Here is a 57,671-nt window from a genome sequence, read left to right as displayed (position 1 = left end):
ATATCTCTATAAGGATTCCTTAGAACGAGAGAAGTTGGGGAGAAACGGCAGGGACCACGTCATCAATCATTACGATTGGGAAGAGAATTCTAAGAGAATGATTGATCTTTATAATAAAATAGTAAAAGGTGAGAGATAAACGTCGCTATTTTCAAGAAGCTGCGTTTTTCCAAACCTATAAATATCAAAGACACTCAAAGATCCTGTTAAAGGAGAATGGAGTGTCTTTTTTTATAATTATGTAAAAGTTTACGAAAACATGTCAAAAGTATGTCAACTGTTGTCGATATTAATGGTAGAATAAAGGAAAATTTTAATATAATGGAGGAGAATGCAGAATAATGAAGAAAAAGATTGCGATGCTTGTTGTGACAATGGCTATGTTTCTAGTCATACCGATTCTGGCATCGGCTGAGAAGAATGTAGTCATTGACCCAGGTCACGGAGGTTGGGATTCAGGTACAACAGGATATTCTGGGAGTTCAACTGGTTTTTATGAAAAGCATGCCAATCTGGCAATCTCTGAAAAATTACGGGATAAGCTAAAAGCAGCGGGATTCAACGTGTATATGACTCATAATGATGGTACAAAGTATTTGAGTCTTCAAGAACGTACAGATCTAGCGAATGCATTTGCCAAAGGAAAGAATGATCAAACAGTATTTGTCTCGGTCCATCACAATGCGGCACCTACAAACCCGTATGTACGAGGATTCGAATCGTATCACTATGATAATAAATATGCCTGGGAAGCGGAATATCCGCCGGATCCCATTCAGGTAGCGTATGGAAGTGAATCCAAGAGATTAGCAGAAACGATTCACCCGAGTACGGTGAATGCCATCGGCCTGACAGACAAAGGTATGAGAAATGATCAGGCGTTTTATGTGATCCGTAACACGCAAATGCCATCACTCTTATTGGAGATGGGGTATATGTCGAATCCGACAGAAGAAGCCCTGATCAAAACATGGACATTCCAAAATAATGCCGCAGAGGGTATCAAGAACGGAATCGTTTCCTATTTCAAAGTGTTTGAAGTGTATAACGCAGAGAATAAGAGACTTAAAGTCTATAAGACGAAAGAGGAAGCCATTCAATATTCCAAGTCTCAATCCAATACATATGTATTCGATAAATACCAGCAGAAAAAAGTGTACGAGAATCTGAATGAATACAGTGTCTATCAAAAAGGGAATGACAAGCTTAAAACATACCCGATCAAGGAAGACGCGATCCAATATGCAGGAACTCTGACGAATACCAGAGTAGTGGATGAACACACTGAAAAAATCCTTTGGTCTAATTATTTACCCAAAAAATACAGTGTTCAAACAGAAGCAGGAAAAAGTTTATGGTCGTATTACGATGTCAAGAGTGCAATCGATTACGCTAAATGGAAGGCAACACCATTAAAAGTGGTTGATATTGATTCCAAAGGAGTCATTTGGTCGAGTATCGATGGAGTTAAGATCAATCGTTACATTAACGATACAAACCTGATCGGCCTCGATCGAATGGAAACGGCGATCAAGGTTTCTAAAGACCTTTATCCTAGCGGTTTCTCAAGCTCCAAAGCGAAAAAAGCCGTCGTACTCGCAACGGCATATGACTTCGCAGACGCACTTTCAGTCGGGCCTCTGGCAGCTCAACTGGATAACGCTCCTATTCTATTAACCAGTAAGGACCAGCTTCCTTCAGAAGTAGAAAATGAGCTTGCGAGATTGAACGCGAAAGAAGTATACGTGATCGGTGGTAAAGGAGCCGTTTCAACTGCGGTTCAAGATCGATTGGCGAAGCTTGGACTGACCGTTACTAGAGTCGGTGGAGCTGACCGCTATGCTACGAATCTTCTTATTAATAAAAAGCTGACGAATGTAAAAGGCGTGTTCGTGGCATCAGGCAAAAATTACGCCGACGCCCTTGGAGCAGCACCGATTGCTTCAGCCAATCAATGGGCGATTGTGCTGACAGGTAAAGATAGCATCAATTCTAGCGCTCTATCGTATGTAAAAGGAAAGCAAGTGAAGGTCCTCGGTGGGGGAAGTGCCATTTCATCAACGGTTGAACAATCGATCAAACGCTATTCAACCAATGTGGAAAGACTCTCCGGAGCGGACCGTTATAAAACACTTGCAAAAGTACTGACAGAATTTAAATCAGTGATGGGCTCGGACAAATTCATCGTTTCCACGGGAACGAATTACCCGGATGCTTTAACCGCATCAGCCCTATCTGTTAAAACAAAGGCGCCAATCGTATTGGTAGGCGGCACATTAGATGGTCACTTAGAAGATTTCATTCTCGAGTATCAGCCTGCCGGTGGCGTAAAAGAAGTCATTAAAGTTGGCGGGAAAGTTGATGACGCCATCATTGCAAAAATGAAGAATGTCTTGTATTAAGGAGGACAACCCGTGTTGAACAGTCGTAAAAATATCTTTCTAGTCTCTCTGCTCATCTTGTCTATGACTGTCTTTACTGCATGTAATGCTTCCTCTCCAAGTGAGAAAACAACGAAGGAAGAACCGGATACAGCCGAAAGCGAAACGTCCAATGAAGATACTTCTGTAAATGAAGAGTCGGATAACCAGGAAGAAGTAGAGGAAGTGGAAGCAGAGGAGCCGTCCGAAGGCTCTGAAGAAGTAACATCCGAAGAAGACACATCTGAAGAAAATAATGAAACGACGGAAAAAGAAAAAGAAGAAGTGAACCTGTTACTCCAACAGCTGAAGCCTGAAAAAAACATGGTTAAAACGTTTGAAAACAAGGATTTCAGCTTGACGGAAACGGTAGTCGATCACAATGAAACGCATGTTCAGCGTGTATTCAAAGTGGGAGAGATGGTCACTCTTCAAATCCTTAAATGGGATCAGGATGCCATTCAAGTCGTGTATGAAGAAAGTAATCCGAAGAACGTGAAAGAAAGCATTTTGGACAGCTTTTCTCCGGATAAAGAAGCAAAACCACTGGCCGACATCAAGCATAAAGGAAAAGGTGACACAACCCGATGGGAAATCATCAGTGAAGATGAAACGGTCGAAGTTCCTTACGACACGTACGAAAATGTCGTCGCGGTTCGAAGCACGGTGAAGAATGGAAAGGTGAATACCATCAATACCATGTACTATGCTCCCGGGATCGGCATGATCAAAGAAGTATATGAAGAAACCGGGGATAACGGATATAAAATCGAATCCGTTTTGACAAAAGTAGAAGAGCTATAAAATCCTGAAGGTGTTCCGTTTTGGAACGCCTTCATCAATACATACTGCAAGGAGGAAAAACATTGAAGAAGAAGTTACTATCTATGCTGGTTCTTTCCACAATGGTTACGGGAATGATGGCAGCACCGATTGATACAAGTGCAGCGGGTGAGCCTATTTCTGTAAAACTTCAAAATTATATCGGAAGTAAGAGTTCACTTCCTTTTACGACAAACGGTGATTACCAAGTGAAGGGAACGTCGATCTTCATCCAGCCGGGTGCATCCTACACCATGAAGGTGGAATCAGGGAAACTATCTCTATATAAAGGTTCCACACTCGTGAAGAAGTTCGATGGGAACGCTACGATCATCCCGACGATTACAGAAGCGATGGATCGTTCCATGACAATCAAAGGAAATGTTGACAAGCAATATTTAGGAGAAGTCGAGTTTACCGTTGAATCCAGTAAATATGTGAGACCTGTGAACAATATCAATCTCGAAGACTACTTAAAAGGCGTGGTCCCTGCTGAAATGCCTGCTTCCTGGGGCGATAACGGCGGACTGGATGCTTTGAAGGCTCAAGCTGTCGCAGCCAGAACCTTTGTATTGAAAAAAGGGAACTGGACGATTTATGATGGCCAAAGTGATCAAGTCTATAAAGGGTACGATTGGAACCCTCATACTACGCAAGCGGTCAATGAAACTCAAGGTGAAGTTCTGAAAAAAGGCGACAGCTATGCGGAAGCATTTTATTCTTCATCAAATGGGGGAAGAGTATTCTCGAATCAAAATGTTTGGGGATCCCCATTAGTTCCTTACTTGGAGACGAAGCCGGACATCTATGATGCGAAAATCTCACCACACGGAAATTGGGCAGTCCCACTCTCCAAATCTCAATTCGATGATAGCAAGCTGGATCTAAAGAAACCGGAATTCTGGTGGTCGGACGTGAAGGAACAAGATCAAACGGTCATTTCGAACATGAAATCATGGTTGAAAAATAAAAACCATATTGATGATAAAAGTGAAATTAAAATCGTCGATATAAAGGATGTCTCTTTTGATATCCCGGATTCATCTTTCACTTCAACAGATGTGTTGAAAGGAACCGTATCGTTCACTTATTTTGAGAAAAAAGATAGTGGATTTGTGAAAAATGAAGACGAAACCATCAAACTGCAAACCAAAACGATTAACGATCGCTCTTATAACATTCGCTTTATGCTGGGGACATCAATCATGAAGAGTCCTTATGTGAAGAGTCTTGGCGAGACGGATGAGCGATTTACAATCAACGGCGGCGGTTTCGGCCACGGAATCGGGATGAGCCAATACGGTGCTTACCAGATGTCGAAAGACGGAAACAACTTCAGAACGATCCTTGGCTACTACTATCCAACAACAAGCGTGAATAGAGAATTGGACTTAAACGACTATTCTCATGAGCTTGAAGGGATCGACCGCTATGAAACAAGCGTCAGTGTATCAGAGTATGGCTGGGAAAATAAATCGAAGGCAGTAGTCATCGGCCGCGGCGATTTATCGATCGATGCGTTAACAGGAAGTGTACTGGCGAAGAAAATGGATTCACCGTTATTATTAACCACATCCAATTCACTCCCAGAAACAGTACTGGCTGAAATCAAGCGACTTCAGCCTGAAAAAGTCTACTTACTTGGTGGTACGAATGCCATCAGCGGCAATGTAGAGAGTCAGCTGAAAGGCTTATCTGATGTTACCCGCATCAGCGGAAAAGAGCGTTACGAGACGGCAGTGAAGGTGGCAGACGAAATCAACAACAATGATGAAATCTTTGTTGTGACAAAAGACGAGAAATCCCCAGATGCCCTGTCGATTGCTTCATATGCGAGCATGATGCAAATCCCGATTCTGTATACGACAAAGGATTCCCTTCATGAGAGCGTTGAAGCATACATGAAAGAGAATAGTATTAATAAAGTAACGATCATTGGTGGTCAGTCTGCTGTTTCTTCAGGAGTAGAACGCCAATTAATGAATCTTGCTTCAGACGTGTCAAGGGTATACGGGGATGACCGTTACCAAACAAGTCTGACGATTGCAGAGAAATACAGCAGTGAGTTTGAAGAAAAGACATTATTCTTCGCACGGGGAGACATTTTCATCGATGCCCTGCCTGCGTCTTCATTGGCAGCAGCGATGAAATCCCCATTAATCCTGACGCGTAAGGATGCCTTACCGGATAATGTGGCAACATGGCTGGATGAGCGTACGGTCCTGGCCGATACGTACTTCTTAGGCGGTAAAGGGGCCATTTCAGCATCTGTTCGTCAAGATATCCAACAGGCTTTAGCAAATTAATATGAATCATGAAGCTGCCATTCTTAGGGATGGCAGTTTTTTTATGGACAAACTTCCGATCTTCGGGTTGTGACGATGGATTGATCTTATTTTTTCACTTCTGGAAGGTTTTTGGCATCAGATAGTCTCTTTATAGCTGGGAGGGTGGTTTTAGACTGGATTGAAAGCCGATTCGAGTGGTGAATCGATGACTTGAAGCGGTCTTCGCGGGATAATTAATCCTCGGGTCGAATTTTCTTTAAATGCACACTCAATTTGCCCATCCAATACAAGCTCCCACCCCCGCCAACAGGCAGTTAACGAGTAGCTGAAAAAGCGTAACTTTCCCTCATATAGATCAATCTTCCAAAATTATGACTATAAAACATGTTTGTAACACATATTTAACATAACGGAATCATAGAGAATCTGCGTCATTTTTCAGTATTGACAGGGGTGACAAAGCGTATAGGGGCAGGGAACAAAGCATTTTCAAATGGTTGGTTTTCATGTATAATTTTTTATTGTTGTTTGATTATCAAGACTTAACAGGGTGCGTCCCTTTTTACATAGGAAACAAGGAATTCGAAAGAGACGATGGTCCTCATAGGAAAGGAGTTTGTAATGAAAAGACAGTTTGCCGTTCTACTAATTTTGATCACTTTATTCTTAAGCGGCTGCGGTGATCAGCCATTGAAATTCAGAAACCTTCTGGAAGCTGATCAATACATTCGCAATAATATTGAAAACACGGATTGGGATACCTTTAAATATATGCTGAGTCCTGACAACACAGTGACAGAAACGGACTTCAACTATCTTAAAGAGAAACTGACATCTCAGCGTAAAAGTTATTTTCATACCGAAGCTGTCAATAAATTCTATCGTTTTAATAAAGAAAATGAATTGGTTTATATGACGGAATGGGAGAAGAAGGACGGAATTCTTCTACTGAAAGATATAGACTATATTCAATAAGGCTCTTATGAAACAAATAAGCCTTCCATAAACTATAAAGACAATGAGGAGTTTAGTATGAATTTTTCCACACTCATGAACAAGTATGAGCCGAGGGTGAAACAGATCATCTTGATATTAGTGGCCGGATATTTGTTCTTCGCCCAGTTCTCTACTCAAGCTAAATACATCAAGCTTCTCCCCGTACCCGTTCCTGCGGTGCTGACATTGGGAGTTGGCTCATTATTATTCCTGTATTACGTACTCAATCGAAAACGTTTAACGCAAACCTCAGAGTTTGATAAATACTTGAAACGCTTCCTGATTCTTTTCCTTATCTCATTGGCACTGGCTATTCTTTCTGCTTTTTATACGGCTACGGTATTGAATAGCGTAGAGTATATGAGCTACTTGAAAAGCTCGATGATCACGCGACTTGCCTATTATCTCAGCTTTTTCATGTTTGTGTACTTCGGCTACCGTTTGCTTGTGAATGAGCCAAAGGATAATGCAAGCATCATCAAAGTCTACCCGTTGTCGATATTGTTATTAGTGGCTGTAGCCTTTTGGCAGCTTGCCTATTTCATGTTCAACATTCCATTCCTTAATCTAAACACCCGTTCCTTTGTTCATAGTGTGGAAGGAGTGACACTGTTCGATTTTCGGATCACTTCATTCACCAATGAACCAAGCTATATGGGACCGTTCTTGATTGATTTGATTATCCTGGCATTCCTGTTTGTAAAACGGAAATGGGTGTATGCGGTCGCCGTACTTATTCCGACGCTATTCATCCTGGCCTTTACATTTTCCGTGAGCGCCTATTTCAATCTGGTACTGGTGATCGGCTTCTTAATGGTTTACTTAATGTTCCATCCAAAATTCCCGAAGAAAATCCTGTGGATGATTCCGTTGGTTGGGATCATCGGGATTGCAGGTCTTTATTTGGTGAATCCGGATCTACTGGCCAAATTCTTCTCTCCGATTTGGGGAAGAAGAGATAACCTTTTCGATCCGACACAATCAAGCCGGATTTATATGTACGTCATGCCATTCCAGTGGCTGTTCGATCATTCCATCATATCGGGACTATTTGGATATGGACCGGGAGCTTATGAGTTCCTGGCGGGGACCAAGATTGTACCTCATACCCAGATGAGCCTGGCCATCTCGGCAAACAATATGTTTATCGATGTGCTATTTGAGCAAGGTGTCATCGGACTCCTTCTTTTACTGACAGGATTAATTTCCATCGCCGTATTCCTATTGAAGAACGGCATGAAGAACATGTACTACTTCATTGCATTAGTCGAGTACTTTCACCTGATGGTCACATCCTTATACAGAGCGGATTATGTCACACCACGATTCTGGGCAGTTCTATTAGTTATCGCCGTGCTAGTGAAAATCGGTGAAATGAAACACAAAGATAAGCTAAATGTAACGGAGTGATACAGTTGAGTTCATACAAAATCTTTCTTTCATATCTGATCTTTGTGGTTCTTTTGTTTGGCATTATTGTTGGCGTGAAAACAAAAGAGGTGCAAAAAAGTGAATATAAATCGGTCGGAAACGAATATTCACTCCTGAATTTCGGCTTAGGAGAAAGGTATCAGGAAGTATTTAAGGTCATGAAAGATCCCGAATCCAAGGATAAAGTACTGGATGATTCAGAACAGAAGCTTCGCGTTCACTTCACTGGCGGAGAAGCAGACTACCTGATCACATCCAATAAAAAGTTCAAGATTTCTGACACGATCAATGTAGGAGATAACCTCCAAAAGGTCATTGACAACAACTTAGAGCTGGACATGTTTGAATACAAAGCAGATGAAAATGCGACCACATCGTATGTGTATATGATCATCAAGAAACAGAGCGTTGTGTTCGAAGTAGAAGAGGGCAAGATTACAAAAATATTACTGGCTCAAGAAGAAATTCCGATTGTCGAATTAATAAGTGCATTAAATGAAGAGCTGGCAACGGAAGAGTTCCTGGAGCTAACGGACGAAGAGCTTCTCGAAAAGTCCGGTACGCTGAGCTTCCGGATCGATTACGAGAAGAACAACAGAAAAGTCCTATCCGATGAATTCCTGCAATACGTGGACGCAGGCCTCTTACCAGAAACGCCTCTTCCAATCGGATATTCGGAAAAGAATCTGTTCCGTAAATATGGAGATCCTGTTTACATCTTTGAAGGGCAAGGCGAAGTTGAATTCTACTACTACTACAAAGAGTTCAACTCCTTTGTTGGATTAAACGAAGATAAGCGACTTGTGGAAATCAAGTTCCCGGTAAACATTCCCGCAGCGGAATTCGAAAAGATCCATGGCGATCTCGAAAATGAGCTCGATCTCGAACAAAATGAGCTGAAATTAACAAAAGAAAATGACATGATTACAGAAGTCATTTTAAAAGAGAAGTGATTACTTGAGGTGCACCCATTGGAGATGGGTGCACCTTTTTTATTCTGCATTGGGCACATGATGTGCAAACGATATCTGTAGATGGAGACGGTACGGTTGGTACCTGCGGGATAAAGAAAATTCGACACGGAGGATCAATTCATTGAAATGAGGATCAATAAATCAATTTCAGGATTGAAAAAGCCAATCGAGGATTAATGATCGATGATCAGGATCAATTTCCTCCAAAACAGGACCGAATTATCCTGCGAAGGTAACCCAACTCCACAGATTACATCCTCAAATCGGCCTGCAACCTACCCAAACAGCACATTCCCACCCAAATATGGACAATCTAAAAGAAATCCCCATCCAAAACAAACAGAAATCGATTCCCTATAAACCAAAACCGCCATCAGTTCACAATTTAAATCTACGACATACCAAAAAAACGGCAGGCGCCCACAACCGGGCACCTGCCGCAACTCGAATCATAACGATCAAACACTACTTCTTCTCATACCTGAAAATCTCTCTAAACGCTTTACCGTAATAGCTGAATGGCTCATCTAAATGACGATACTTTTTCAACGTAAAAAGGGTCAATAGAACCACCGCTGTAGGGGTATTGTACATCCTCTTAAACAAAGGACCTTTTCCGATAAACGATTTTTCATATAAACGGGTCTGCATCTCAGGCTTCTCATGATTCACGACAACCTTCGGATAATAGCTGATGGACTTATGGTTTCTGGCTAAATCGAATAAGAAGACATTCTCTTCACCAGATGGATAAATCGCACCCAAGCCGAACTTCTCGTCGAATCGAATCAGGGAGGGCTCGATATTCGCCGTTTGAATAAAGATTTCAATAGAAGACTTCTTCAACAGCTTACCGGTTGTAACCTGTTTCTGCTCTTCTTCGTCATATTCTTTATAGTAAACGCCCTTGATCGGATCATAGATTTGGAAGCATGCGACATCGGTCTCGAGATTCTCGTTGAAATAATCCACAACAAGCTGGAACGAGTCGTCATTATACCAGCAGTCGTCATCCGAAAACGTCAGAATGCTGCCACTCGCATGCTCAATACCAACGTTCCGGGCAAGTGACAACCCTTTGCGGTCAATTTCAATATGATTGTATTTAAAGTTAACATCTTTTAAAACGGATGTAATATAATTGTGATTGTCTTGTGATACAATAATGACTTCGAAGTCTTTGTATGATTGATTATTAAGACTTTCAAACAATCGTTTCAATTCCTCTGGCTTCGTTCCAAGAGTTGGTACGATTACACTAATCATTTTCTTCATCCTCACATCTGAAATTACTCGCTATATTATAGCACAATAAACCTGTGAGATTAAGAAATCAACAACATATGGTATAATACTCGTGAAAATTAATGATTTTGGCTCATCGATTGAAACGAACGTTTCAATCGCTTTCAGCGCAGCTGAAAGTACGCCCTGTGGAAACAAAACGAAAGAGCAAAGAAATTTGCTCAGGCGTTTTGTCTCCACAGGGCGTAAATGAGCCAAAATCTGCAGACACTATTAAAAAGACTTCGAATCAGTAGAATAAGAACAAATGATTTACACAAAACTAAGAGGTGAGTTCTTTGAGAGTAAAAAAAGCGATTATCCCGGCTGCGGGTTTAGGTACGAGATTCTTACCAGCAACAAAGGCACAGCCGAAAGAAATGTTACCAATTGTAGATAAACCTACAATCCAATATATTATCGAAGAAGCGGTGAATTCCGGGATAGAGGATATCCTGATCGTCACAGGCCGTGGAAAACGTGCCATCGAAGACCATTTTGACAAGTCTTTAGAGCTTGAAGAAATGCTTGCAATGAAAGAAAAATATGATGAGCTCGAGCAAATCAAACAAATCTCTCATCTGGCGGACATTCACTACATTCGTCAAAAAGAGCCTAAAGGACTCGGACATGCCATCTGGTGTGCAAGAAAATTCATCGGGAACGATCCTTTCGCAGTCCTTCTTGGAGACGACATCGTCATCTCTGAGAAACCTTGTCTTAAACAACTGATCGATGAATTCGAAGAGAAAGAATCAAGCATCATCGGCGTACAGGAAGTTCCTGACGAGGACGTATCCAAATATGGTGTCATCGACGTGGAAGACCCTGCGAACGATGGTCCACTTTTCAAAGTCAAAGGACTGGTAGAAAAGCCGAAATTAGAGGATGCTCCTTCCAACATGGCTATCATGGGGCGCTATGTTCTAACTCCGGATGTCCTTGATATTCTAGGAAACCTTGAGCCTGGTCAAGGAAATGAAATTCAATTGACAGACGCTCTTCAAGAATTAAATACGAAGCAAAATGTTTACGGATATTCTTTTAATGGTAAAAGATATGATATTGGAAACAAATACGGCTTTGTTCAAGCAACAGTAGAGTTTGCTTTAATGAGAGATGACCTTAAAGGTCCATTGAAAAGCTGGTTAAAAGACATCATTTCAGAATGAACAAGGAGAAATTAAGATGAACATTTGTGTAATTGGTACAGGTTATGTAGGACTTGTTTCAGGCGTATGCTTCAGTGACGCCGGAAACAAAGTGACATGCCTGGATATAGACGCTCAAAAAGTAGAGAACCTGAAAAATGGGATCATCCCTATTTACGAGCCGGGCTTAACCGAATTAGTAGAAAAGAACATCAGCGAAGGCCGCTTATCCTTCACAACGGATTATGCTGAAGGGATGAAGGATGCAGATCTTGTCATCATTGCGGTTGGAACTCCTCCAAAAGAGAATGGTGAGGCGAACCTGCAATATATTGAAGCGGCTGCCCGCTCGATTGCAGAGCACCTTCATGACTATAAAGTGATCGTGACGAAGAGTACGGTTCCAGTGGGAACAGGTGCCATGATCAAAGGTGTCATCAAAGAAGTAGTCGGCCATGAAGAATTCGATGTGGCATCAAACCCTGAATTCCTTCGTGAAGGGTCGGCCATTTATGATACAGTGAATATGGAAAGAGCAGTCATCGGTGTGGAATCAGAGAAAGCAGAGGCGATCCTGAAGGAATTACATGCTCCTTTTACCAAAAATATCGTCGTGACAAACATCGAAACATCTGAAATGATCAAATATGCGTCCAATGCGTTCCTTGCAACGAAAATCAGCTTCATCAATGAAGTGGCGAACGTGTGTGAACTTGTTGGGGCGGACGTGACGAAGGTAGCAGAAGGAATGGGATATGACCCGCGTATCGGCCCTCAATTCCTGAACGCTGGAATCGGCTACGGAGGTTCTTGTTTCCCTAAAGATACAAGTGCCCTTGTCAAGATTGCCGATCAAGTGGGCTACGACTTCAAAATCGTCAAAGACGTTGAAGCGGTGAATGGTCTTCAGCGCTTTAAGGTTGTAAACAAGCTGGTAGAAGCCTTTGATGGCGACCTGACAAACAAGAAAATTGCTGTCCTTGGTCTTGCATTTAAGCCGAATACAGATGATATGAGGGACGCACCTTCTGTTGATGTCATTCCTAAACTGCAAGAACTGGGAGCGGACATCACCGCCTATGATCGCATTGCAGAGAAAAACGCTAAAGCGCTCATTCCAAATCTTCGTACTGGACAAGACCTGTATGAAGTCATCCAGAACTCGGATGCCATCCTGATTCTGACAGAGTGGGATGAAGTAAGAGAGCTGGATTTAGAAAAAGTAGCTACACTAGTAAACAGCAAAGTCATCGTTGATGGACGTAATATCTTTGATCCTGCTCATATGGAAGAGAACGGATTCTATTATGCGTCAATCGGAAGAAAAACGGTCAAAGCATAACATGATAGGTGGATCCTTCATCAGGGTCCACCTTCAATTGGTAATAAGGATAGATGAGAGGAAGTCATGATATGATACTGGAAATAATCTTTTGGCTGCTGATCCTCCTTTCGGTTTATATCTATGCCGGTTATCCGATCCTGCTGAAGCTCATATCAGGAGTTGTCAAAAAGGATCAAATCACGGATACAGGCTATGAACCAAAGGTAACGCTCTTTATCGCAGCATACAACGAAGAGAAAGTCATCGCTGAAAAAGTACAAAATTCTGTGGATCTTGATTATCCACAGGACAAGCTTGAAATCATCGTTGTGTCAGATGATTCATCCGACAGAACGAACGACATCGTCAATGAGTTCGTGGCGAAATATCCGAACGTGAAGCTGAATGTCGTAAAAGGAAGAAAAGGGAAGACAGCGGCACTGAACAAGTCCGTTCCGTTGGCAACTGGTGAAGTCCTTGTATTCTCGGATGCGAACTCGCTTTACAATAAGGATGCTGTTCATCATTTAGTGAAGCACTTTAAAGATGAAGAAATCGGTGGGGTTTGTGGTGAGCTTAGATTAACCAATCCAACAAACTCATCTATCGGAGAATCAGAGGGTGCTTACTGGAAGTATGAGAAGCTCCTGAAAATGCTCGAAACGGCAACAGGTACGACGATCGTGGCAAATGGTTCGATCTATGCGCTCCGTAAAGAATTATTCAAAGAGATGAATCCGAACGTCGGCGATGATATGCAGAACCCGCTGATCATCATCAACCAGCAAAAGCGATTCGTCTATGAACCGAATGCGATCACGATGGAAGAGACATCACCAAAATCATCAGAAGAATTTGGCCGGAAAGTCCGTATCGTAACGCGAAGCTTCACAGGGATCATGAGCTACAAGCATGTGTTGAATCCGTTCAGGAATTTCGATTTCTTCTATAAATACATGTCTCATAAATTCTTGAGATGGCTTGTTCCTTACTATATGATTGCCATTTTTATCATTAATCTTTTCTTACTGGATCAGCCATTCTATCAAGTCATGTTCGGCTTACAATTGGCATTCTACCTCCTCGCACTTTTAGGCAAAGTGACGAGCAACAAAATCACGTATATCCCTTACTACTTCTGCCTGGTAAACTATGCAGCCTTCCTTGGTACGCTGAGAGCGATCTCAGGTAAGAGACAGGCAACATGGACACCGACTAGTAGATAATGGAAACGAAACCCGGTTTGAGCCTCTCAAATCGGGTTTTTTCGCGACTTTATTTGTCGTGTCCATCCCTAATAAAGTCGATTTCTACAATAAAATGTCAAACCCTGACTTTATAAGTAAAAGGAAAAGTGTTAAAATTTTATTACAATTATGTAAACGAGGTATTAAGATTATGAATCTAGTAAACAAGCTAAAAGAGGCACTGCTTTCCATATGGCAGGACAAACTCCTGCTCATCTCTGCCGTTGGTCTTTCCATTAAAGTCGTATTATTCTATTTATTATTAGGAAAAGGCCTATTTGAAGTGAAAAGCTTATTCGTGACGCTTCCGGGCAGTATTTTGATGTTATTTTCATTTGTGTTTCTGTTTAAAACCTGGTCGAGAAAGACGGCCATCATCGGTCTAAATATTGTCGCGACCTTCCTATTGCTGTCCCAGTTATGGTATATCCGCTACTTTGGAACACCACTATCGTTCTTTGCCTTACTGCAGACGTCCAATCTTTCAGGACTCGGACCGAGCATCATGGAACTGATCAACGGGCTGGATGTCCTGTTTGTAGTGGATATCATCCTATTGCTCATCCTGACGAAAAAGAAATCCTTTTCGATTCCCAAGGTACAATGGAAAACCTTTATCATCATTTTCCTGGCAGGTTTCAGCATCCTTGCCGTGAAGCCTTTGAAGAATCACTATATCGATGGCACTCCATATGCCCAGATCTTCAAGATTTACGATCGCTATGATTACATATTGAAGTTCAATCCGCTTCAATACAGTGTGCTGGATATGTACCTGTTTTATCAAAACAATCGCTACATCGACTTGAACGAGGAAGAGGAAACCCTCGTAAAAGAATGGTTTGACAATAAAGAGGAAAATAGAGAAAAAAGGCTGTACTTAAACAATAAGTACGAAGGAGTCGGAGAAGGGAAAAACCTGCTCATCCTTCAATTTGAATCACTTGAAAACTGGGTGCTGAATAAAAAGGTGAATGGGAAAGAAGTAACCCCCAACCTGAACAAACTGTTGAAGAACAGTATCTATGCGTCCAACTTCTATCCGCAGACAAAGGGCGGACGAAGCTCTGATGCAGAGTTTGTCGTGAATACATCCCTGCTTCCGGTCATGGAGGGGAGCACATTCTTCCGCTATCCGACGAATGATTATACGACGCTTCCCGGACTGTTGAAAGAGGAAGGGTATTCAACCTATGCCTTCCACGGGGACGAGGGAACGTATTGGAACAGACGTGAAGCTTACCCGCATATCGGGATTGATGAATATCATGCCATTGAGGAGTTTCATGAAGGCGAAGAAATCGGGATGGGCCTGAGTGATGAAGAGTTTTTCCATCAATCGGTTGAATTCTTGAGTAAAAAGGAGCAGCCTTACTTTGGCTATTTGATTACGCTGACAAGTCACACGCCGTTCGTCATCCCGGAACAATTCAGAGGTCTTGAATTTGAAGCTCAATACAGCGATACATCCGCTGCTCATTACCTGCAGTCCATACACTACACGGATATGGCGGTCGGTAAGCTGATGGAAGATCTTGAAGCGAACGATATGCTCGATGACACCATCATTGCGATCTTCGGTGATCACGCCGCTTTCGAAAACAGCTACAAAGATCAAATGATGAAAGAAAATCCAAAGGTTGAAGGGATCGACGAAGAGGGCAGAGTGCCGTTCATCCTCTACAATCCTGGCATGGAACCGATGGAACTGGACAAGGCCTACGGTCAAGTCGATATCTTCCCTACGCTGGCCTATGTCATGGGCATTGAGGAAAAGAAGTATGGAGATGTGGTAATGGGAAGAAACATGCTTACATCGGATGACAGTTTTGCCGTCATCCCACTCGAGAATACGATTCGATCAGATCGTGAACTGTCCGACGATAAGAAGGAATTCGAATTGAAAGCTCAGCAAGTATCGGATCTGATCATCAGAAGCAATTATTTTGAGGAAAAAGAATAACGCTCGCACTCCTATCTCATGAGGTAGGAGTGTTTGTTTGTTCAGCGATCTTCTTCAATTCGTTTGCTCTCATCTTGATGAACGTGTGCATGTACCTTTTTAAAAAGAGTTTGTCTGCAAGCGTCCCGATTATGCCCAATGGAGCTTCATATGAGAAAGTATCCTTCATTAGTGTGCCATTATCCTGTTGGCTAAATTCATGGATATGAGTAAAGGATGTAAAAGCACCCTTCACCATAACGTCCGTGAACGAATGGGGGGCGTCCATTTCGACAATTTGAGCCGTCAGTCGCTGTTTAACGCCAAAATGAACGGCTTCCCATGTCACGGTATCTCCAATCTCCAATAAACCGCTTGTGACGCCTCCTATGGCCCTCTCTTTCGTTTTAGAGGTCGTTTGAGTATGAATATCCACATTGCGGGCTAAGTCGAAACAAACAGAAACAGGAGCGTTTATATGCGTGATTTGACGAATGGTGGGCAAAATAGAGTCAACTCCTTGTCTTTGGTCAATCAATAAGGGGGACGGTCCTCGATGTATCGTACGCTTATCAAGAAAATTCGACACGATGGATCAATAAAATGAAGTGAGGATCAATTAATCAGATTCAGGATTAATACAGCCCAATAAGGATCAATTATCGGATATCAGGATCAATTATATCCCAAACCGGATCAATTCTCCCGCGAAGCCCATCTCAACCTACAGATCCGTCACCAGAATCGGCCTTTAGGCTGGCTTTAAACTACATTCCCAGCTAAAAAAGGACAATCTAAAGAAAATCCTTGTAATCAGCCAATTTGGAGCCATAATCGATCTCAATCAGACAAAAAGAAAACCTTGGATAATCATCCAAGGTTTTCTACTAATCTAGTATTTTCCACGCATAAACGTGAGCGTGTGCTTATCTTTCGCGTAATTTCTTCATCGTATTGATCAAAGGCTTATGCTGACCGATCAATCCAACCACTTCTGCCGTCAACTGAATGATAATCACCAGGACAGCGGAGAAGAGAATAGCTCCCCAAAGGGTTGATCGAGTGAATAGGATCGCGCATAGTCCGAAAAATGCTCCAATCGCATAAATAATCAGGACCGTCTCTTTATGAGAGAAGCCCATTGCCAGTAAGCGATGGTGTAAATGGGACTTATCAGGTGCTGAAATCTTTTGCTTATTCAGGATACGTCTGATAATCGCAAAGAACGTATCAAAAATCGGTATAGCCAGGATGATAATTGGAACAACTAAACTGAAGATCGTGACACTCTTAAACAATCCAAGGAGCGAGATGATGGAAATACAATAGCCAAGGAACAATGCTCCCGTATCACCCATAAAGATCTTCGCAGGATTAAAGTTGAAGAACAGGAATCCGATTGTCCCTCCGATCAGGATAACGGTAAGGGCAACCACCATATACTGACCATTCATGGCTGCAAGAGCCATAATGGAAGTCATGGCAATGACGGATACTCCCCCTGCAAGTCCATCCAGTCCATCGATCAGGTTAATGGCATTGGTGATCCCTACGATCCACAGAATACCGAACACATAACTGAAATTCCCTAAATATATACGCTCTGCCACGAAAGGCAAAGTAATGAAGTCAATTTTAAAGTCGGCAAACACGACGATACAAGCTGCCAGGATTTGTCCAACAAGCTTAGCTTTTGGTGACAGGGTAAAGCGATCATCAAGGATCCCTACGATCAGGATGATTCCACCCCCGAGAATGACCGGCCAAAGTGGAGCGATCAGATCATTCAAATACAGCAAGCCAGCTGATGCACCTATGACGATCGACAAGCCGCCCACACGAGGCATTAGTCCTTTGTGGACCTTTCGATGGTCTGGTTTATCGACAAAGCCAAATCGCTTGGCGAATTTGATTACGAATGGAGTCACTGCTACAGAAACAACTAAAGAAATAGCAAAAGCAATTACAAAATCGATTAGAGAGTACATTCGTTCACCTCTTTTTCTTCAATGGGCACTCCAATTGTAAGAATACCACATATTTAATGATGTGCAACATTTTTTTTAAGGGAACAATTACTAAAATGCGTAGTGGCTATTTTGTCAAAAAAAGCAGAGGCTTTCTTCATTAGACGTCGAATTTTAGTGAAAAGTTTCAAAAGTAACAAGTTAATTTATTACTACCCATTAACCAGATGAATCTAAACGTTAGGATGTCCAATTAATTTCACCATTGTAGGCGAAAAAAGGTTATTTCTCTATCCGTCTAAAGAGTCATTTTTCCGTGTTACTTCTATACAATTAGTATGAGTTTAATGATGGCTTTGTAAGAAAAAAGATTTTTCCAATGTAAAGATTTTTACGGGTTGGTTTCAACAGGTGTTTCAAGGTATTCCACATCGCCTTCTCTTATGTCAGCCTGTCCATTTGTGAGCTCCGTCATCCACTCGTTGAACGCGGACTTTTTGGCTTCCTCGACATAGACCTCGACCTCGACGGCTTCCAGGTAATGAATGTCTTTCAGTTGATAATGGGAGGACCTCACTTCGTTTTCCACTTTTCCAAGCCATGTATAATCAATCGTAGACTTCATGATGCGCATCAGCTTTCTTTCCACAATACCGGCAGCATTCAAGCCTTCTGACGTCGCACGTCCATATGCACGGATCAGTCCGCCGGCGCCAAGCTTGATCCCACCGAAATAACGGGTGACCACGACAACGGTGTCTTTAAGATCCCTCTTTTTTAATACCTCGAGCATAGGTACACCCGCAGTACCACTGGGTTCACCATCGTCATTTGCTTTCTGGATCAGATTATTTTCACCGATCATATAGGCGGAACAGTTATGATTTGCATCCGAGTGCTTTTTCTTAATGGCTGCGATGAATTCCTGTGCTTCTTCTTCTGATTCCACCCGATTGACGTAGGTGATGAACCTGGAACGTTCTATATTAATTTCATGCTCTCCGTAACCCTTGACGGTATTATAGTGATGTAGCAATACGGTTTCTCCTTTCCAATTCCATATGTATGAATAATGGCGAAATACGCGTTTAATCTCTATTTGCATCCTATATCTACTATATATAAAAGTAGAACGGATTGCACATAAATAAATATCAATTTCCAATTACCTACGGAAAAAACTGGTTCTACATGAAATAATGGTAATACAATGTAATCAAACTTTAATCTCCGACAATATATGACATGGTATAATGGACGCTGATAGTAATACTTCAGTTGTTCCAAAGCTCTTTAAAGGGAAGTCGAATGGTCTAGATAATTCCCATTCATTCTCTTCGAACCTTGAGCGAATGATCCCTTGGTAGAGGTATTACATAGGAATATGCCTAGATGAATAAAGGAGTTTTGTGATTTTGCATTGAAATGATAAGAGGTACGATTTTAAAGCGGAGTGGTAGGTCTATGGACATAACGAACGCAAGCTGAAAAATCAATTATTATTATGCAAGAATAGTTTTTCATAAAGCTTTATGCTAGGTTGACTACTATTGTGGAACAAAAGAGGGGTGTACCGTGTCACTTAAAAAAATAAACACCAAGATGTTAGATAGCATCCTGAAAAAGATGGTCGATACGGTTGACGAAAGTAAGGATGAAATCTTCCAGATTGGCGAGCAATGTCGAACTGATTATGAAGATTTGATGAAAGAATTACTGGATGTAAAAGAAATGGTCTTGAAGGTGATTGATCAAGGAGATGACCTCCAACAGAAATCCAAGTTTGCACGGCTTAGACTTTCCGAAGTAAGCAAACATTTTCAAACCTATTCAGAAGACCAGGTTAGAGAAGCGTACGAGAAAGCTCATGACCTGCAAATGAAACTATCAATGAATAGACAGCATGAAAAGCAGCTGAGAGATCGCCGCGATGAACTCGAAAGGCGATTACACACACTCGGGGACACGATCGAACGGGCAGAAAATCTTTGCTCGCAAATATCCGTCGTTCTCAATTATTTGAATAGTGACTTAAGGCAAGTGAATGAGGCACTGGAGGACGCGAAGCAGCGTCAGGATTTCGGCCTTCAAATCATCGAGGCACAAGAGGACGAGCGGAAACGCTTATCCCGTGAAATTCACGACGGACCTGCACAAATGATGGCCAACGTCTTGATGCGTTCCGATTTGATCGAACGTGTCTACCGTGAAAAAGGGACAGACGATGCCATCAAGGAAATCCGCGACCTCAAACGGATGGTCCGCTCAGCCCTATACGAGGTCCGACGCATCATTTACGACCTCAGACCAATGGCACTTGATGACCTGGGGTTGATTCCGACCCTCAAAAAATACTTGAGTACTATCGAAGAGTATAACCAGAAGACCTCCATTCAGTTTGTGAATATGGGGCTTGATATCAGACTTCCTTCAAAATTCGAAGTCGCTCTGTTCCGATTAGTACAAGAAAGTGTTCAAAACGCACTTAAGCACGCTGAAGCGTCACATGTCCAAGTTAAAGTAGAAGTAAAGAAAGACCAAATAACAGTTGTTGTCAAAGACAACGGCAAAGGATTCGATAAAGATAAACAGAAAACTGGATCCTTTGGCATCATGGGGATGAAAGAACGTGTCGACCTTCTCGAAGGAGACATCACGATTGACTCAAAAGTAGGGACAGGAACGGTGATCCTGATCCAAGTCCCGCTTAATATGTAAATTTTTCCAAGGTTTAGGGAGGCGAAAGACATGGCAACAAATATTGTTATCATTGATGATCATCAGCTTTTCAGAGAGGGAGTAAAACGAATCCTTGAATTCGAACCTTCTTTCAACGTAGTAGCAGAAGGCGATGACGGTTCAGAAGCCATGAACCTAGTAGAAGCACACGAACCAGATGTTGTCCTGATGGATATCAATATGCCTGAAACAAACGGCGTAGAAGCAACTCGTGAACTAATGGACAGATACCCGGATACTAAAGTCATCATTCTATCCATTCACGATGACGAAAACTATGTAAACCATGCGCTAAAAACAGGAGCACTCGGTTATCTATTAAAAGAGATGGACTCAGAAGCACTGGTTGATGCAGTGAAGATCGTCGCAGATGGCGGCTCCTACGTTCATCCGAAGGTAACCCATAACCTGGTAGCAGAATACAAGCGCCTGGCAAACGCCCAAAACTCAGGTGGATTCCAACAATCCGAAGTTCGCCGCCCGCTTCACCTATTAACGCGCCGCGAGTGTGAAGTACTGCAAATGCTGGCTGACGGTAAGAGCAACCGCGGTATTGGTGAAGGACTGTACATCAGTGAAAAAACTGTTAAAAATCATGTAAGTAATATATTACAAAAAATGAACGTGAATGACCGTACCCAGGCAGTAGTAACTGCGATTAAGAACGGTTGGGTAGAGGTACGATAACGTTTAGAGAGACATGCGTATTGTTAATTTGTTGTTGAGAAAACGGCCCTTCTTTGAGAAGGGCCGTTTTTTTGGTTTGTTTGGAGGGGTTTTGGATGGGTTTAGGGCTTTAGATTGTCTTTTTTTAGCCGGGAGTGGGATTTTCGATGGGATTGAAGGCCGAAATAAGAGTGAAATACCTGATCAAGGATACCCTCGCGAAGGAATTGATCCCTGTTGAAGGGGTTTCAATCCTGAATGGGGATAATCAATCCTTGACGGGGTTTATTGATCCTGAATCAAATTTATTAATCCTCTTTGCTAATAATTGATCCTCCGTGTCCAATATTCTTTACTAGTAGGCATGCGTTAGGACCGTCCATTACCACTCTCAATCTGCAACAACGACAAAGGTTCAACAAAAAAATCCACTCCCCAACCAGGAAGTGGACCCACCTTAATGCTTTCTCCGCGCAAAATCAACAAACCGGAACATATCCAACCGGTGGCGTGATTCCGTATACTCAAACAGAGTCGCATCCTTCAAGTGAACATAGTTCTTCACGACGACCACGTGATCATAGTCATGTAAATCAAGGTACTTCCGGTCCTCGTCCGTACACTCTTCGACGACAATCTCTTTTTTGGCAAAATCGATGGGGAGCTCAAGCTCGCCTTCTAAATATTCATATATGGAGTTCTCGCATATTTCTTTTGTCAGAAGCGGCACCTGCTCCTTCAGGAAGTAGGATTTGTCGAGGATGATTCGCTCACCGCCGATTCGACGCGAGCGAACGACTTTCCATACTTCAGCATTGGCAGTGGCTTCGAGTTGTGATGCAACCTGATCATCAGCACCGATCAAGCCGAAGTCATGAACATATGTCTCAATCTGATCCCGGCCCATCGATGTCTGCAGCTCTTTAAAGCTGACAAGCCCCGATATCGGAAAGCTCATCCGCGATACATCGAGTACAAGGGAGCCTTTTCCACGCAGTTTCTGGATGAGTCCTTTTTGAGCCAATAATGTAAGCGCTTTACGAATCGTCTCACGTGAAGTGGCATAGATCACCGAGAGCTCGTTTTCTGATGGCAGGATCGAATTCGCTGTATAGGTGCCATCCTGTATTTTTTCAGAGAGGTCCTCGAAGATTTGTTTGTATTTATTGCTTTGCGTCATAATATCACCTGCTATTATTTTACCATAATTAATTGGAAGAAATGAGATTGAACTTGAGTGTTGTGAATATTTTCAATAGAATGGAGATAGCGCAAATTTTAGAAAAGGGTGAAGAGCATTGTCGAAACAGCATTGGAAGAAAATTATGTTGGGAATTGGCATGAGTACGTTACTATTGGGTGCTTGTGGTGCAGATGAAGAGAAGAAGGAAGAGAACACGAACAGTACGGAAGAGGTAAAGCCAAGTGAAGACCCGGCAACAGACGAAGCGGCATCTCTGAATCAGATGACACAAATCGTTGAGGATGCGAGCGAGCTGAAAGAAGCAGAGGGTATCCCGGAAGAAGAGAAAACGGCGATCAACGCAGCCTTTGATCAATATATCAATGCATTTAACGAAGAAGACTTCGAATCATATATGAGTGTCATCTCGAAGACACCGGTGAATTTCGAATACGCGGACGAAGAACGCTATGTCAAACAGATCTTTGACTCCGTAGATTCGAAACGTACGGTGGAAAACGTGAAGATCATCAATTACGCAGCTGGTAAAAAAGCAGACGTTTATGCTGAAATTCAAGCGACGACGAAGGACCCGAACAGCGATAAAGAAGTGACTCGTTCCGGTAAGCAAGTGACCGTCTTCCATAAGAAAGAAGATGGATGGAAGGTTGCGGCGATTTTCTTCTTAGCTAGTGAAGGGGAAGAGGAAGCGGAAGCGGCAGAATAATCATAAAGGAGAAGCCTGTGCGAATCATTCCAGACTCACACAGGCTTTTTGTTATGTAGCTTTTTGTTGAGTAAACTCATTAATCAGTTTATCAAGTTCTTGACTCATCTGGATGGTAGTAGGATTTGAGACCCCATTTAATAGAGCATATTCCTGAAGCTCGATTCTTTTTTGTTCCATTACTTGAAGAGTAGGCTGAATTTCTATAATTTGGGGCATCGCTGAATCCTCCTTAAATAAATTACCATTATTATGACACATCTCATCACTCTCGTATATATTTTTTGAATTATCAGTAAAAAAGAACCTGACATCTAAAGTAGATGCCAGGTTCTCCAACCATTATTTAGTAAAATGGAATACAATTGATTCATACGGGCGTAACCTAATATTCCTATAAACATTCGCCGTATCACTGTAGTTCGACAACAATACCTCACTCGACCAGCCTTCTACATCGACTTCATCAGGAAGAGTAAATTTCGTTTCATGTCCATAGAAGTTATTCACTACCAGTAATTTTTCACCATCGCCGTTACGGACATAAGCGAAAATATCACGGTGATCTTCTAAAATCAATTGATAGTCGCCATCCACGATAATGGTATATTCTTTACGAAGGCGATTCAGCTTCTGATAGTGATAGAAGACAGAGTTCTCGTCGTTCAATGCTTGTTCAGCATTGATTTCTTTATAATTCTTAGCTACCGGAATCCAAGGAGTGCCGCTCGTAAATCCGGCATTTTCTTCACCATTCCACTGAACCGGCGTTCTTGAGTTGTCACGGGACTTGTGGCGCAGGATATCCAGGATTTCTTCCTCTGATTTCCCTTGTTCTTTCAAAATATTGAAGATGTTGATCGACTCAACGTCACGGTATTCATCGATGCTTGTGAATTTCGGATTCGTCATCCCGAACTCTTCACCCTGATAGATATAAGGCGTGCCCTGCATCATATGAATCGACGTCGCGAGCATCTTCGCCGATTCGTTACGGTATTCATCGTCATTGCCGTAGCGGGAAACGATACGAGGCTGGTCATGGTTGCACCAGAACAAAGCATTCCAGCCGCCGCCTTTATTCATTTCACGCTGCCAGGTAGATAGGATTTCCTTCAGCTTAAGAAAATCAAAGTCAGCGACAGACCATTTCTCCCCATTAGGGTAATCCACTTTCAGATGGTGGAAGTTGAACGTCATGCTGAGCTCGTTCCGGTCAGGTCGTGAGTATTTGATACAGTGATCGATCGTTGTAGAAGACATCTCACCAACTGTCATGATGTCGTACTGAGAGAAGACTTCCTTGTTCATCTCCTGCATATAGTCATGGACCTTGGGACCGTCTGTGTAGAACTTTCGGCCGTCTCCAGGTGCCACTGAACCGTCATCATCAGGGAAATCCTGATCCTTCGATATCAGGTTAATAACGTCCAGGCGGAAGCCGTCGACACCTTTCTTCAGCCAAAAGTGCATCATGTCATAAAGCTTCTTGCGGACCTCATCGTTCTCCCAGTTCAAGTCGGCCTGCGTCACGTCAAAGAGGTGAAGGTAGTACTGACCCGTTTTCTCATCATACTGCCACGCGTTGCCACCGAACTTGGACTGCCAGTTTGTCGGCTCGGAACCGTCCGGCTTGGCATCCTTCCAAATATAGAAATCACGGTACTCGTTATCCTTCGACTTACGGGACTCGACGAACCACTGATTCTCCGTGGACGTATGGTTGATCACGATATCCATGATGATCTTGATCCCACGCTCGTGAGCCTGTTCCAATAACTCATCGAAATCCTCCATCGTCCCGTATTCATCATGAATATTGAAATAATCGCTAATGTCATATCCGTTGTCGCGCTGAGGACTCTTGTAAATTGGCGTCAACCACACCACATCAACCCCAAGCTCCTTCAAATAATCCAACTTCGCCGTAATCCCCTTAATATCCCCAACGCCATTCCCCGACGTATCATAAAAACTCTTCGGATAAATCTGATACACAACCGACTTCTTCCACCAAGGCTGCTTCATATCTAAAACACCATCCTAGATTAAATTTTGAGGGACGGACCTCAATCGATTTCACTTATACACCATCATGGCCGTCAAACATGACTCTTCTGCGATTTAGTTATCATCAGGTCCGTCCCCGCATCACGGAAGAGGGACGGACCTCCAACACATATTCCTTTGATTTCTGACCAACGTGACCGACCACCCCGCACCACTAGAGGGTTTTAGGAGGTCCGTCCCTAAACAAAAGGGAGACAAGCATCCATCACACACAACCTGAACAGGCGAGTGGTTAGAATTGATTTGTCCCCCTTAGTTTAACTTGTATATACAAGTTGTTACAACTGTTTTTTCTATCTATTTATTAGGCTGCTTCGTTTTTGCTGAATTTTGACCATACGATTGTCAGGACGAATGGTACGACGATACAGATGGCCATTCCAATGAAGAAGGATAGCCAGTATTCAGGAATGATCGATAGGAATCCAGGTAAACCGCCGACACCGATGGAGAATGCTTTTGTTCCTGTCATCGCTAACAGTACACCACCGATGGCAGATCCGATCAAGGCACTGATGAATGGGTAGCGGTAGCGCAGGTTAACCCCGAACATCGCAGGTTCCGTAATTCCTAAATATGCCGAGATGGCAGACGTACCTGCCAGGCCGCGAAGCTTTTCGTTTTCTTTCTTCGCTACAAACATCATGGCAAGGGCTGCTGAACCCTGTGCGATATTCGATAGTGCCAGGATTGGCCATAGGAATGTTCCGCCTTGGCTTCCGACCAGCTGTAAGTCTACTGCAAGGAAGGTATGGTGCATACCTGTGATAACCATCACCGCATACAGACCACCATACAGCAATCCTCCTAACCAGGAAGCAGAGTCGAATACCCAAACCACACCGTCTGTTAATAGGTTACCGATAAAGAACGTAACCGGTCCAATCAAGATAAATGAAGCAAATCCAGTAATTAAGAGTGCAACTGGCGCTACTACCAAGAGCTTGATGGAATCATGAACTCTCTTATCCAAGAACATTTCAATTTTCGCTAATAGATAGGAAGCGAATAAAATCGGCAGGACTTGTCCTTGATATCCAATCTTGTCGACTTCAAATCCGAATAAGTTCCACGTAGGAATCTTTTCTGCACTTGCATAAGACCATGCGTTAAGTAAGTCCGGATGAACGAGCATAAGACCTAATACAATACCGAGTAATGGACTTCCGCCAAAACGCTTGACCGCTGACCAACCGATCAACCCTGGCAAGAATACAAAGGCCGTGTTGGCAATCAAGTTGATGATCGATGCAAAATCAGCCCACTGTTTATGAACATCGATGACCGATTTCTCATCATAAAAAATCCCGGGACCCGTCAAAATATTATTCAGACCCATCAACAAACCGGCTGTTACGATCGCCGGAAGGATCGGAATGAAGATATCCGCCAACACCTTGATCGCACGCTGCAATGGATTCAGGTTTTGAGTAGCGGCATCCTTCACATCCTGCTTGGATGCATGCTCAATCCCCGTTTCCTCCGCTAAAATTTGATACGCTTTATTTACAAGACCTTGTCCGATGACAACTTGGAATTGACCGTTGGAAGAGAATGAACCCTTCACAAGATCAATCGCCTCTAATCTTTCTTTATCCACTTTCTTCTCATCATTCAGTACCAGCCGAAGACGAGTCACACAATGAGTAGCCGTGCGGATATTATCCTTGCCGCCAATTGCTTCAATGATTTCCAGAACGTCTTCACGTTTCACGCTCATGAAATTCCCTCCCTTAGTGATGGTCCATGGCAACTCTCATAAAATGTCGAAAGTTGTCTTGAACCCGCTTTCATTTCTATTAATGGAATTCCCCTAAATAGTATGTGGAAAACACTTCTACCTATGCTTTCGTAAAAAACTTCCGATAAAACGAAACGCTTTCAACCAATGGGGGTCTTGTTGTATATACAAGATCTCCTTTTATTGTATTCATGTATATACAAGTTGTCAATGGAAAAGTGTAGCCGTTTTCATTTATGTGATTTTGAGGGAGGGGGAATTGAAATAACTCTATTGGTTTGCGATACTTAAAATTGAATAGATATATGTAAGAACTAATAGAAGAAGAGGAGTATGGAGCATTGAAGAAATGGTTGAGTGGCGTTTTATTTTGCATCTTTCTATCCGGGTGCACATCGAGTGAAACAACCAATTACGAATATACTTTTACTGGTGAGAGTGAGTATTGGGAAGCAGAGTACAAAGAGCGGGGGACCGGTGAAACTGCTGCTTTCAACAAAGTTGAGGATGAACTCATCGTAACGTATAAAGGACCGATAGAAGAGTTGGCAACAACCGAATTATTGTCCTACTCTTTTCAATCAACCGTCGATCAGGCTAGTGTTACGTCAACATTTGATCAGCCACTAAACACAAAACGTTTTACTATTCAGGGTGGATCGAAAAATAGAGACAGAACCAATAAGGAGGAGGTCTTAATTGTAAAGGTGCGTTGGAACGGGAAATTTGAAAATATCGAATTACATAGAGTGAAGTGAAGACAAAAAAAAGAGCCAATAATGACTCTTTCCCAGCACTCCATCATATATCCTTTAACCTAAACTCCCTCATTGTATTATATTTAAATTCCACAAGGCAGGAGTTTTCAGTAAGAATTAAGTATCTATTTCATTAGACTATTTCTCATACTTATTCCACATATAATAGTTATAAGCGATTTGTGCAACATGACCAAGCAAGAAGGCCGCCATAAAAATCCACGTATAAAAAAGGTCCAGGCCCAAAAATCTTAGTAGAACATACAAAACAGGGAAAAGCAGGGTCATCCAAAGGGTTCGGATCATTTTCCTTCTATAACTGAGCCTGAAATAAATCAGTTCAAAACCTTTGTCGACCTTCTCCGTATATCCTTCCCACATATCGAACCTCCTTTCAAGATGAAGAAACGCAAATGCACGACCCATGACTCTCCATGGCTTTTAATTGAAAGCTTTAAACAAACCAACCGCAACCACACCGATTACCCCTAATATCATCCAAATGAGAGCAGCGATGGTGAGCACCCAGCCTAAAACCTTCTTTCCCGTCAGGATCCAGTAAATCCCAAGCGTGACGAAACTGAAAATCAGTCCCAAAATGGCCCATAACCATTTATTTTTGTTATGCTTTTTCGCGTCGATAAACAAATAAACGGCAATAAGAATATTAAACAAATAAAATAAAGCTTCCAAAGTACCCCTCCTAAGTATTTTACACTTATATGTAAATTTACCTGTTTTTTCTAAGTGTAAACCACTTTGGGACAATTCGTCAGTAATTCCAATAAAAAAACGCCAGCTGTTTGCAAGCTGGCGTGCTTTCATATATTAAAGGATGCCATCAACCGGCCATCTTCACTTTTTCAACTGGCTTCTTCTTCTTAAGTAGTGCCTTATAATTAATCATCGAATAAACTCCGTACGAAATTCCCAGGCAAATTCCGAATACTACAACTGCAAATAGAAGATATTGAACAATCAATAAAGATTCATTCCCCGTGCTCATCCATTCCATCACGTTATTCCACAATCGCTGCCTGATCAACGGATGCTCGTGGATCAAGTAAACCCCCAACACATATCCCGATATGAAGTTGATCGGTCTTGATACAAACGTAAGCTTCGAGAAGAAGAGGAATAGCGCAAGTGACATCGCCACGATGACAGGTGAGTTATACGACAACAGCTTAAATGGTAATTCCCACGCTTGCAATATCACCAAAGCCGTAACGGCCCCAAGTAATATGTAAACGCTTAAATAATAGTGCTTGTTAAAGGAAGACAGGAACTGTCCATGCTGCCGTAAATACCCTGCCACAAAATATAGGAATATGAAATGCACGATGCTATAGCCGCCGTTCACCCCGAAGCTTCCCAACGGATGGAAGAACTGCCATACACAATTGATCATAAATAATAAGAAGAGAAATTTTCCGTAATCTTTCCTCGAGAGCTGATAGATCAAGATATTTAAATAAGGTGAAAGCAAGAACAATACGATGTACACGGTGATGAACCAGTAGGTGGACAGATACACCGGGAATACCGACCTGATGAAGCTGGTATAGGACCCATCCGTTAATTGTAAAACGGTCAGTCCTGCAAAAATAAGAACCGAGAAAATGAATGTTTCCCTTACGACTCTGAACGCTTTACTCATCTTAAATTGTGACTTACATAAAAAATACCCGCTAATCAAGACATACACATTGACCCCAACGATACAAAGCACCTTTATGAAATGGAATAGATATTGATTCACCATGCTTAACTCTGATATCGAAATATATTTTGAAAATCCGTAGGTACCGAAATGCAACAAGACGATCATGACCATCGACAGTACCCTGAGAGATTCAAAGTTTGACAGCCTAATTTTCTCCGCCAATCCAACCCGCCCCTTGTTTACATAAATATAAATTCTATTCATTTTAATCTATAAAAATCGTCTTGTCATTCAGAATTTTCTTGATGAAATCGGGGAGTGGGTAATAGGGAGGGATTGCCTGGGATCGACTGGTCCATAGGAAAGGTGAGAGGGTGAATGAGATGGGAAAGAATCGCGAGTAAAGACCTACAAAGCGGTCATTACAAGGATGGAAGCGCAACCATAAATTTCTAAAGTGCGTGAGGGAGGGGATGAACCGGATATTTGGGGAAATAAGGACATTCACCTATAAAAACATATGTAATAGCCACGGATCGGCATCTAGTTACCGATTATGGTAATAGAACCATAAATTACTAAACCTTATTATACTGGGGTTTCTTCCTTATTTTTCTTCATATAAGAATTTTAGCCTATTAAAATATCAGTCTTCTTCCTCCATAATGGACAAGCAACAAAATTCGACATTATCGATAAAGGAGACATTTTTTTGAAGAAAACCATTATTGCCTTCACTACTGCTGCATTACTTTCGTCCGTTGCTGTCAATTCATCGGAAGCGGCTTCTTACCGCGTACAATCAGGGGATTCCCTTTCGGTGATTGCTTATAAATATGATACATCTGTTTCAAACCTGAAGAGCTGGAATAACCTGAGCTCCGACATGATCTATGTAAACCAAGTCCTTGAAGTATCAGCACCAACCAGTACTTCTGCCAAAACTTATACCGTTCAATCAGGTGATTACCTGTCAAAAATCGGTGTCAAATTCGATGTGTATCTGGCTGAACTTAGAGCATGGAACAACTTGAAGAGTGATGTCATCTATCCTGGTCAAAAGCTGATCGTTTCTTCAGGGGGAACAAGCACGACTCCGACAGCCCCAACGGGATCAAGTACATACACGGTCCAATCCGGTGACACGTTATCACACATCGCAGTCCGCTATAATGTAAGTGTTTCGTCCATCAAGTCATGGAACGGATTAACTTCCGATAACATCTACGTCGGTCAAAAACTTTCTATTAAAGGAACGTCTGACGGCGGAACGCAAACTCCTGCTCCTACTTCAAACGTAGTCGACATTGCGAAAAAATACGTAGGAACTCCATACGCATGGGGCGGAACATCACCATCCGGCTTCGACTGCAGCGGGTTCATCTACTATGTATTCAACCAAGCGGGACAATCGATTTCACGCACCAACACAGATGGCTATTACAGCAAATCATCCTTCGTCTCAAGCCCGAAAGCAGGCGACCTGGTATTCTTCGAGAATACATACAAAGCCGGCATCAGCCACATGGGAATCTACCTTGGAAACGGAGAATTCATCCACGCTTCAGACAGCGGTGTGACGATTTCCAAGTTGAGCAACACGTATTGGAATCCGAAGTTTGTCGGATATAAGCGATTTAACTAATTTTATGGAGCGTCCTGCCTTGGCGGGGCGTTTTTTATTTGTGTTATTTCCGAGGAAATTCGACACGGAGGATCAATTAATTCAAAATAGGATTGATAAATCAGATTCTGGATTTCTTCCTCCTCACCAAACCCACCATCACCAATCAGGAACTGCGAAACTTCCTGAACCTGTCATCGCCTAGATCAGCCACACTAATCCTGCAATCCCTCAACCTCAAAACGGAGGGCTCCACCAAATCCACCGTGTACACCAACATCTTCACATAAAAAAACCGCCCAGAATCCACATCCTGAACGGCCTCCCAACAAACTCTATTTATAACTAAACACACCATCCGCCACTCGATCATACTTCCAATACATCCATCCACCAAGAACCACGCATGGAACTACTACCACAGCCATTCCAAGAAACGCAGAACCAGGCGAGATATCATACAGGAATCCACCGATAAACGTCAGAATCGCGGTACTCAATCCCATACCCAACGACGTATACACTCCCTGGGCAGCCGGGATGTCTTTGCTCTCCAATTCTTCATAAATCAATCGCATAAATGCATAATGTGTCAATCCGAAGGTTAGAGAGTGAAAGATTTGGGTAAAGATGAACACAGGGGTGCTGGGGAACAGGAACAACAAAGTCCAACGCGTCACAGCAGCCCCTGCTGCAATCATAAACATAATGGAAATGCTCTTGCCTTTTAATAACCGATCTGAAAACGTAAAGAACAGAATTTCAGATAGAACGGCAACATTTAAAATAACACCTATATATAAAGAACTTACATCTAATTCCTTTAAATAAAGGACACCATAATTATAGTAAGAAGCATGAGCACCCTGAATCAACACGACAATCACCATTGCCCAGACAAACTTACGGGATTTCAGCAATCCGCGATACGAAAGCTTCTCCTGACCACGGGTCCCGCTCATGGACTGAGGCAGCTTCGCAAGAGAAGACAGTAATATCACCACAATCCCACCGAATAACAGATAAATCACGGCACCCTCGGTAAAAAGTGACGTCAAAAATCCAACCGCAAGCAGCGCAACCGTATATCCAATTGATCCCCACGAACGGCTCCGGCCATAATCGATGCCATCTTCCTTCATCATCACAGCCGCCATGCTCTCAACCATGGGAAGCAGCATCGGATAAACAAGGCTGAATAACACCATGCAAACCAAAATCATCCCAAACGAATTCATAGGCAGGAACAGCAGCAATGAAGCCCCGGAAATCAATACCAGCCAACGAGCAAGTCGTCCCAATGCAACCGTCTGACTCAATTTTGGAAATAAGAAAAAGCTCGAAAACGACCGCGCAATCATCCCAACTGCAATCACCGTACTTGCAGCCGAAATGGAAAAGTCCTTACTTTCCACCAGCCACGCTGTCCAATAAGGTATGAAAATTCCCCAAGTGAAAAAAATCGTAAAGAATTGAACGGACAACCACGTCTGATTCTTCAAATCTATCAAAACTCCCTTTATGTAGACTGGAAATCAATTTACAAACATTGAGTAATTATATAGAAGTTAGATGGGGAATACAACCAACTTAGCGACTATCTCTTTAGTATCAAAGAAAAATATGGTAGTATTACAATTCGTTTACAGATCCTTGCAGGACATTTAGCCTAATATATAGAAGGAAGTACTACAGAAAAAACACAGATTCCATAGCATACAGGGGGAGTATCATCGTGCTACGAAAAAAATCATTTATCATTATAGTGGGAAGCGTCCTGCTCTTAACGGCCATCGGAGTGTATATCGCCGTAGGCAGTTTAAACAATACCAGCACCAATGAAGATACAACCCAGACTGACGTAGTCTCTACCGCTGGTGTGGAAACCACTGCACCACAAACCAAAACGGGGAAGGAAAACCCATTCGGGGAAAAAGTAAAGACGCCGCTAAGTGAAGATCTGATCCAACAATACATACACGCGATGAGTCATCAAAAGGTTGAGGCAGATGAAAAATGGTCGTACTTTAAAATCACCGATGAACGAATCGATTACTTGCTTTCACAATTAGAGATTAACAAATATAAGCATGAACATACCTACAACGAAATCTTAGTAAGCTGGAAAGAAGGAGACTTTTCAGATGCAGTCAGCGATCATAATGCCGTTTGGAGAATGAGAAACGGGAATATCGGAAGAGCAACAGGATTGCTGTCGACTAAGGAAGAAAAGAAGTATATGGAGAGTCAGAAGAGAGAGAAGCGATAAATACTAAAAAAGAACCGGCTCATTGCAGACGGTTCTTTTTTAGTATTAATTAGATTGTTGCTGTTTCCTTTTCATTCTCAATCACTGCCAAACGCTCTGCCACTTCTTCCTCCGTCAAACCATGCTCTTTAATATAGCGGTTTTCAGGGCTCTTGCGGCACTCATCTGAGCAGCTTCTCATATATTTATGCTCGTTTTCTTCAGAGCAAAGGATTTTTCGGTTACAAGGCGGGTGCGCACAGTTTACGTAGCGTTCACAAGGTTCACCTGTGTAGAAGTCTTTCCCGACAACGACATGCTCTGTCTGGTTTACAGGAACACCGATACGCTCATCGAATACGTAAAGCTGACCGTCCCATAGCTGACCTTTAACTTCAGGGTCCTGGCCATAGGTGACGATTCCACCGTGAAGCTGAGCCACATCCTCAAAGCCTTCTTTCACTAACCAGCCTGAGAATTTTTCACAACGGATACCACCTGTACAATACGTGATGATTTTCTTGCCTTCCAGTTTATCTTTATTATCACGGACCCAATTCGGAAGATCACGGAAGTTTTTGATATCCGGCTTCACGGCTCCTCTGAAGTGTCCCAATTCATATTCATAGTCATTACGTGCATCAAGAAGAATCGTATCTTCCTGCTGGATTTGTTCAAAGAAATCTTTTGGTTCAAGGTATTTACCTGTGAGTTCATTCGGATTCACATCATCTTCAAGACGAAGTGTCACTAACTCTGGACGGTGCTTAACTTTCAATTTCTTGAAGGCATGACCGTCTGCTTCGTCGATCTTAAACACTGTGTCGGAGAAGTGAGGATCCTTTCTCATCGCTTCCATATATGCATCTGTCTGTTCAATCGTACCGGAACATGTTCCGTTGATTCCTTCAGATGAAATCAGGATGCGTCCCATAAGGCCAAGCTCCTCGCACAATTGCTTATGCTGGGCCGTAACCTCCTCGGGATTCTCAATGGCTACATAGTTGTAATACAGTAGTACTCGATAATTTTTCATGTTTATTTCCACCTATCGATATATATTTGCAAGATATAATCTTAGGATTCTGTTCCTTATTACTCTTACGATGTACTATTATAACAAATTTTTAAAGAAATGCATTATGTATGGTGGAGAAAAGCTGGGGATTGTGAGGAAAAAGTGGTGGATTTTGGTTTTTTGGAGGGGGAGAGGTGCGCATAATCGGCTTTTCCGGAGTGTTATGGGCCGTATTTGAGATTTATCTGCCGTATTTCGGATTTACGTGCCATATTTGAAAATATATCTTCCATATTTTCATTTTATCTGCCAAAAATCTGATATATCTGCCACTTATCAATATACGACAAATTTCGCTCCCCTTTCAGGTCATCATCATAACCGAGAGATACAAGCATATAGATACATTAAATTTGAAAAAATTTGTTATTTTTGAAAGAATTAGAAGTGAGATGAAAAGTCTAATATAGGGGTTGTCAGTACATATGTATAGAAAAGTCATGCTGTTTTGTCTCTTAGTTGCTAGCCTGTTGGTCGCCGGATGTCAAGAAAAGCCTAAGCCTGATGATCGCTTGCAGGAATACGTCGATCTTTGGAATAAAGAAAAGTTCGATCATATGTTTGACGGGTATCTAAACACTTCCACTCAAGATTCGTTCAAAAAAGCAGATTTCGTCACGAGATACAAGGACATCTATGAAGATTTAGAAGTGAAGGATGTAAAGGTATCTTTTGAAAAGCCGGAAAAAGAAGTGGACTGGGACAAAGAAACAAAAGCGGGATTTCCTTTGACTATTTCGTTCAATACTTTGGCTGGTCAGGTTTCCTATGATAAAGAAATCACTTTAACAAAAGAAAAACAGGGTGAAGATGAAAATTGGTTTGTAGAATGGGAGCCTTCTTTTATCCTGCCGGAATTGGAAAAGGGAGATAAAGTAGGCGTAGAAAGTATTACCGCCAAGCGTGGAGATATACTTGACAGGAATCAACAGCCCCTTGCGATGAATGGAGAAGCATTTGAACTGGGGATCGTACCGAAAGAGTTTAACGAGAGTGACTTAAAGAAGCTTTCATCCCTGCTCGATATGTCAGCGGAATCCATACAGGGTAAGCTTGATCAGAGCTGGGTGAAACCGGAATTTTTTGTGCCGATTAAAAAGATCGCCCTTACTGAGCGACCTTTAGCTCTGGAAGTTATAGAATTAGGCGGTCTGTACTCTAAGCGGGTGCCTGCAAGAGAATACCCATACGGAGAAGCTGCCGCCCACCTGACCGGATATATTGGAAAGCTGACTGCAGAAAAGCTGGAGAAACTAAAAGGTGAAGGCTATACAGCTCAGTCATTAATGGGTCTCAGCGGTGCTGAAGAAGTATATGAAGATCAGTTGCGAGGAAAAGATGGACAGCGGATTTATTTAAAAAAAGAAGAATCTGAAGAAGTAGTCACCGTTGCAGAACAACCGGTGGAAGATGGCAAAAACATCACCTTGACCATCGATGCCGAAATGCAAAAGAAGCTTTATGAACAGATGAAGAGTGAAACAGGAACAGCTGCCGCTCTTAATCCGCAAACAGGTGAAGCACTGGCCCTTGTCAGCACACCTGCTTATAATCCAAATGAGCTTGTACTGGGAATATCTTCTGAGAAGTATAAGAAACTTGCGGATGACCCGAAAAAGCCATTCCGTAATCGTTTCCCTATTGCTTATTCTCCCGGTTCAACCATGAAGGGGATCACCGCTTCCGTTGGATTGAAATCCGGAAAGTTAGATCCAAATAAAATCTATGATATTAAGGGGAAGAAGTGGCAAAAGGATGATTCTTGGGGAAATTACAAGGTCGTCCGTGTATTTGACAATGACAGTAAGGTTGACTTAGAAAGTGCGTTGAAATTCTCGGATAATATTTATTTCGCAAGAGTCGGGTTGGAGATGGGGGCAGAAACCTTTATCGCCGGTTTGAAAGACTTTGGTTTTGGTGAGGAGATCCCATCTTCCTATCCGATTTACAAATCACAGATTTCAAATGACGGAACAATCTCCAAAGAGGTCCAACTGGCCGATTCAGCCTTTGGTCAAGGTGAAGTTCTCATGAGTATCGTACATCTTGCCAGCGCCTATGGCGGCATCATCAATGATGGAAAAATGATGAAACCGAGGCTTCTAATGGATGAAGAACATGAGGTTTGGAAGGAAAACTTACTGACGAAAGAACAAGCTGACATGCTGAAAACAGATTTGCGAAAAGTTGTCACGGAAGGAATTGCCGGAAAAGCGAGTGTAAAAGGGAAAGCAATCGCCGGTAAAACCGGTACGGCAGAAATCAAATCTGAACAGGGGACAACCGGGACTGAAAATGGATTATTTGTATCCTATGATCAAAATGACCCGACGATGCTCCTTGCCATGCTTCTTGAAGATGTAGAAGATGCGGGAGGTAGTACGCATACGGTAGAAGTGACGAAGAGATTTTATGATAGCTGGTGAAGTTGAAAGAAAATGAATCAAAAACGGTGAGCAGGCATAGTCTCACCGTTTTTTTTCTATTAAAGCTCCGCATTTTGACATCATGTTCCAACTCTCTCATTCACAACGATTCCGCTTTCAATATGTGCTATGATAGACAAAATAGCCCTTGAGGTTGAAATTCAACAGGAGTGATCAATTTGAATTTATTTTTAACGGGATCGACAGGTTTCCTTGGTGGAAGGCTCATCAAGAACCTTTTACAAAATAAAGTGAACGAAGTCTATATTTTAGTGAGAAATGTAGAGAAGGCTGAAAGATTAAGAGATTCCTTTGAAGCGGATGAGCAAAAGAGAATTCACATATTTCAAGGGGACATTACCATTCCCAATGCCGGCCTGAGCAGGGATGACCTTGAATGGTTAACGGGAAAAATTGATGCGGTTTATCACCTCGCTGCCCTGGTAAAGTTTGATTTGGAATTGCGTGATGAATTGTTTGCTGCTAATTACGATGGGACCAAGCATATCCTTGAATTGGCTTCACTTCTAGAAGTGAAGAAGTTTTATTATGTGAGTACGGCTTACACGGTCGGGAAGCTGAATAAAGGGATTGAAGAGCTCTATCCAACAAATGGAGAGTTCCATAATCCATATGAGGAGAGCAAAGTGAAATCGGAGCATCTTGTTTTTTCTTATCGAGACAAAATGGATGTGTCCATTTTCCGCCCGGCTATTATTGTAGGAGATTCTAAAACGGGGGAAGCGGACTCTCAATTCACACTGTACGGATTCATGCGTGCTCTCGGGGTGTTCAAGCGTAAGACGGCAAGGCGCAAGGGAGAAGAGCGGACCTACAGACTGGTTGCTGCGAAAAACGGTACTTCCAATCTTGTTCCAGTGGATTATGTTGCGGACATTCTAAGCCTGGCTCCAGAAAAAGCCCAAGCGAACAAAATCTATCATATTACGAATCCGAATCCTCCTGAGAACATCGAGCTTTTGAAGATGTTAAAAGAAGCTCTTCAATTTGAGAACTTATCGGTCGTTGAAAACACGGGTGAGTATGAGTTAGATGAAGAGGAAGTAAAGCTTAATACCTTGATTGATGTGTTCAAGGTGTATCTGGCAGGGGCGTTGACGTTTGATGATCGCAATACTCAAGACCTGATGAAAGGTACCGGGGTGTCCCATTTGGATATGTCGAATGAGACGATTGAGATGATCATACGGATGGGTTGCGAGCCTAACGGTGGGAAAGTTACGGTATAAACAGAATAAGCAAAGCCCCAATGGTAATAGCCATTGGGGCTTTGCTTTTTTATAGTGCGGTAACCAATCCGCCATCAACGACGAGGGATTGACCGGTTAAATAAGTGTTGGCGTCTGAAACTAAGAAGGTAATGGCCCGGGCAAATTCTTCAGGCTCGCCGTACCTTCCCATCGGAATCGCTTTTTCACTTTGCTTCTTAAATTCCTCATGAGAAACATTTTGTTTATCTGCGTTTAATTGATCCAACTGAGCCACTCGTTCTGTTGCGATTCTACCTGGACCCACCGTGTTGATAAGAATATGATCCTGGGCCAGTTCCCTTGATAAGCTCTTCGATAAGCCGACGATACCTGTTCTGAAGGTGTTGGATAGAATCAGACCATCAATTGCCTGCTTCGTGGAGGAAGAAGCGATATTGACGATCCGTCCGCCCTTATTCTTTTTCATATGGGGAATAACCTCTCTGATGGTCCGGATATAGCTGAGCAGGTTAAGCTCAAAGGCATATTGCCAGTCTTCATCATCGAATTGCTGGAAGCCCCCTGCAGGTGGACCTCCTGTGTTGTTGACGAGAATGTCGACTCCTCCAAGTTTATTTACCGCTGTTTCAACGAGTGCTTGAATGTCTCCTGGTTTCGTCATGTCACATGTTGCAAAATAGACTTGGTGATTCCCGGACAGTTCAATGATTTCTTTTGCAGTAGATCTAAGCTCTTGTTCATTTCGGCTGGAAATAAGCACGTGAGCCCCTTCTTTTGCAAGCTCGAGTGCCGTTGCTTTTCCTAATCCTTTACTGGAAGCAGTGACAATCACTGCTTTATTTTTTAAGCCAAAATCCATTAAAATCCACCTCGTTTAATTGGGAATATTGATCTCCTTATTCATCGGTTTACCCTTTCCTTGGTAATTCCAAAACAGAACAAAGACGAAGACGGTGAAGCCAATGATATCCGTCATCCAGCCAGGATAGATCAGGAGAAAAGCGGCTACTGCACTTATCAAGCGCATACTGACAGGGATTTTCTTCTTGAAAAAACCCTCGATGGAAACCGACAACAGGAACACTCCGATAACAGATGTAACGGTCAGGACAAGAATACTCGTAACAGATGCATCAACCATCAGCATTTCATGGGAAAACACAAACATAAACGGCACGATAAACCCTGCAATCGCAAGTCTCATCGCCTGGAATCCGGTCTTAGTCGGGTCACCGCCACTGATGCCTGCTCCGGCAAACGCTGCCAGGGCGACAGGCGGGGTGATATTCGCAAAGATTCCAAAGTAGAACACGAACATGTGAGCAACAAACACGGCCGTTTCCGTCGATCCGGCCAATTCACGGAACAATGGCAGCTGTAAAAGGATAGGTGCTGCCATCGTACTCGTGATGATATAGGTTGGGATACTTGGTAAGCCCATTCCCAGCACGATGGAAGTGACCATTGTCAGCAGTAATGTAATAACGAGCTGAAGGAGCGGGCTGTCAATCATTTCACCAATACCGACAATACTGTTTGCGAGCTCCAGTGCAACTCCAGTGAGTGAAGCAATTCCGACGACGATTCCAACAGCACCACAGGCGACTGCAACCGGAATCGTCGTTTTCGCTCCTTCTTCCAATGCTTGTACGCAATCCTTTAAGCCTATTTCTTCGGCTTCCAGGTTTTTGGTTTTCCTAACGAGATTGATGACTAATGGAATTACCACAATCAACAGGAGTTCCCACCATCCGTTTTTGAGGGGAGGGATGCCTTCTCCTGAAAGGATGCCATTGACCTGTGGTTGGAAAATGAAAAATACTCCGAGAAGGGCTGATAACGCCAGGACCTGCTTCGAACCAGAAATGATAATCGTTGCCAAAATCGACCAGAACGCAGCGTAGAACGGTGTTTTTCCTGAGAATAATAAGTACAGGAGAATCACCATCGGGATGATCAAATGTCCCCGTTCGGCCAAAACGGCTTTCACGGATGGAAGTTCTGATTTCGGTACCCCATGCAATCCGCGTTTGGAAGCTCTAAAGTGCACCTGAAGCAGGATACCGATGTAGAATAGCAGTGCTGGGATGATACCTGCCAAGATCACTTTGGTATAAGGAATATTCAGATTCTCTGCCATAATGAAGGCGGCTGCACCCATGATGGGAGGGAGGATCTGCCCACCGACACTTGCCGCTGATTCAACCGCTCCTGCAAATTCTTTCTTATAGCCGATTTTTTTCATCAATGGAATGGTGAAAGCCCCTGTTGTCACGACATTGGCAACAGCCGAACCATTAATGGAACCGAGAAATCCACTGGCGATAACGGCAACTTTAGCAGGCCCGCCTTTTGTATGACCAGCGACTGCCAGTGCAAGGTCATTGAATAATTTCCCCATGCCGGAGCGGCTAAGGAATGCTCCAAACAAGATAAAGAGAATGATGTAGCTTGCCGAGACGCCGATCGCTGTACCAAGGATCCCCTCCGTAATGTAAACAAGCTGGGAAATCATTTTCTTTGTCACAGTCAATGTGATTTGAGAATTCAATTCCGGATAGATGGCCAGCTTTACATAGAGACCATAGATTAAAAATCCAAGGGCAAGAAGGGTCAAGCCCCATCCGGTCACACGCCTTGTCAGTTCGAGAAGAAGGACAATGACGAGTATCCCGACGATGAAATCGGTATCGTTGATTTGTCCCCCCATTTTAATGATGCGCTCCGCACTGAATAACAGATAAATACCAACGAATAAGGACAACCCGCTTAAGATATAGTCATAAAATGGAACAGGGTGGCCTTTCTTTTTACTAATAATAGGGTACAGGATAAATCCAATCGCCATTAAGCCATATAAGTGGATGCTTCGCTGCTTTACATCGACTAATGCACCTGCATAAGACGTGTATAAGTGGAAGAGTGCAATCCCGGCTGCCACTACTAAAATAAATAAACCGATCACCTTGGGGAACTGGCTTCTCGTATTTCCCTCCCGATCCAACTCTTCCACAGATGTGTTCTTTTGTTTTCTCATCATGAGTCACCTCGCTTAATCATTAACAATCATATAAATCAGTTGATACATAGGGACGGACCTCACCGATAATTGGTAGGACCGCTGAGAATCGAGTACTAGAGTTCGTTCATTGAATGAAATTCGATGATTCGTATTCTTACCTGTCTGGAAGCGCAATGAGTCTCCAATCGATTGATGGATATTCGTCATATACACCCATCCGTCTTTAATATATGTGTCTTCGCCTGCATGGTCCGGAACACCGGCACCAAACGTTTTGAAACGGGTGGAGGTCAAGGTGATGGTAGTATCTTTAATGTGAAAAAATTCTTCCCAATCTTCTTTTTCAACAGAATGTGTCCAGCGGATGGATACTTCCTTTTGGTTGAAAACAGGCTGCACGACTATATTTTTATTCTCATAGGATAAGATGATCGTGTTCATCGGGACAATGGCGAGAAGGGTAAGAAGGAGAAGGGCAGAGGCGCCCAGAAATCTTTTTCTCATAGATAGAATGAAAAGGGCACCAGGATTGATGCCCTTTCTCTATTATTCCAGTAATCCTTTTTCTTCATAAAACTTCTTCGCTCCCGGGTGCAGGGGAGTTATGAGACCCTTCGCCATTTCATCCCGGTTGACTTCTTTAAGCGGTGCAACCGCAACTGCGTCTGTTCCTAAGTAGTCGTAATAACGTTTTGTTAAGTCGTATACTGTGTCTTCACTTACATCCTTCGATACAATCAGCATATTTTGAATCCCGACGGTTTCAACTTTTGAATCCAGATTATATTTTGCCTCGTCTCCTGACTCAATCGTAAATGTTTTATAGAACGGATATTTCTCCATTAGCTTATCAGCAAGATCTCCTTTGATTTCAACAAACGATACATCATTTTGCTGCATAAGGTCTGTAATATTGCTGTTCGGTACACCTGAAGTGAAAAATGCAGCGTCAAGTGTGCCATTTTTCATTTCCTGTACTGAATCCGCGTACCCTGTGTGAGTGACTTTTTCAAGGTCATCATACGTTAAGCCGGCCGCTTCCAATACTTTCTTAGCGCTCTGTTCCACGCCGGAACCTACCTGGCCGACTCCCACTTTCTTACCCTTTAAATCTTCAATACTCTTAATTCCGCTATCAGACATAGCGACTACCTGTACAACGTTTTGGTACATGCCCGCAAGCGCCTGAACCTCTACTTTATTGCCTTCGAACTGTCCTTTTCCTTCTACTGCATCATAAGCAACATCACTCATGACAATCGCCATTTGATTTAGACCGTCTGTAATGTTCTGGATATTGGCTACAGAAGCTCCTGTCGATTCTACTGTTACATTCCCGATCGAATCACTTTCCTCGAAAATTGGTTTAAGTGATCCGCCAATCGCATAATAAGCACCGGACGTTCCACCTGTCCCAAATACGATTGATTGGCTGGAAGAGTCATCGCCACTGCTTGAATCGTCTCCGCTTGCACCATCACTGCCACATGCCGCCAATAATAATGAAATGATGGCTACCATCGAAATCCATTTTAATTTTTTCATCGTTTCGTCCTCCTTTACGTTACCTATTAAATATGGTAACGCTTACATATTAAAATGAGAATATTTAGAACTTAAAGGACGTTTTGGTCTTTTTGGTCTGGGAGTGCGATTGAGGAGAATAAAAAAGAATGAGGCATCCACCTTTCGCCTCATTCTTATTTACTGCCATTGATATCGATTGATTGGACGCCCAATTCCACCGTACTCGATCGTGATTTGAACCTGGCCTGATTTCTGTAAATAGTCTAAATATCTTCGGGCTGTTACACGGGCGATGCCGATTCCTTCAGCGGTTTCTTCTGCTGATAAGGGGCTTTTTTGGTCTTTTATAAATTGAATGATCTGCTGTAACGTTTGCTGGTTCAATCCTTTTGGTAATTCTTCTTTCTTTTCCTGTGGTTCAATGGGGGAGGGAACACCCTGAAGCTGATCTAATTCCTGCTGTCCCACGGGTCCCTCTCCTGTCATTCGGTGTTTGAACATTTGGTATTTCTCAAGAGCTTGTTTCAATCGTTCAAACTTGAAAGGCTTAATGATGTAATCGAATACTCCTAATCTCATCATCATCTTGATGGTTTCTTTATCCTGTGCAGCAGATATGACAATTACATCCACGTCTGTATCCTGCTGCCGGAAAGCTTGTAAGGTTTCAAGACCATTTTGTTTAGGCATAAAGTTATCCAGAAGGACAAGGTCAGGCTGATAGAAAGAAACCTTCTCCGCACCTTCCTGTCCATTTCCCGCAATGGCACACACTGTAAAGCCCGGTACACGTTCTATGAACATTCGATTGACTTCCTGAACCATGGGATCGTCTTCAATAAGTAATACGTTAATCGGTTCCTTCATGATTGTTCCCTCCATTCATTGGAAAAGTAAGTTGGAATAACGTCCCTTCACCAGGGGTTGACTCCACTTTAATATGACCATCTGCTTTCTCTATAATGCTATGAATCAAGTAGAGTCCGATTCCTGAGCCATTTTTTCCTTTGGTAGTGTATCCTTTTTGAAATAAGTGGGGAAGCTGTTCTTTCGTCATTCCTGCTCCATTATCTTCTATTTCAATATGAAAAGTGTCCAGATCTTCTTTTAAATAGACATGAATGACCTTGGTATATTCTTCAGAATCTTTTAGGGCATAAAAGCTATTTTCAATCAGGTTACCTAAGATAATGACAAAATCATGTTCATCCAGAAGAGGGGGAAGGAATGATAGATAGCTATCGGGATCGATCTTTACTTCTATCCCCATTTCATTTCCTCTCCTGATCTTGCCTAATAGTAATCCTGTCAAACTATCAAGCTTGATCTGCCGTGTCAGGGAGGTGGTGAGATTTTCCTCTTCTTGAGAGGATAGAAAGATATAATCGAGAGCTTTCTCTCCTTCTTCTAATTGAATCAGACCGGCAACGGTATGTAATTTATTCTGGTGTTCGTGATTTTGGACCCTCAATGCCTCAACGAATTCTTTCACTCCAGTCAGCTCTTCTGCCAGTTGAGTCATCTCCGTTCGATCCTGAAACACGGCGACGGCTCCGACAATGTCCCCGTTTACCAGAATAGGAACCCTGGAGCTTAATACGATCTTATTCTCTAATCTCATTTCCTCATGATAAATCGGTTCCTTCTTGTGTAACACGTCCGGTAATTTTGAAGAAGGAAGTACCTCTTGAATGGATTTTCCGGTTGGATCTCCATTTAACACCAATATATCTTTGGCTTTCTCATTAAAGACGGTGATCCTTTTTTGATTATCAATGGCAATGATCCCTTCATTCATGGCTTGAAAAGTAGCGGTCCTTTCCACCAGAAGTTTTCCAATTTCATGAGGTTCCAGGTGAAAGGTATCTTTCTTTATTTGTCTTGCCAGTAACCAAGAACCAATGATGCCGAACAGGAGAGTGATGGCACCTATAATGATGAGTTCATTTTGGAGATTCCTTATTATATCGAGTGTAGAAGGGAGCAGGATGCCTACAATGACCACACCTATTTGTTGGTGCTGATCGTTCATGATCGGAACGAACCCCCTGACCGCCGTACCGATTTCCCCCTTAGCTGTCGTCACATAACTATGCTCGGCAAAAGCAGGACCTTCATCCTTTCCGGCAGAAATGATCCCAAGCTGCTCATCAGACGGGTGTGAGTAACGGATCCGGTTCATATTGAGGACGACGATATAGTCAGAGCCATTTACAGTCCTGATATTTTCTACAATGGGCTGGATTTCACCCCATCCTCCGGAATCCTCGAGATGGCTTTGTACAGTTGGAAGATTCGCTACTGTTCTAGCTGTAATAAGTGCCTGGTTTCCTAACTCTTCTTTCTTCATTTCAATCGCTTTTCCTACAAATATAATAAATCCAATGATTAGCGCAAACAGGACTACACCAAAGGATAATATCGTCATTTTCCAACGGATGGGCATTTGTTTTCGATTCATTCTGAATATTCCTTCCTCTTCATTCAAAGTTATTGTACCATTTTTAATAGAACGGAGAGAGGGGAGGTCCCATAATGAAAACATTTTTCTTTATAGGGTTGTTTATTTTAACAGGAATTGCTACAGCCTATTTTGTTGGATTTCAATCTCAGACCGGCTTTACCTCGGAATATGATGACGATCAAGAAAAGCTGAAAGATGGCATCGTCATTAAAGTCAGTCATGTTGTTTCCGAAAACACACCGAAAGGAAAAGCAATCAGGCGTTTTAAAGCACTAGTAGAAAAGAATACCAAGGGAAAAGTGAAGGTTGAAATCTACCCAAACGGCTCGCTCTATTCGGATATTAGTGAATGGAATGCCCTTGAAAATAATAATGTTCAAATGATTATCCCTGCCACGTCTAAAGTCTCTGCTTATGTTCCTGAGTATAGTGTGTTCGACTTACCCTTTGCGTTTAATAGTTATGAAGATGTTCAACGGGCATTTGAGGGGAATATAGGAGATATATTACTTAAAAAGGTAGAAAAACAAGAAAACGTGAAGGGGATTACCTTTTGGTATAACGGATTTAAACAAATCACCAATAGTCAGCGACCCTTGATCAGGCCGGGTGATTTCAATCGGCTCCACTTCCGTACAATGCCGGGTGAGGTGATAAAAGATCAATATCAAAGGATGGGGGCTGCCGTAAGTCACCTGCCTTTTAATAAAACATACGAGAACTTAGAAGTAGGATTTATAGATGGACAGGAAAATACCATTTCGAATATTTACTCCAAGAAGCTTTATGACCATCAATCCTACCTTACTGTCAGCAATCATACTTATTTAGGCTATGTTGTATTAATGAACGAAGAATTTTGGGAGGACTTGCCTGAAGAATACCGGGTGGAAATTGAAGAAGCGATGAAGCAAACGACTGAATGGATCCGCCGGCATTCCATAGAAATCAATGATGACCATATGCGTGAATTAAAGAGAAATACTGATTTGGATATTCACATTCTGTTGAATTCGGAAAAAGAAGAGTGGATGAAGAAGCTGGCTCCTATGTATAAAGAATACAAAGATGAAATAGGGAAGGAATTAATGAGGGAGATTGAATGAAAAGTGGTCAGGTATGTGATTGGTGGTTAATGCTGAAGTTTATCTAAGAGGAAAGAGTGGGAGTGAAAAGTTTTGGTTATTGCTCCATTCCCACTCGTCGTTTTACTTTATGAAGTTCCTTTTTGTGATCCCAGTTTTCTTTTATCAGAATCGTGATGTTATCCTGGGTGTCTTGTTGATTTTCTTCGAGGACGGTCATTCTGGATTCAAGCTTGACCATACGGGTTTCTAATTTCGTCATGCGTTCATTCATGTTGTTTTCAAATCGAGTCATCTGCCCTTGCAACTCTCTAACGGCTTGTAAAATCTGATCCAAGTTATTTGTAACCTCCTTTTCACCCGAGTATAACAAAGAATTTGGGAATGCTGCCTTCATAATCACTGGAAAAAATCTTCCCCAACGGATACGGTTTTGCTATTAAATATGGTAATATAAGAAAATGTAAAGAGAGAAATCAATGATGACTATTACATAGAGTTAGGAGAATGATGATGAGTAAAACACTTATTTTCGGACACAAAAATCCAGATACAGATACGATCACGTCTGCACTCGTATATGCTGATTTGAAGACAAAAATCGGGATGGACGTTGAGCCTGTACGTTTAGGTGAAGTCAACGGTGAAACCCAATATGCCCTTGACTACTTTAACGTTGACGCACCTCGTTTGGTTGAAAAGGTTGCCGGTGAAACCGACACGGTTATCCTTGTTGACCATAATGAGCGCCAGCAAAGCGCAGAAGACATCGAAGAAGTACGTGTTCTTGAAGTCATCGACCATCACCGAATCGCCAACTTCGAAACGGCAGACCCTTTATACTACCGTGCAGAGCCGGTTGGTTGTACGGCAACGATCTTAAACAAGATTTACAAGGAAAAAGGAGTAGAGGTAACGAAGGAAATGGCTGGATTAATGCTTTCAGCGATCATCTCAGATTCTCTATTATTTAAATCTCCAACCTGTACTGATGAAGACGTAGCAGCAGCGAATGAACTGGCTGAAATCGCTGGTGTTGATGCTCAAGTGTACGGATTGGACATGTTAAAAGCCGGTGCGAACATGAGCACGAAATCCGTGGCGGAGCTTGTAACCCTTGATGCGAAAGAATTCTCAATGGGCAACGCGAAGGTGGAAGTGGCTCAAATCAACGTTGTCGATGTGAATGACGTATTCGGACGTCAAGCGGAAGTGGAAGCTGCGATGGAAACAATGATCAAAGAAAAAGGATTGGATCTTTTCTTACTTGTTGTGACTGACATTCTGGAAAATGACTCAACGGCATTGGCTCTTGGAAGCAAAACTGCGGAAGTGGAAAAAGCATTCAATGTAACACTTCAAAACAATACAGCCCTATTAAAAGGCGTTGTATCACGTAAGAAGCAGATCGTACCTGTGTTGACGGATGCGATGAAATAAGAAAGAATTGAGAGGAGCAGTCTTTTGGCTGCTTCTTTTTTTTCGACAAAAAACGGGAGGTGCCTGTGGCCCATGACCATGAATTTTAAAAAAATCCACCACATCGCAATCATCTGCTTAGATTACCATCTTTCAAAAGACTTTTATGTCAACAAACTTGGTTTTGAAATAAAACAAGAAATCTACAGGGAAGAAAGAGACTCATACAAACTGGATTTAGCGCTAAATGGAGAATACATCATCGAACTATTTTCATTCCCTGACGCACCGGTCCGCCCAAGTTATCCGGAAGCTCAAGGGTTACGCCATTTAGCATTTGAAGTAGAGGATATTGAGGAGAGTGTAAGACGTTTAAATGAAAAGGATATTGAAACAGAAGAAATAAGACTAGATCCATATACTCATAAACGTTTCACTTTCTTTGAGGATCCCGATGGACTTCCACTAGAAATATATGAAAGCGAGTAGAGGTCCGTCCCTAAAAAAAGAGCACTTCCCACAAGGAGAAGTGCCGTCCAAAGGTATTGTAATTTGTCGTTAGGTATATTAAACCACAGATTGTGAACGCATGTATTGTCGTTGTGGCACGATTTTAGTTGATATATAGAGGCATTTCTTATGAATATCTCTGTTATCTTTATATTTATTAAAATATTAATATTGGTGAAATGGGGTGCCAGGCACAGAACCTCTTTTTTGTGCCTGGCACCATTCATGTATCATCATTAGAATGCAAGGTCCGTCCCTCAAAAAAAAGAGCACTTCCCACAAGGAGAAGTGCTGTCCAAAGGTATTGTAATTTGTCGTATGTATATTAAAGCACAGATTGTGAACGCATGTATTGTCGTTGTGGCACGATTTTGGCTGATATATAGAGGCATTTCTTATGAATATCTCTGTTATCTTTATATTTATTAAAATATTAATATTGTGAAATGGCTCCCAGGCATGGAACCTCTATTGTGTGCCTGGCACCCTTTGCGTATAGTCAATTGAATGCGAGGTCCGTCCCTCAAAAAAAGAGCACTTCCCACAAGGAGAAGTGCCGTCCAAAGGTATTGTAATTTGTCGTTAGGTTTATTAAAACATAGATTTAAAATGTATGTATTGTCGCTCTACGGGCTTGAGAGGACAGGTGTGAGGATTTCCCTAAAAAAATTGCTTGTTTTCTGTTAAAATATAAATATATTAATATTTTCTGGGTGGTGAGACTGTGGATTATTCTGTTATTGGGAAAAAAATTAAAGAGCTAAGAAAAGTAGTTGGATTGACTCAAGGTGAATTAGCAGACGGGATTTGTACCCAAGCTCTCATCAGTCGAATTGAAAAAGGAGACATTTATCCAAGCGCTACTTCTCTCTATCAAATTTCAAAGAAACTCGGAGTGGATGTTAACTATTTCTTTGAAATTGGGACGACTCCCCGTCTTGATTACATAAAAGAGGTTGAGCGTCAATTGCGTAAATTAAGAATCAAGCACAGATATACAGAAATGATGGAGATGGTGGCTGCAGAAGAAAACAACCCACTCTTTAAAGAAGAGGCTAATCTTCAGCTTCTTTATTGGCATAAAGGAATCTATAAATTTGAGGTTGAGCATAACTGGGAGGATGCTTTTCCACTACTGGAAAAAGCATTTTCCCTGACAGCAAATAGTAAGAAAGCATTGTCAGAAAGGGAGATGGAGATTCTTCTTGCTTTTGGTGCCTTCTATTTTGGTATGGAAAAATATCAAGAAGCTCTTGATTACTATGAGGAAGTCAGAGGAGCTATAAATACTACCGGGCAACTAAATGATAAATCAATTAAAACACGCTTGCTATACAATATTGCAAGGGTCTTAACACGATTAGGAAATTACAAGGACTCCATAAAGTATTGTAAGGAAGCGATAAAATGGTGTATTGAAGAAGAGCATTTGTACGGTTTAGGACAGCTGCATTATCATATTGGGTATAATTTTGAGTTGGAAGAGAATTACGAACAAGCCTTACTTTATATTAAAAAATCGATTTTGATCTTTGAAATGCTTGAAAATGATGAGCATTTAACTTATTTGACAAACAAAATAGAGGAGATATCTCAAAAAACACTCTCATAAATGTCTTTTATTTTCATACATCCAGCAAGTCCCTCATAAAGATTACTATAGACAGGGAGTGGTGGAGCAATGAGAAGAAGAAGCCCGGTTCCTCTGGTCATTGGAGTAATTGCCTCCATTCTGATCGTAGTGGCCCTATTCATGATAGTAGGGGAAAGCCGGGAACCTGATACACCAGAGGAAGTCATCAAGGAGTTTTATCAGTTTGAACAATCCGGTGATTTCGGTAACGCATGGGAATTATTTCATCCGGAAATGCAGAACAAGTTTCCCAAGTCATCATATATTCAAACGAAGAACCATGTATTCATGGGGCATATGGTGGTAGATGAGTTTGAGGTGGAAGTGGGAAAAATAGAAAAATTAGAAAAGTTCACGTTTAATGAGGAAGGTCTTACGTTTAAAAATGTAAGAAAAGCAGAGGTCGATTTATTCTTTGACAGTCAATTCGGTGAACTGACCATCAGTCAAACCTGTTATGTTGCCTTGGAAGAAGGAGAATGGAAGATACTCTGGGATTATAGCTTTTGAAAAAAGCGTTCATTTTGAGGTGAAAAAGGAAGGGGTTTATAAAAGTTAAAAAAGGTCTGTTTTTTTCTTCTGATTTGGTTTTATTTAGAATTTTTCGGGTAAAAAGAAACTAATTATTTTATAAAGGAGGGCATTAGCTGTGTCGTTACTCTATTTTAAAGCTCGTGAAGCCTATGAGCTGGATGCGAAAGTATCTCAATCCCAAGTGATAAAGCTGAGAGAATTTCGTAGAACGAAGCCCGCCCCCATTGTCAAAAAAAGATAACGTGAAAAATTAAATCGAATCATCCCTGCTCAGTCTAAAACTCTTTTAGGCTGTTTTTTTCGTTTAAAAGAGGTATTGCCATTCGTCCATAGAACGCAATTCAGTACATATCAAAAGAGCTTGAGTTTCATTTCGAACATGGGAATGAGAAGGGAGGATACATCTATCACTCCAAGTCGTTCAATCATCTGAATCAGGATGGAGGTCCTGAATTTTTAACGTGGATTGTAGATGCTGTAAAGCAAAAAAGTCAGGAATCAAAGGATTCCTGACTTTTTATTCTAGATCTTCACCGATGATGCGTACTTCCCGTTCAAGTTCCACATCAAATTTTTCTTTCACTGTTTTTTGAACGTGTTCAATGAGTGAAATATAATCCGAGGCTGTCGCATTGTCTTTATTCACGATGAAACCGGCATGCTTCGTGGAGACTTCAGCGCCGCCAAAGTTCGTTCCTTGAAGCTCACTATCCTGAATAAGCTTTCCGGCGAAATATCCAGGCGGGCGTTTAAAGACACTTCCGCAAGATGGATATTCCAGTGGCTGCTTGGATTCCCGTTTATCTGTCAGATCGTCCATGATGGCCTTGATCTCTTCGTAGTCGCCAGGCTTCAAGCTGAAGGTTGCTTCCAGTACAATATCGCCTTTTTCAGAAATATTACTGTGACGGTAATCAAGCTCCAATTCTGCAGCTGTACGCTTTACCAAGTTCCCTTCACGGTCGACGACATGGCAATAATCCAGAACATCTTTGATTTCTCCGCCATAAGCCCCGGCGTTCATGAATAGAGCGCCACCAACGGTACCTGGAATCCCACAGGCGAATTCAAGTCCTGATAATTTTTCAGCTAACGCACGTCTTGACACATCGATGATCGCTGCTCCACTTTGAGCGACAATCAGTTGATCGGTCGTTTTGATGTCTGTGAAGTTCTTTAAATGAAGAACGATCCCGCGAATTCCACCGTCTTTTACAATCAAATTCGATCCGTTTCCTAATAGAGTAAAAGGAACATCCACTTCATTTGACAGCTTCACGATGTTTTGCACTTCTTCATAAGTGGTTGGCGTTAAGAAGAAATCTGCTTTTCCGCCTAACTTCGTATACAGATGCTCTCTTAACAATTCGTCACGTTTGATATTGTCAGAATGCATCACCTTTGATAATTCTTCAAACACTTTTTCCTTATTGTACATTCTATATCAGTCCTATAAAGTAATTTATGTCTTCTCTAAGTTAAATCCTACCCAACCATTATATGACGAAAACCCATGAAAGTTAAATGGTTTCAGTTGGCAGATGTGAATCCCCTTCGAATGAACCTATTCTAATAGGAAAAGAATGCTTGATCATAGGTCAAAAATACGAAAAAAGAATGTTTTCATCGCCAGCGAAGTAAGATAGGATAGAACTAACAAAATATGTTATAACGTCTATTTAACTATTAAATTATACAATCTGGAGAGGAGGAAGCAAATTGGCCAGATTATATATAGCGTTAATTGGCTTAAGTTTGATTTGGGGGATGTCGTTCGTTTTTATTAAGTGGCTGGTGGATCCAGTAGGTGTGTGGGGGACGGTATTCTTACGCTGTTTAGCCGGTGCTCTTGTGCTTCTTCCGATCTTTTTTATACAAAGGAAAAAAGGAGAGAAGAAATCGCTCCCTATGTGGAAGTTATTTGTTGTCGGGATTGGTAATGCGGCGTTGCCCTGGACTCTGATCGCGTTAAGTGAAACACAGATCAACAGTAACACTGCCTCCATTTTAAACGCAACGACTCCCATTTGGACTGGACTTGCGGGATTTTTATTTTTCTCGGTCCTATTGACCGGATTTCAATGGATTGGGATTATCGTTGGGTTTATAGGAATCCTCGTCCTGATGAATTTCGAAGTGAGCGGGATTTTCACTTCTGATTTTGTAGGGGTAGGGACGATGGTGCTTGCGACAATGAGCTACGCGTTTGCTTCACAGTTTACGAAAAAGTATCTGGCTGGAACGAGCGTGGTTGTGATTTCTACATTCCAGTTGTTGATTGGGTCAGCGGTAGGTTTTGTGGGAATGATGCTGACGAATCCAATCTCAGTTGGCGAGTTGTTATCAGGCGAGGTCATCCTGGGCATTTTAGGGTTAGGCTGTTTAGGGTCTGGAGTGGCGACGCTTCTTTATTTCTACATCATGACCAATGGAGGACCTGAATTTGCTTCGACGGTGACGTACTTGATTCCGGGTACAGCGATGATTTGGGGATTTGTTCTTCTGAGGGAGCCTGTGACTCATAATCTCATTTTAGGTTTATTGATTATCTTTGCGGGAGTGTTCCTGTCTTCCAGAAAATCGAAAAAACTGGTCTCAACCATGCCTGTCGGTACGAGGTAAGACCTTTAAACAAACGTTTGATTAGGACATTGGATCCCTTATAGCTCTAGGGTTCGGGGTCTTAAACAAACGTTTGTTTAGTTTTGTGGAGCTGAAAGTCCCTAGAAACTAATGCAAACCAACTTGTTTTCATATAAAATGAGAAAGATACATAAGGTAGACTAAACAAGCTCGTAACAAGGGCTATAAAAATAAACAATAAGGATGGTAATTCTATGAAAACGGCAATTGTAACGGATAGTACAGCCTACATCCCGAAAGAATTGCGTGATCAACTGAACATACATATGATTCCTCTCAGTGTTATTTTGGGAGGAGAAACTTATCAAGAAGAAGTTGATATTACGGCAAGTGAATTTTATGAAGAGGTCAGCATCCAGCAAAAGCTACCAACGACTTCTCAACCCCCTGTCGGGAAGTTCGTCGAGCTATTCGAAAAACTTTCACGGAACTACGATGCCGTCATTTCCATCCACTTATCGAGTGGGATAAGCGGTACGTATCAAGGGGCCGTTCAAGCTGGGGAAATGGTCGAAGGAATTGAAGTGTATGCGTATGATTCCGAGATCAGCTGCATGATTCAGGGCTTCTATGCGATTGAAGCGGCCAAGCTGGGTCGTCAAGGGAAAACGGCTGGAGAAATCGTTGCGTTATTGGATGAAATGAAGCAATCTGTACAGGCATACTTCATGGTTGATGACCTGGCTCATTTGCAACGCGGAGGCAGATTATCACAAGCACAGGCGATCATCGGAAGCCTTTTGCAGGTGAAACCACTTCTGCACTTTGTGGATAAAGTCATCGTTCCTTTTGAAAAAATCCGTACGAAGAAGAAAGCATTGAAGCGGGTGGAGTCTTTGCTTGAAGAAGCCGTGTCTTCCGGAGAAGAGTTTCAAGCTTCGATCATCCATGCGAATCGCGAAGAAGAGGCGATTGAGTGGATGAATGAGCTTCAGGCTAAATACCCGAACGTTGAATTTAATGTCAGCATTTTTGGTCCTGTAATCGGTACTCATTTAGGTGAGGGATCGATGGGGATGGGATGGGCTCGGAAGATGAGTCGTTAAAGTTTGGGTGTTTTTGATTGGTTGTACCTGGTACAAATTGCGCTATCTGTACCAGGTACAATCAGGTCATCATGTACCAGGTACACTTCCGAACTATCGGTGCCAGGCACAAAACAATGTTTATGTGCCTGGCACCTTTTTATTAGGCAGGATTTTCATAACCTGGTGTAGAATACATCATTATCCAAGAAAGGAGTGATGTGTTTGCGTTTTGCTTTTGTAGACAATCGTTTGATTCCGGAATTACTTGTGAAAGAGAAGCACCACAGTTTGCAGCGGATTTCAGATCTATCTTCCATCCCACCCCGACCCCTTAATGAATCCTTCACCTATTCTTCAGAACTCCAATCCTTTCTTAGCAGCCGATCCCTGCTATTAGATGAAATCCCAATTTCCATTGAAGTCTTTCATGAGCATTATTTAAATGGATGTATTGCCTATGGAAAAGGTGTGGAGGAAAGGTTGTGCAATCGTTGTGGAAATAACAAGCCTCATTTGTTCGCTTCCTTTTCATGTTCAAGATGCCACAACAACTGTACCTACTGCCGGAATTGCATCATGATGGGCAGGGTGTCTGAATGCACACCGCTTCTGACATGGTGTGGTCCGGCACCGGTTCCTGAATCGCCACCGACTTTTCATTGGCTTGGAACTCTTTCAGAAGCGCAAAAAGTTGCTTCTCAGCAAATGGTCACTGCTGTTAAAGACAGCAAGGACCTGCTCGTATGGGCCGTGTGCGGGGCAGGGAAGACTGAGGTTCTCTTTGAGGGAATCCATGAAGCTCTTCAACAAAACAAGCGGGTATGTATTGCAGCACCTAGAACCGACGTCATTCTTGAATTGTCTCCCCGTCTCAAAAAGGTCTTTCCTGACACAACGATCATCACACTTTACGGAGGGTCTGAAGAAAGAAACACCTATGGCGAGCTCGTTCTGACCACCACACACCAGCTGTTCCGGTTTCACGACGCCTTTGACGTGATGATCATCGATGAAGTGGATGCTTTTCCGTATTCCTTTGACGCTTCTCTTCAATGGGCAGTAGAAAAAGCACGGAAACCCGATTCTTCTATTATTTACCTCACAGCAACCCCTGATCGGAACACCCAGAAGCAATGCGCGGCAGGGAAGCGATCCTATATCCAAATCCCGGCACGCTTCCACCGCCATCCGATTCCCCTGCCACGCTTTAAATGGTGCGGACTTTGGAAAAAATCCCTTAAGAAAAACCGGATTCCTCGTGGATTGAAAAAATGGACGTGCACAAGACTCCACCAATCAAAACAAGCCCTGATCTTTTTCCCCACCGTTGAAATCATGGAAAAAGCCCTCCCTCTTTTTCAAGAAATCGATCCTCTCATTGAATCTGTGCATGCAGAAGATCCCCATAGAAAAGAAAAAGTCATGAAAATGCGAAATAACGAGATTCCCATATTACTCACGACGACCATTCTGGAAAGGGGAGTCACTATACCTAATATCGATGTAGCTGTGCTCGGCTCAGAAGAAAAGATTTTCACGGAAAGCGCCCTGGTTCAAATTGCAGGGAGAGTGGGTCGGAGTTCGGACTATCCGAAAGGTGACGTCGTCTATTTTCACTTCGGCCGTACCGGTGAGATGATCAAAGCGCTCCTTCATATCGACGGCATGAATAGGGAAGCCGTGAAGCGGGGGTTGATTGATGGTAAGTAACTGCTTGTACTGTGGGAATGAACTTGTGGAGGTCACGTCCTGGAAGGGATTATTTTACAGAGTCCCCCCGTTTCTGTGTACTGAGTGTGAAAAACAATTGATGGTAATAGAGGGAGAGCGTTGTTCAGGGTGTTCCCGTGCAATGGAAGTGTTATCTTCTGACTTAATAAAAGGGGAGCAGTGCCTGGATTGCGACCGGTGGGAGTCTGACACTGAGTGGAAAGGGGTGCTCCTACAGAACGAATCACTCTATCAATATAATGATTTTCTTAAAGAGTATCTAGCTCGATACAAATATAGAGGAGACTATGCATTGGCTAAACCATTTGCACACATTCTCAAAAACTATATTGAAAAAAGTGAGTTTGATATAGTCATCCCCATCCCGCTCAGTAACGAGCGTTTATATGAAAGAGGGTTCAATCAATCCACTGCGTTGCTGGAAGAAGCAGAGGTCCGTCCCTCTTCCCTCCTTACCCGCTCACACTCGGAAAAGCAGTCTAAAAAGACACGGAAGGAAAGATTACAGCAGGAGCAGGTGTTTCAGTTAGGTGAAGCGGATGTTAAGGGAAAGAGGATCCTTCTGTTTGATGATATTTATACGACTGGAACGACGTTGAGGCAGGCAGCTAAATTGCTGCGGGAAGCGGGAGCTGTTGAAGTATCCTCTTTGACTCTTTCCAGAGGTTAAAGCAACTCTTATTTCTGCCGATATAGAGAATAACAGAAGTGAATCAGGGAGGAATGAAACGATGTCAGAAATTATTAACTGTCCACGGTGTAACGAGATTTTTATGAAAAATAAATTCAGGGATGTATGTGATACGTGCTATAAAGAAGAAGAAAACATGTACGAAGCAGTCTACCAATTTCTAAAGAAACGGGAAAACCGGGCTGCCACCATGGCCCGTGTGATCGAAGTGACGGGTGTTGACGAGGAGCTTCTCTATAAATGGGTGAAAAAGGGCAGGATTCAAACGAAACAATTTCCGAACATGGGTTATCCGTGTGATAAATGCGGGAAGATTATTGGGACGGGGAGGATCTGCGAAGGGTGTTCCAGTGAGCTTTTAAATGACCTTAAACAGTTCGAAGCGGAGAGAGAATGGGAGAGTAAAGTGAAGGAATCGGGTCTGAAAACGTATTACACAGTGAGAAATAAGAACTAGATACGTCACACAAGAAAATCAGGAAGAACTAACCAGTCACTTGAGCTAAACAAACCACGTTTTTATCCGATATACTAGGTAGAAACAATGGACGTGATGAAAGCGAGGGGAAAATGATGAAGATTAACAATATCGGAAATCAAAACATTAATCCTTATAAGCGCAATCTTAACAAAATGGATCAAGTCAGCAAAATGGGGAAATTGGCTTCAGACAAGATTGAGATCTCTTCTGCTGCTAAAGAGATGCAAGAGGTTTCAAAGCTCGGAAAAGAACGCCAGGCCAGAGTTGAAGAATTAAAGGATCAAGTGCAGAGCGGTAACTACACCATTGATCCGAAAGCGATTGCTAAAGGTTTAAAGAATTTTTATAACGGAAACTAGGAGCGAACAAACATGCCGGTAACGTCACTAATTGCAACGTTAGAAAAACTATATAAGCTGCACAAAAGTTTGTTCGATCTTTCTGTTGGAAAAACGGATGTTATCAAGAGAGGTGCCATGGACGAACTGGACGTTGTACTAAAGGACGAACAAAAGCATATCGCGGCCATCAATACGCTTGAGATGAATAGACAACGGGAGTCAGAGTACTATCTTCAATCGCTTGGAGTCCGTTTGGAGAAAAACCCAACGATCTCTCTCTGTATTCAGTACAGTTCACCTGAAGATCAAAAGACTCTTGGATACTGGCAGCAGAAACTTGTTGATATGATAGCCGAGTTAAAGGCCCGGAACGAACTCAATCAAAAGCTTGTCTATCAATCTCTTCAATTTGTCAATATGAACCTATCGATGCTGCAGCCTCAATCAGAAAAATTGACTTATTCTCGTCCAAACGGTGACAAGTCGATACCAGCAGGAAGATCCATGTTCGATTCGAAAGCATAACATCAATCATTTGAAACGGAGGCAACACCATGC

Annotated in this window: 55 protein-coding genes (2 of these 55 cut by a window edge); 34 read left to right on the top strand and 21 right to left on the bottom strand. The window is 42.3% G+C overall.

All coding sequences use genetic code 11. The features are described 5' to 3' along the window. The 7 genes from AAEM60_RS20655 to AAEM60_RS20625 all read left to right on the top strand — a co-directional run. Positions 1-139, top strand: the end of a protein-coding gene (locus AAEM60_RS20655) for a glycosyltransferase (RefSeq protein ID WP_299742906.1). 959 nt of this gene lie to the left of the window's left edge; only the last 139 of its 1,098 coding nucleotides appear in the window; its start codon lies off the left edge, out of view; its stop codon occupies positions 137-139. Positions 140-341: 202 nt separating this feature from the next. Further along, positions 342-2,402: a cell wall-binding repeat-containing protein gene (locus tag AAEM60_RS20650; RefSeq protein WP_299742908.1), complete on the top strand. Its 2,061-nt coding sequence runs from the start codon at positions 342-344 to the stop codon at positions 2,400-2,402. Between the two features lie 12 nt (positions 2,403-2,414). Then, positions 2,415-3,224 carry a hypothetical protein gene (locus AAEM60_RS20645; protein ID WP_299742911.1) on the top strand — a complete coding sequence of 270 codons (810 nt, stop codon included), beginning with the start codon at positions 2,415-2,417 and terminating at the stop codon, positions 3,222-3,224. A 62-nt stretch (positions 3,225-3,286) separates the two neighbouring features. Further along, entirely contained in the window at positions 3,287-5,548 is a 2,262-nt protein-coding gene (locus tag AAEM60_RS20640) for a SpoIID/LytB domain-containing protein (protein WP_299742914.1), read from the top strand. A gap of 603 nt (positions 5,549-6,151) precedes the next feature. Beyond that, complete coding sequence (locus AAEM60_RS20635) at positions 6,152-6,505, top strand: hypothetical protein (protein WP_299742917.1); 354 nt, start codon at positions 6,152-6,154, stop codon at positions 6,503-6,505. Positions 6,506-6,562: 57 nt separating this feature from the next. After that, a complete protein-coding gene (locus tag AAEM60_RS20630) occupies positions 6,563-7,936 on the top strand; it encodes an O-antigen ligase family protein (RefSeq protein WP_299742920.1) in 1,374 nt (457 codons plus the stop codon). 5 nt (positions 7,937-7,941) lie between these two features. Next, positions 7,942-8,910, top strand: a complete 969-nt coding sequence (locus tag AAEM60_RS20625) for a hypothetical protein (protein ID WP_299742923.1) — start codon at positions 7,942-7,944, stop codon at positions 8,908-8,910. 486 nt (positions 8,911-9,396) lie between these two features. On the opposite strand, the gene AAEM60_RS20620 is transcribed toward AAEM60_RS20625, so the two are convergent. Beyond that, positions 9,397-10,197 (bottom strand): glycosyltransferase family 2 protein, encoded by an 801-nt coding sequence (locus tag AAEM60_RS20620; RefSeq protein WP_299742926.1) that lies wholly within the window; start codon positions 10,195-10,197, stop codon positions 9,397-9,399. 317 nt (positions 10,198-10,514) lie between these two features. Between AAEM60_RS20620 and galU the strand changes: the two genes are divergently transcribed. The 4 genes from galU (at position 10,515) to AAEM60_RS20600 (ending at position 15,900) form a co-directional block, all read left to right on the top strand. Beyond that, complete coding sequence (gene galU / locus AAEM60_RS20615) at positions 10,515-11,387, top strand: UTP--glucose-1-phosphate uridylyltransferase GalU (RefSeq protein ID WP_299742929.1); 873 nt, start codon at positions 10,515-10,517, stop codon at positions 11,385-11,387. 16 nt (positions 11,388-11,403) lie between these two features. After that, positions 11,404-12,708 (top strand): UDP-glucose/GDP-mannose dehydrogenase family protein, encoded by a 1,305-nt coding sequence (locus AAEM60_RS20610; RefSeq protein ID WP_299742931.1) that lies wholly within the window; start codon positions 11,404-11,406, stop codon positions 12,706-12,708. Between the two features lie 71 nt (positions 12,709-12,779). Continuing rightward, on the top strand, positions 12,780-13,916 hold the full coding sequence (locus tag AAEM60_RS20605; protein WP_299742934.1) for a glycosyltransferase family 2 protein: 1,137 nt from the start codon (positions 12,780-12,782) through the stop codon (positions 13,914-13,916). Positions 13,917-14,088: 172 nt separating this feature from the next. Continuing rightward, positions 14,089-15,900: an LTA synthase family protein gene (locus tag AAEM60_RS20600; RefSeq protein WP_341357000.1), complete on the top strand. Its 1,812-nt coding sequence runs from the start codon at positions 14,089-14,091 to the stop codon at positions 15,898-15,900. Between the two features lie 16 nt (positions 15,901-15,916). Here AAEM60_RS20600 and AAEM60_RS20595 read toward each other — a convergent pair whose 3' ends face one another. The 3 genes from AAEM60_RS20595 to AAEM60_RS20585 all read right to left on the bottom strand — a co-directional run bounded on the left by AAEM60_RS20595 (position 15,917) and on the right by AAEM60_RS20585 (position 18,882). Beyond that, positions 15,917-16,384: an SRPBCC family protein gene (locus AAEM60_RS20595; RefSeq protein ID WP_299742939.1), complete on the bottom strand. Its 468-nt coding sequence runs from the start codon at positions 16,382-16,384 to the stop codon at positions 15,917-15,919. 421 nt (positions 16,385-16,805) lie between these two features. After that, complete coding sequence (locus tag AAEM60_RS20590; RefSeq protein ID WP_044338402.1) at positions 16,806-17,867, bottom strand: MraY family glycosyltransferase; 1,062 nt, start codon at positions 17,865-17,867, stop codon at positions 16,806-16,808. Positions 17,868-18,237: 370 nt separating this feature from the next. Further along, positions 18,238-18,882, bottom strand: coding sequence for a YigZ family protein (locus AAEM60_RS20585; protein WP_299742946.1), 645 nt, complete (start codon positions 18,880-18,882; stop codon positions 18,238-18,240). Positions 18,883-19,421: 539 nt separating this feature from the next. On the opposite strand from AAEM60_RS20585, the gene AAEM60_RS20580 reads away from it, so the two are divergent. The 3 genes from AAEM60_RS20580 to AAEM60_RS20570 all read left to right on the top strand — a co-directional run bounded on the left by AAEM60_RS20580 (position 19,422) and on the right by AAEM60_RS20570 (position 21,583). After that, positions 19,422-20,564 (top strand): sensor histidine kinase, encoded by a 1,143-nt coding sequence (locus tag AAEM60_RS20580; RefSeq protein WP_299742949.1) that lies wholly within the window; start codon positions 19,422-19,424, stop codon positions 20,562-20,564. 30 nt (positions 20,565-20,594) lie between these two features. Beyond that, positions 20,595-21,272 (top strand): response regulator transcription factor, encoded by a 678-nt coding sequence (locus tag AAEM60_RS20575; RefSeq protein WP_299742952.1) that lies wholly within the window; start codon positions 20,595-20,597, stop codon positions 21,270-21,272. A 146-nt stretch (positions 21,273-21,418) separates the two neighbouring features. Further along, a complete protein-coding gene (locus tag AAEM60_RS20570) occupies positions 21,419-21,583 on the top strand; it encodes a hypothetical protein (RefSeq protein WP_299742954.1) in 165 nt (54 codons plus the stop codon). A gap of 125 nt (positions 21,584-21,708) precedes the next feature. Here AAEM60_RS20570 and treR read toward each other — a convergent pair whose 3' ends face one another. After that, entirely contained in the window at positions 21,709-22,431 is a 723-nt protein-coding gene (gene treR, locus AAEM60_RS20565; RefSeq protein WP_341356999.1) for a trehalose operon repressor, read from the bottom strand. Between the two features lie 118 nt (positions 22,432-22,549). Between treR and AAEM60_RS20560 the strand changes: the two genes are divergently transcribed. Continuing rightward, entirely contained in the window at positions 22,550-23,161 is a 612-nt protein-coding gene (locus AAEM60_RS20560) for a hypothetical protein (protein WP_299742960.1), read from the top strand. 51 nt (positions 23,162-23,212) lie between these two features. Here the strand turns inward: AAEM60_RS20560 and AAEM60_RS20555 are convergent, their stop codons facing one another. From AAEM60_RS20555 to treP, 3 genes are all read right to left on the bottom strand, one after another. Further along, positions 23,213-23,380, bottom strand: coding sequence for an aspartyl-phosphate phosphatase Spo0E family protein (locus tag AAEM60_RS20555; protein WP_299742963.1), 168 nt, complete (start codon positions 23,378-23,380; stop codon positions 23,213-23,215). A 123-nt stretch (positions 23,381-23,503) separates the two neighbouring features. Next, positions 23,504-25,189, bottom strand: coding sequence for an alpha,alpha-phosphotrehalase (treC, locus tag AAEM60_RS20550; RefSeq protein ID WP_299742966.1), 1,686 nt, complete (start codon positions 25,187-25,189; stop codon positions 23,504-23,506). Positions 25,190-25,535: 346 nt separating this feature from the next. Next, positions 25,536-26,951 (bottom strand): PTS system trehalose-specific EIIBC component, encoded by a 1,416-nt coding sequence (gene treP / locus AAEM60_RS20545; protein ID WP_299742969.1) that lies wholly within the window; start codon positions 26,949-26,951, stop codon positions 25,536-25,538. 362 nt (positions 26,952-27,313) lie between these two features. Here treP and AAEM60_RS20540 point away from each other — a divergent pair, with 362 nt between their 5' ends. Continuing rightward, positions 27,314-27,730, top strand: coding sequence for a hypothetical protein (locus AAEM60_RS20540; protein ID WP_299742972.1), 417 nt, complete (start codon positions 27,314-27,316; stop codon positions 27,728-27,730). A gap of 138 nt (positions 27,731-27,868) precedes the next feature. On the opposite strand, the gene AAEM60_RS20535 is transcribed toward AAEM60_RS20540, so the two are convergent. From AAEM60_RS20535 to AAEM60_RS20525, 3 genes are all read right to left on the bottom strand, one after another. Further along, positions 27,869-28,111, bottom strand: coding sequence for a hypothetical protein (locus AAEM60_RS20535; protein ID WP_299742975.1), 243 nt, complete (start codon positions 28,109-28,111; stop codon positions 27,869-27,871). A 60-nt stretch (positions 28,112-28,171) separates the two neighbouring features. After that, complete coding sequence (locus tag AAEM60_RS20530; protein ID WP_299742978.1) at positions 28,172-28,423, bottom strand: hypothetical protein; 252 nt, start codon at positions 28,421-28,423, stop codon at positions 28,172-28,174. Positions 28,424-28,571: 148 nt separating this feature from the next. Continuing rightward, positions 28,572-29,618 (bottom strand): acyltransferase, encoded by a 1,047-nt coding sequence (locus tag AAEM60_RS20525; protein WP_299742981.1) that lies wholly within the window; start codon positions 29,616-29,618, stop codon positions 28,572-28,574. A 490-nt stretch (positions 29,619-30,108) separates the two neighbouring features. Here AAEM60_RS20525 and AAEM60_RS20520 point away from each other — a divergent pair, with 490 nt between their 5' ends. After that, on the top strand, positions 30,109-31,041 hold the full coding sequence (locus tag AAEM60_RS20520) for a peptidoglycan endopeptidase (protein ID WP_299742983.1): 933 nt from the start codon (positions 30,109-30,111) through the stop codon (positions 31,039-31,041). 314 nt (positions 31,042-31,355) lie between these two features. Here AAEM60_RS20520 and AAEM60_RS20515 read toward each other — a convergent pair whose 3' ends face one another. Continuing rightward, entirely contained in the window at positions 31,356-32,522 is a 1,167-nt protein-coding gene (locus tag AAEM60_RS20515) for a 3-phenylpropionate MFS transporter (protein WP_299742986.1), read from the bottom strand. Positions 32,523-32,755: 233 nt separating this feature from the next. Between AAEM60_RS20515 and AAEM60_RS20510 the strand changes: the two genes are divergently transcribed. Further along, the gene (locus AAEM60_RS20510) at positions 32,756-33,289 is read left to right on the top strand and encodes a DUF6241 domain-containing protein (protein ID WP_299742989.1); all 534 of its coding nucleotides are present in this window, start codon (positions 32,756-32,758) and stop codon (positions 33,287-33,289) included. 49 nt (positions 33,290-33,338) lie between these two features. Here AAEM60_RS20510 and AAEM60_RS20505 read toward each other — a convergent pair whose 3' ends face one another. After that, positions 33,339-34,304 carry a rhodanese-related sulfurtransferase gene (locus tag AAEM60_RS20505; RefSeq protein WP_299742992.1) on the bottom strand — a complete coding sequence of 322 codons (966 nt, stop codon included), beginning with the start codon at positions 34,302-34,304 and terminating at the stop codon, positions 33,339-33,341. A gap of 467 nt (positions 34,305-34,771) precedes the next feature. Here AAEM60_RS20505 and AAEM60_RS20500 point away from each other — a divergent pair, with 467 nt between their 5' ends. Both AAEM60_RS20500 and AAEM60_RS20495 read left to right on the top strand, forming a co-directional pair. Further along, positions 34,772-36,772 carry a penicillin-binding transpeptidase domain-containing protein gene (locus tag AAEM60_RS20500; protein ID WP_299742995.1) on the top strand — a complete coding sequence of 667 codons (2,001 nt, stop codon included), beginning with the start codon at positions 34,772-34,774 and terminating at the stop codon, positions 36,770-36,772. A 179-nt stretch (positions 36,773-36,951) separates the two neighbouring features. Further along, positions 36,952-38,022: an SDR family oxidoreductase gene (locus AAEM60_RS20495; protein WP_299742997.1), complete on the top strand. Its 1,071-nt coding sequence runs from the start codon at positions 36,952-36,954 to the stop codon at positions 38,020-38,022. 49 nt (positions 38,023-38,071) lie between these two features. On the opposite strand, the gene AAEM60_RS20490 is transcribed toward AAEM60_RS20495, so the two are convergent. The 6 genes from AAEM60_RS20490 to AAEM60_RS20465 form a co-directional block, all read right to left on the bottom strand. Next, the gene (locus AAEM60_RS20490) at positions 38,072-38,863 is read right to left on the bottom strand and encodes an SDR family oxidoreductase (protein WP_299742999.1); all 792 of its coding nucleotides are present in this window, start codon (positions 38,861-38,863) and stop codon (positions 38,072-38,074) included. A 15-nt stretch (positions 38,864-38,878) separates the two neighbouring features. Then, positions 38,879-41,044, bottom strand: coding sequence for a TRAP transporter permease (locus tag AAEM60_RS20485; RefSeq protein ID WP_299743002.1), 2,166 nt, complete (start codon positions 41,042-41,044; stop codon positions 38,879-38,881). 12 nt (positions 41,045-41,056) lie between these two features. Next, positions 41,057-41,530, bottom strand: a complete 474-nt coding sequence (locus AAEM60_RS20480) for a DUF1850 domain-containing protein (protein ID WP_299743004.1) — start codon at positions 41,528-41,530, stop codon at positions 41,057-41,059. Between the two features lie 42 nt (positions 41,531-41,572). Then, positions 41,573-42,571 (bottom strand): TAXI family TRAP transporter solute-binding subunit, encoded by a 999-nt coding sequence (locus AAEM60_RS20475; RefSeq protein WP_299743007.1) that lies wholly within the window; start codon positions 42,569-42,571, stop codon positions 41,573-41,575. Between the two features lie 159 nt (positions 42,572-42,730). Continuing rightward, positions 42,731-43,420 (bottom strand): response regulator, encoded by a 690-nt coding sequence (locus tag AAEM60_RS20470; protein WP_299743009.1) that lies wholly within the window; start codon positions 43,418-43,420, stop codon positions 42,731-42,733. Continuing rightward, positions 43,404-45,014 carry a sensor histidine kinase gene (locus AAEM60_RS20465; RefSeq protein WP_299743012.1) on the bottom strand — a complete coding sequence of 537 codons (1,611 nt, stop codon included), beginning with the start codon at positions 45,012-45,014 and terminating at the stop codon, positions 43,404-43,406. The genes AAEM60_RS20470 and AAEM60_RS20465 overlap by 17 nt, the downstream gene beginning before the upstream one ends. 74 nt (positions 45,015-45,088) lie before the next feature. On the opposite strand from AAEM60_RS20465, the gene AAEM60_RS20460 reads away from it, so the two are divergent. Then, positions 45,089-46,123: a DctP family TRAP transporter solute-binding subunit gene (locus tag AAEM60_RS20460; protein WP_299743015.1), complete on the top strand. Its 1,035-nt coding sequence runs from the start codon at positions 45,089-45,091 to the stop codon at positions 46,121-46,123. 76 nt (positions 46,124-46,199) lie between these two features. On the opposite strand, the gene AAEM60_RS20455 is transcribed toward AAEM60_RS20460, so the two are convergent. Then, positions 46,200-46,439, bottom strand: coding sequence for a hypothetical protein (locus tag AAEM60_RS20455; protein WP_299743018.1), 240 nt, complete (start codon positions 46,437-46,439; stop codon positions 46,200-46,202). A gap of 176 nt (positions 46,440-46,615) precedes the next feature. Between AAEM60_RS20455 and AAEM60_RS20450 the strand changes: the two genes are divergently transcribed. The 5 genes from AAEM60_RS20450 to AAEM60_RS20430 all read left to right on the top strand — a co-directional run bounded on the left by AAEM60_RS20450 (position 46,616) and on the right by AAEM60_RS20430 (position 50,439). Beyond that, entirely contained in the window at positions 46,616-47,542 is a 927-nt protein-coding gene (locus AAEM60_RS20450) for a manganese-dependent inorganic pyrophosphatase (RefSeq protein ID WP_299743020.1), read from the top strand. Between the two features lie 78 nt (positions 47,543-47,620). Continuing rightward, positions 47,621-48,010, top strand: coding sequence for a VOC family protein (locus tag AAEM60_RS20445; protein WP_299743966.1), 390 nt, complete (start codon positions 47,621-47,623; stop codon positions 48,008-48,010). Between the two features lie 745 nt (positions 48,011-48,755). Continuing rightward, positions 48,756-49,643, top strand: coding sequence for a tetratricopeptide repeat protein (locus tag AAEM60_RS20440; protein ID WP_299743022.1), 888 nt, complete (start codon positions 48,756-48,758; stop codon positions 49,641-49,643). A 69-nt stretch (positions 49,644-49,712) separates the two neighbouring features. Further along, on the top strand, positions 49,713-50,174 hold the full coding sequence (locus AAEM60_RS20435; RefSeq protein ID WP_299743025.1) for a hypothetical protein: 462 nt from the start codon (positions 49,713-49,715) through the stop codon (positions 50,172-50,174). Positions 50,175-50,313: 139 nt separating this feature from the next. After that, the gene (locus AAEM60_RS20430) at positions 50,314-50,439 is read left to right on the top strand and encodes a hypothetical protein (protein ID WP_299743027.1); all 126 of its coding nucleotides are present in this window, start codon (positions 50,314-50,316) and stop codon (positions 50,437-50,439) included. 276 nt (positions 50,440-50,715) lie between these two features. Here the strand turns inward: AAEM60_RS20430 and murB are convergent, their stop codons facing one another. Further along, entirely contained in the window at positions 50,716-51,636 is a 921-nt protein-coding gene (gene murB / locus AAEM60_RS20425; RefSeq protein ID WP_299743030.1) for a UDP-N-acetylmuramate dehydrogenase, read from the bottom strand. Between the two features lie 281 nt (positions 51,637-51,917). On the opposite strand from murB, the gene AAEM60_RS20420 reads away from it, so the two are divergent. From AAEM60_RS20420 to flgK, 8 genes are all read left to right on the top strand, one after another. Continuing rightward, positions 51,918-52,820: a DMT family transporter gene (locus AAEM60_RS20420; protein ID WP_299743033.1), complete on the top strand. Its 903-nt coding sequence runs from the start codon at positions 51,918-51,920 to the stop codon at positions 52,818-52,820. A 215-nt stretch (positions 52,821-53,035) separates the two neighbouring features. After that, entirely contained in the window at positions 53,036-53,887 is an 852-nt protein-coding gene (locus AAEM60_RS20415) for a DegV family protein (RefSeq protein ID WP_299743036.1), read from the top strand. A gap of 198 nt (positions 53,888-54,085) precedes the next feature. Continuing rightward, the gene (locus AAEM60_RS20410) at positions 54,086-55,579 is read left to right on the top strand and encodes a DEAD/DEAH box helicase (protein ID WP_341356998.1); all 1,494 of its coding nucleotides are present in this window, start codon (positions 54,086-54,088) and stop codon (positions 55,577-55,579) included. 142 nt (positions 55,580-55,721) lie between these two features. Next, a complete protein-coding gene (locus AAEM60_RS20405; RefSeq protein WP_341356997.1) occupies positions 55,722-56,270 on the top strand; it encodes a ComF family protein in 549 nt (182 codons plus the stop codon). Positions 56,271-56,331: 61 nt separating this feature from the next. Next, complete coding sequence (locus AAEM60_RS20400) at positions 56,332-56,748, top strand: TIGR03826 family flagellar region protein (protein WP_299743044.1); 417 nt, start codon at positions 56,332-56,334, stop codon at positions 56,746-56,748. Between the two features lie 113 nt (positions 56,749-56,861). Continuing rightward, entirely contained in the window at positions 56,862-57,131 is a 270-nt protein-coding gene (gene flgM / locus AAEM60_RS20395; RefSeq protein WP_341356996.1) for a flagellar biosynthesis anti-sigma factor FlgM, read from the top strand. A gap of 12 nt (positions 57,132-57,143) precedes the next feature. After that, positions 57,144-57,638 (top strand): flagellar protein FlgN, encoded by a 495-nt coding sequence (locus AAEM60_RS20390; protein WP_299743047.1) that lies wholly within the window; start codon positions 57,144-57,146, stop codon positions 57,636-57,638. A 29-nt stretch (positions 57,639-57,667) separates the two neighbouring features. Continuing rightward, positions 57,668-57,671 carry the 5' portion of a flagellar hook-associated protein FlgK gene (gene flgK, locus AAEM60_RS20385; protein ID WP_299743049.1) on the top strand. Its footprint extends 1,559 nt past the window's final position, so only the first 4 of its 1,563 coding nucleotides appear in the window; its start codon is at positions 57,668-57,670; its stop codon lies off the right edge, out of view.

The sequence above is a fragment of the Rossellomorea sp. y25 genome, from assembly GCF_038049935.1.
Classification (GTDB): domain Bacteria; phylum Bacillota; class Bacilli; order Bacillales; family Bacillaceae_B; genus Rossellomorea.
The sequence above is the reverse complement of the archived record's forward strand: the minus strand, read 5'-3'. Positions and strand labels throughout refer to the sequence as shown.

What these genes read in the sequence shown, in the direction of transcription:
- AAEM60_RS20650 (WP_299742908.1), top strand. Translation starts at nt 342, where the DNA reads ATGAAGAAAAAGATTGCGATGCTTGTTGTGACAATGGCTATGTTTCTA.
- AAEM60_RS20635 (WP_299742917.1), top strand. Translation starts at nt 6,152, where the DNA reads ATGAAAAGACAGTTTGCCGTTCTACTAATTTTGATCACTTTATTCTTA.
- AAEM60_RS20630 (WP_299742920.1), top strand. Translation starts at nt 6,563, where the DNA reads ATGAATTTTTCCACACTCATGAACAAGTATGAGCCGAGGGTGAAACAG.
- AAEM60_RS20620 (WP_299742926.1), bottom strand. Translation starts at nt 10,197, where the DNA reads ATGATTAGTGTAATCGTACCAACTCTTGGAACGAAGCCAGAGGAATTG.
- AAEM60_RS20610 (WP_299742931.1), top strand. Translation starts at nt 11,404, where the DNA reads ATGAACATTTGTGTAATTGGTACAGGTTATGTAGGACTTGTTTCAGGC.
- AAEM60_RS20605 (WP_299742934.1), top strand. Translation starts at nt 12,780, where the DNA reads ATGATACTGGAAATAATCTTTTGGCTGCTGATCCTCCTTTCGGTTTAT.
- AAEM60_RS20600 (WP_341357000.1), top strand. Translation starts at nt 14,089, where the DNA reads ATGAATCTAGTAAACAAGCTAAAAGAGGCACTGCTTTCCATATGGCAG.
- AAEM60_RS20590 (WP_044338402.1), bottom strand. Translation starts at nt 17,867, where the DNA reads ATGTACTCTCTAATCGATTTTGTAATTGCTTTTGCTATTTCTTTAGTT.
- AAEM60_RS20575 (WP_299742952.1), top strand. Translation starts at nt 20,595, where the DNA reads ATGGCAACAAATATTGTTATCATTGATGATCATCAGCTTTTCAGAGAG.
- AAEM60_RS20570 (WP_299742954.1), top strand. Translation starts at nt 21,419, where the DNA reads ATGGGATTGAAGGCCGAAATAAGAGTGAAATACCTGATCAAGGATACC.
- treR (WP_341356999.1), bottom strand. Translation starts at nt 22,431, where the DNA reads ATGACGCAAAGCAATAAATACAAACAAATCTTCGAGGACCTCTCTGAA.
- AAEM60_RS20555 (WP_299742963.1), bottom strand. Translation starts at nt 23,380, where the DNA reads ATGCCCCAAATTATAGAAATTCAGCCTACTCTTCAAGTAATGGAACAA.
- treC (WP_299742966.1), bottom strand. Translation starts at nt 25,189, where the DNA reads ATGAAGCAGCCTTGGTGGAAGAAGTCGGTTGTGTATCAGATTTATCCG.
- treP (WP_299742969.1), bottom strand. Translation starts at nt 26,951, where the DNA reads ATGAGCGTGAAACGTGAAGACGTTCTGGAAATCATTGAAGCAATTGGC.
- AAEM60_RS20535 (WP_299742975.1), bottom strand. Translation starts at nt 28,111, where the DNA reads ATGTGGGAAGGATATACGGAGAAGGTCGACAAAGGTTTTGAACTGATT.
- AAEM60_RS20505 (WP_299742992.1), bottom strand. Translation starts at nt 34,304, where the DNA reads ATGAAAAATTATCGAGTACTACTGTATTACAACTATGTAGCCATTGAG.
- AAEM60_RS20500 (WP_299742995.1), top strand. Translation starts at nt 34,772, where the DNA reads ATGTATAGAAAAGTCATGCTGTTTTGTCTCTTAGTTGCTAGCCTGTTG.
- AAEM60_RS20490 (WP_299742999.1), bottom strand. Translation starts at nt 38,863, where the DNA reads ATGGATTTTGGCTTAAAAAATAAAGCAGTGATTGTCACTGCTTCCAGT.
- AAEM60_RS20485 (WP_299743002.1), bottom strand. Translation starts at nt 41,044, where the DNA reads ATGATGAGAAAACAAAAGAACACATCTGTGGAAGAGTTGGATCGGGAG.
- AAEM60_RS20480 (WP_299743004.1), bottom strand. Translation starts at nt 41,530, where the DNA reads ATGAGAAAAAGATTTCTGGGCGCCTCTGCCCTTCTCCTTCTTACCCTT.
- AAEM60_RS20475 (WP_299743007.1), bottom strand. Translation starts at nt 42,571, where the DNA reads ATGAAAAAATTAAAATGGATTTCGATGGTAGCCATCATTTCATTATTA.
- AAEM60_RS20470 (WP_299743009.1), bottom strand. Translation starts at nt 43,420, where the DNA reads ATGAAGGAACCGATTAACGTATTACTTATTGAAGACGATCCCATGGTT.
- AAEM60_RS20465 (WP_299743012.1), bottom strand. Translation starts at nt 45,014, where the DNA reads ATGAATCGAAAACAAATGCCCATCCGTTGGAAAATGACGATATTATCC.
- AAEM60_RS20460 (WP_299743015.1), top strand. Translation starts at nt 45,089, where the DNA reads ATGAAAACATTTTTCTTTATAGGGTTGTTTATTTTAACAGGAATTGCT.
- AAEM60_RS20450 (WP_299743020.1), top strand. Translation starts at nt 46,616, where the DNA reads ATGAGTAAAACACTTATTTTCGGACACAAAAATCCAGATACAGATACG.
- AAEM60_RS20445 (WP_299743966.1), top strand. Translation starts at nt 47,621, where the DNA reads ATGAATTTTAAAAAAATCCACCACATCGCAATCATCTGCTTAGATTAC.
- AAEM60_RS20435 (WP_299743025.1), top strand. Translation starts at nt 49,713, where the DNA reads ATGAGAAGAAGAAGCCCGGTTCCTCTGGTCATTGGAGTAATTGCCTCC.
- murB (WP_299743030.1), bottom strand. Translation starts at nt 51,636, where the DNA reads ATGTACAATAAGGAAAAAGTGTTTGAAGAATTATCAAAGGTGATGCAT.
- AAEM60_RS20415 (WP_299743036.1), top strand. Translation starts at nt 53,036, where the DNA reads ATGAAAACGGCAATTGTAACGGATAGTACAGCCTACATCCCGAAAGAA.
- AAEM60_RS20410 (WP_341356998.1), top strand. Translation starts at nt 54,086, where the DNA reads ATGTGTTTGCGTTTTGCTTTTGTAGACAATCGTTTGATTCCGGAATTA.
- AAEM60_RS20405 (WP_341356997.1), top strand. Translation starts at nt 55,722, where the DNA reads ATGGAAGTGTTATCTTCTGACTTAATAAAAGGGGAGCAGTGCCTGGAT.
- AAEM60_RS20400 (WP_299743044.1), top strand. Translation starts at nt 56,332, where the DNA reads ATGTCAGAAATTATTAACTGTCCACGGTGTAACGAGATTTTTATGAAA.
- flgM (WP_341356996.1), top strand. Translation starts at nt 56,862, where the DNA reads ATGATGAAGATTAACAATATCGGAAATCAAAACATTAATCCTTATAAG.
- AAEM60_RS20390 (WP_299743047.1), top strand. Translation starts at nt 57,144, where the DNA reads ATGCCGGTAACGTCACTAATTGCAACGTTAGAAAAACTATATAAGCTG.